The organism is Pantoea sp. B566 (assembly GCF_024793925.1).
Lineage (GTDB): Bacteria > Pseudomonadota > Gammaproteobacteria > Enterobacterales > Enterobacteriaceae > Pantoea > Pantoea ananatis.
In genome coordinates, this window is record NZ_JANUQL010000003.1 from 2,071,472 (window position 1) to 2,129,142 (window position 57,671).

Here is a 57,671-nt window from a genome sequence, read left to right on the forward strand (position 1 = left end):
TGCCGCGCAGCGAGCCTGTTTATCTGATCCGACCTTAAAAAAGCCGAAAACGTGGGTACAGCCCATTTTTTGCAAACCTTTTCATGGCACTATCGGGAAATAACAAAAATGCCCTTGCAGACCAGCAGGGACACGATTCAGCACCTTATGAAAATTTTTTCATTTGCAGATTTGAGGGCGATCACAGAATGAAGCAAAGCTTAAAAGTGAGCGAAATTGCTGCCCTGAGCGGCGTGTCGATCAGCACGGTTTCGCGCGTCCTTGCCGGGAAAGCCAATATTCGCGCCGCCACGCGCGACAAAGTGTTACGCATCGCCCAACAGCAAGGCGTACTGGATAATCTTCAGCATGGTCGGCTGTTGCTTAATGACCTGATGGTATTTGCGCCACCGCGGGCATTCGATATCCGCACGGATATCTTTTATTACAAGGTGATCCAGGGGATCAGCGAAGCCGTTAAACCGCACGATGTGCGGTTGCGCTACTGCCCGCTGGAAGAAGTGGAAAGTGATGCCGCGCTGTTTATCGACAAGATGCAGCAGACGGAAGCCGCGCTGTTGATCGGTATCGACGATGAACACATTCATCAGTTGGCGGCCGAAATGAACAAACCCTGCGTGCTGATCAACGCCCGCGACCGCCGAATGCGCCTGCCCTCGGTGTCGCCGGATCATCAGCTTATTGGCGAGTTTTCCGCGCGCTATCTGTTTGAACAGGGCCATCGGCAAATTCTGTCGCTGCACTGCCTTCGGCGTTACACCATGGAGCAGCGGCTTCAGGGTGTACGCGATGCCTGGCATGCCATGAATCTGCGCTTCGACAGCCGCCAGCACCTGATTACGCTCAACAGTTTTAGCAGCAGCGAAGCCAGCGCCTGTCTGGGCGACTATTTGCGTCGCTGCCCGCAGGCGCAGCGCCCTACGGCGATTCTGGCGAGTGGCGATTATATTGCCGCCGGAACGGTGCAGGCGTTACAGCAAGCGGGCCTGCGGGTGCCGGAAGATGTGTCCGTGATGAGCATGGATGGTTTCAACTTGGCCACCGTGCAGGAGATCCCGTTAACCTCGGTTCAGGTTCCGCGAGACGAGCTGGGCGAGGCCGCCGTCAAAATGCTTCAGGCGCTGCGTTTAGATCCAAACCTGCCGCCCGGTAATCTGCTGCTGAACGGCAAGCTGGTGGTACGCGACTCGGTACGCCGCATCCGGGATAATCCGGGTCATGCGCCGGTGCAGCAGCACGGGCTTTACAGCTAATGCGATCAGGCAAAGCTTTCCCAGCGGGATGACAGCGTAAAGTGACGCTGCCAGCTGAGCGTGGCAGACGCTCGGGCGATTAACTGCTGGCACAATGCCGGCTCGACAAAAGCGGGAATGACCTGTTCCGCTCCGCTGTGTTTGATCAACGCCAGTTGATCGTCCAGCGGGGGATGGACATTCCAGGGCAACCACTGCGCTTAGCCGTTTTGTAGCATCGCGAAGGCCCGCGTGCCGCGAGCGACATGACTGCTAAAAATCAGGTTGAACTCGGGTCGCTGGCTCAGCAAGGCGGCCAGGCCGCTGTCCGCCACCGCATCGGCCGCGACGATAACGCTGTCAGGTCGCCATTGCGCAGGCGTCGGCTCACGCAGCAACGGCAGCAACGCCAGCGCCGTGGCGGCCGGCAGCGCATTTTGCGCCAGCAGCTGTGACACGTCTTCCCGCACCTGCGGGCACAGCACCACCGGTAATCCTTTTGCTCGTAGCCGCAGTGCCATCTCCGGGCCTCTGCCGTGCAACGGCGCCGTGACCACCGCCCCGTGGCGGGCAGCCTGTACCAGCGCGTCAACCTGCTGATTAAGTCGCTGATGACGGTCGCCGTAAGAGGCATCGGTAATCAACCAGCGCGCCCGTGGTGGTCGGTCAAAAGGCAGCAGCAGTGATTCGCGACTCCAGTCGCCCATATAGGTGATGCCGCCCGCGACCGGCAGGTGAAACCAGACGGATCCCGGTGAGTGGCCGCTCCGGCCGGTAAACAGATTAAGCGGGCCAACCGCGCACTGCCCGCGTAAGGGCAATGCGTGCCGCGATCGCGCAGGTACTGGGCACTCTCCCAACTGCTGCCAGGTCAGTTCCGTGGCGTAAACCGGCGGCGATCCCAACGCCTGCCAGCTGTCGAGTGCACCTGTATGGTCGCCATGAGAATGGGTCAGACAGATGGCATCGACGTGCCCCGTGACCGTCAAATCCGGCCTTACGCCGGGCTCCGGCCCCGCGCCCAGATCCCACAACAGGCGGTATCCCTGAATCTCAAGCAGGAAAGCGGCGGGCAACTTTCCCCCCACGCCGCTCACCACGGTCAGGCTTGCCATGGCAATACTCCCTGCGGCAGCGCGCGCGTCAGGCGCGTCGCCAGCAACATCAAGGTCAGAACAACCAGAATCATCAGGCATCCTACGGCGGCAGCCAGCGGTGCAGAGCCGCCCTCATCAAGAAAGATAATGGTTGGCCCAAGGGTTTGCTTATCGGAGGTCACCAGCAGCACCGAGACCTGAATTTCGTTCAGCGCGGTCAGAAAGACCAACAGGCTTCCCGCCAGCGCAGACGGCGCCGCCAGCGGCAGTAAAATATCGCCCATGCGGCGCAGAAACCCCGCTCCACACAGACGCGCGGCCTCATCCAGCGAGGGGTCAATTTGTGCGAAGCCCGCCAGCGTGGGGCGCAAGACTAAGGCCAGGAAGTTGGACAGATAGGCGGCGAGAATGATCCAGACCGTGCCGTAAATCGAGACCGCCAGCAGAGGAAGCGGCGGCAGAAAAAACAGGATTGCCGCCACACCTGTCACGATACCGGGCAGCGCATAAGTCAGCTCGCTGGCAAACCACAGGCCGCGCACCAGTCGCGTGCGTCGCCAGCTCAGGAAGAAAGCCAGAAACAGCGCCATGACCGTGAGCATCAGCGTCGCCAGCGAGGTGAGCCACAGGCTGGTCGCGAAAGCATGGCGTATTGCGGGATAGCCCCACAGCGCCTGGTAAAAGTTTTCCAGCGTCAGGGTCTGCCACGTCAAGGCCTGACCAAAGCCGCGCGTCAGCGCACTGGTCAGCAGCGCGCTGACCGGCATGATGAGCGTAGCCGCCATCCACAGCCAGGCCATCACCTCCGTGGGCAGCCGCGCGCCGTTAAGCGGTTGCTGAAACGGGCGCGGCGAGCCACTCACGCGAACATCACGCCGTCCGCCCAGCCAGCCGCTCAGCATCATGCCGGTTAAGGTGATCAGCGCAATCAGCAAGGAATAGACGGCCGTATCCGGCAGCGCACCGGGGCCAATGGCGTTAAGTTGCTGATAGACCAGCGTAATTAAGGTCGGCAGACGTGCCGGAATGCCCAGCATCGCCTGAATACCAAAATTCCCGACCGCCGCCACAAAAGCCAGCGCCGCGCCCGCGAAGATGGCGGGACGCGCCAGCGGTAAAATAATGGTGCGCAGGATTTGCCCGTGCGAAGCCCCGCTAATCTGCGCGGCTTCCACCAGTTCTGCCGGCAAACGGCGAAGCCCGGCACGCACCGTCAGGAACACCAGTGGCGCATTGTGCAGGCCCAGCAGCAGCACGATGCCGCCCCATGAATAGAGCGGTTGTTCACCCGGCGCGAACCAGGGTAAACCCAGCAGCTGAAACAGCGATGCCAGCAGGCTGCCTGGCGCCAGCGCCTGCAGCCAGGCAAGTGCCGTCACCTGTGGCGGAATCATCAGGGGTAAGATAAAGGCGAAGACCCAGGCTGCTTTAGCGCGCATATCGCTCAGCGCCACCAGCCAGGCGGCGAGCGTGCCAAGCAACAGCGACAACAGGGTGGCGCTCAGCCCGATGCTTAAGGTCGTTAACGTGGCGCTGAGTACCCGGCGGCTGATCAACAGCTGCGTCAGCCGTGTCAAATCCGGTACGCCCTGCGGGGCTATCGCTGTCCAGATCAGCCGGGTAAAAGGCGCCACGGACAGCAGCCCGATCGTCAGCACCAGCAGCCCTAGCACCCAGGGTTCAGCGCGAAAACGCCAGCGCGTGCGATGCACCCGGCGAGGCTGACAGTCGTTACTCAGCACGCTCATTCTCAGCCACCGAATAGCGCGGTAAACTGTTCCCGCACCTGCGCATCATCGGCCACCGCCTTCTCCAAGTCCGGGGTCAGCAGTTTGATCTGGTCTACCGGAACAAAGCCTTCAGGCGCGGCAATGCGGTCATCGACCGGCCGGTTACCCTGCTGAACCACCAGTTTCTGTCCCGGCTCTGACAGCAGAAAATCCACAAAGGCTTTCGCGGCAGGCAGGTTATGCACCGATTTCATAATGGCGACGGGTTCCGTGACGTAAGACACGCCCTCTTCGGGATAGACCAGGTCGATGGGCGATCCCTGCTTTTTGGCCCGGATAATGTCGGCATCGGTAATCACACCATATTTATCCAGTCCACTCGCTACGGCTTTTAACGCAGGTCCGTTACCGCCCTGCGGCGCGATGCCCAGCGCCGCCAGCTGTTTATAGAAGTTCCAGCCGATGTCAGGCGTCGTGATATCCGTGTGCAGCTTATACAAGGCAGCCCCGGAGTAAAGCGGACTGGGCATGGCAATTTGCCCTTTGTTGTCCGCGTTTAGCAGGGCTTTCCAGCTGTTAACGGGTTTAGCGCGCTGCGTGTTGTAGGCAATCACGGTGGCGATAATTTTGGTGCCAAAAAAGGTTTTATCCCGGTCATAAAAGGCGGGTTTCAGGTGATCGACGGGCGCATCCTGATACGCATAGAGCTGCTTCTCTTTCTTCAGTGCGCCAAGGTTGATGGCGTCGGCAACCAACAGCACGTCGGGCTTCACCTTGCCGCTCATCATTTCCGTGTGCAGCACGTTCATTAACTGCGTAGTGCCGTTGCGCGTCCATTCCACCTGAATACCGGGATAGGCCGCTTTGAACGCGTCCATGGTTTGCTGCGCAATTTCCGGTGCCTGCGAGGTGTAGACCACCAGCTTGCCGGCAGGCTTGTCTGCCGCCAGCGCCAGCGTGGGGCCTGCCAGCGCAGCCGTGAAGAGCAGAGATGTAACCGAGGTAAGCATGAGTTTTTTCATACTGTCTGAAGTCCTTTATGCGGGAAGAATCCAGCCGTCAGTCACGGCAATATTTACGGTGTCGTTAACCCTGAGAGCAGAGACATCGTCAAGGGCCAGCGTGATGGAAACCTCAGGCTCTGCCTGTGGAGACAGATGGATGTCGTAATGGCCGCCGCGGTAAATCAGGCGTTCAACCCTGGCGGTGAAATGGCCGGTTTCGTCAGCCGCCAGGCGGAAACTGGCCCGATGAAAGCTGGCTTTACCCTGCGGCAAGGCTGTCTGATGCGCGGCACAGCGCAACCGCATCCGTGTACCAAACAGCATCACCGATGCCTGCCCCTGGCCTGTCGGTTCAATCTCTTTTACCGCCAGCACGCGCCCCTCATCAATAAAGGTGGCGACCATCTCATTAGCGGGCTCACGCCACAGGGTTTGTGGTGAAGCAAACTGCATGACCTGCCCCGCATTCAGCACCACAACGCGATCGGCGAGCGCCATCGCTTCGCGCTGATCGTGGGTGATATAAATTAAGGTGGCCCCGCTGTGACGGTGAAAACGGCGAAACTCCTCTTCCATGGCGGCACGCAAATGCACGTCAAGGTTAGCCAGAGGTTCGTCAAGCAGGACCAGCCGGGGCTTTGCCACCAGGCAGCGGGCCAGGGCTACGCGTTGACGCTGACCGCCGGACAGATCGGCCGGGCGGCGATCGGCAAAGGCCAGCAGGTCGACCAGCGCCAGGGCCTGCCGGATACGTTCTTCCCGATCGGCACGGTTTACGCCGCTGACTTTCAGGCTATAGCCTACGTTTTCAGCCACCGTCATATGCGGCCACAGCGCGTAGTTTTGAAACACCACGCCAAGATCGCGGTTTTCGGGAGGCAGATGAAAATCCGGGGAGGCAAACAACGTGTCGTCCACCCAGATCTCGCCGCGATCCAGCGTTTCAAATCCGGCGATTAACCTGAGTAAGGTCGTTTTGCCGCAGCCGGAGGGGCCCAGCACGGCGATAAACTCACCCTGCTGGATCTCCAGCGATACCGCCTCAAGGACCGGCTGCGCCGCGAAGGCTTTATTCAGCCCGGAGAGTGAAATTGCGGCCATGTTGATGTCGCCTTTGCCGTGTACGTTTTGTGCAAGACGTTACGACAGTTTGATGACAGGACCGTGACACCGGGCTACTTCGGCAGATGGACCGCCACGTAGCGCTCGTAGCGCGATGGCTTGATTTTGGTTAAATCTGCCAATACCAGCCCATCAATACAGTTGTTAAAGTCCGGGTCGCTGCCGAAATCAATAAACTGCACCCCGCCTGGCTCATAGACTTCGCAATACTGTTTGTAGAGCGTGGGGATGGCGACGCCGAGGTTACTGAGCAGCTGCTTCAGCCGCTGAAGATCCTCTTTGTAATCATTGCCGCTAAACTGGGCCAGTACGGCAGGCAGAGAGGCCGGATAAGGACAGCGCGAGGTCGCCAGCGGAAAGTCCGTTGGGAAATAGATCCGATAGAACGCGACCAGCAAATCGCGCGCCGCCAGCGGCATAGTGCCAGAGATGGAAACCGGTCCGAACAGATAGCGCACCTCGGGATATCTGGCCACGTAAGCCCCGATGCCAAGCCAGAGATAGTCCAGCCCGCGTTTACCCCAGTAGGCGGGCTGAATAAAGCTGCGGCCCAGTTCAATGCCCTGACGAAGAATAGGGATCATGCGTTCGTCGTAATGGAACAGGCTGTGACTGTAGAGGCCTTCCATGCCGCGTCGTTCCAGCTGTTCGCCACCGGGGATAAACCGGTAAGCCCCGACGATTTCCAGCTCTGCGTCGTCCCACAGAATCAGGTGATAGTAGTCATCATCGTAGCTGTCGAGATCCCGTCGGCGACCGCTGCCCTCACCGACGGCACGAAAGGCAATCTCACGCAGCCGTCCCAGTTCACGCAGTATCGGCACCCAGGTCGCCCCGTTACGCCGCCACAGATAGATCTTCTTGCCGTCAGGCGTATTGCCCAGCAACTCGCTTTGCAGCAGAGCCTTTTTCAGTTCGGCACGATCTTCCGCCAGCGCGATGGCGGATTCTGTCTGGAAGAGCCCTTTTTTGCCCTGCCCCAGGCGGTAAACATGTTTTCGCACGCGCTTTGCCAGCTCTTTGCCGGGCGTATGGCCATCGTGCCAGTGCGCGAAGGGGATCTGCGCGCCGATACGCAGTTTGATGCGCATCCCGCGTTGTTTAAACATTTCACGCACCAGCATCAGCATCGCCACGGACGGTGCGACTTTCGCGGTGGCATAGAACAGTGAGCTGTTTCGACCTTCGACATGCACCGGTACCAGCGGCGCGCGCGCTTTCGCGGCCAGGCGCAGAAAGCTGTGATGCCATTCGCGATCGCGCACGCCGGCGCTGGTCAGGCGGGACACTTCGCCCGCCGGGAAGATAATCAGGACGCCCTGATTGCTCAGGTGCTGTTGCATGTGCTGCAGCTGCTGGCGGTTGGTGCGGTTACCGATATTGTCGACGGGTAACATCAGGCTGTTGAGCGGTTCCAGCAGCATAATTAGCCGGTTCGCCACGATTTTCACGTCGCGGCGAACCTGAGATATCGCATGCAGTAACGCCATGCCGTCGATGGTACCCAGTGGATGGTTCGCCACGATCACCACCGGTCCGTGCGATGGGATCTGCTCCAGATCGCGCTCGCTAAGTTCGCAACGGACGTCAAGATGTTCCAGTACCTGCTCGACCATATCCAGCCCTTTCAGGTGGGGATAGCGCGCGGCAAAGCGCTGGAATTCATCTTCACGTAGAATCCACTTCAGTATCCGTTTCTGCCAGTTGGCAGGACGCTGGTTCGGCCAGAAACGTTCAATGACCTGATCGACTGAAAACATAGTTAACCTTTCGTGCCTGTCCCGGAGATACAGCGAAAGTAAGTCGCATTGTTTGCACTTTTATGAATTACGGCAGGTCGGCAGGCAAATTTGTTGGCGCGGTCAGCGGCACATGAGCGCCTAAACAGGTTTTCATCAGGAAAAACAGCAGGATAAGACAGGATATTTCGCCGGCTCGGCGCGGCGCCGGGATATGAAAAATCTTAATACTGGTTGCTATAAAGGCGCTAACGTCTCCTGGCCGCCTCTCAGCAGGAGGCAGCGGGGCCGGTTGCCGCTGCCAAACCTCTGCAGCCACGTCTTCATCCCTTTTGGGCAGCCGGTCCCTGTGCGCGCTACGGGTTGTGCATCATGGCGGCAACCGGGGTCCAGATCTCGGTCATCGCGCCCGCTTTACCCGTAAAGGGATCCCGTTTTGGCAACGGGACTTTTTTCACTTTTTCCTGGGACAGTTTGAGCTGGCCGATTTCATCGCGCAGAATTTCAGGCTTCAGCCCTTCAGGATAGGCACCTACCGCCAGGAAATCTTCGCTGGCGGAAACCTGTCGATGCCCGACACCCGCAGGGATCAGCACGGCATCCCCTGCCCGCAGGGTAATCATGCGGCCACTGTCGCCCCCAAACAGCACTTCCGCCCAGCCTTCAGCGACGCCAAGAAGCTCATGCGTATTAGGATGGTAGTGCATATAGGGAAACAACTGATCGCGCCAGTCAGGCGGCCAGCCATTTTTTTCAAAGGTTTCCTCGAACCAGGTGGCGATATTCTCTTCGTCCTCCGGCACCACGCGTGGCCAGATAATCAGCGGCAGCGGATTGTTTGGTACGCCGGCAGACGGGCTGGCGAACATCAAATGTTGTGGGTTATTTGATGCCCCAGCTGAAAATGTGCCTGCTGCGAAAGACATCAGCAACATCAGACTGGAAGTTTGGGCAGTCATACAATGTCTCCTTTTTTTCTTTAGTGTGACAAAGGTCGCAGGGTTGGAATGTGCGCTATACATCACAATTTACATAATCACTCTAACTCGCTAACCAAAGCCAAATTAGTTGTTAACAATATCTCCTTAACCCGCTAAGTCTTTTTTATCTGGTAGGATTAATCTGTAAACGGTGCGGCGGCCATCGTTGCCCGCTGAACCGCCCGCTTTTTTGCCGCCGTCAGCGCGAAGATGAAGACCAATACCGCCAGAAAATGACGGGCCGATGACACCGCCCCGATCTGCTGCGCGGGCTGTTGCAAGGAAATAAAAAAACCCGCCAGAGCTGACGGGTCGGTGCACGTTCATGGGCCTTAACGGAAGCGCCTGGCTGGCTCGTTTTACTCAGTAAATAATCCCGGGTGGATTAACCATCGAATGGGTAATCGCCTCATCCTGCTCGCCCCAGCGTTGTAACACCTGGCGATACTGCCCGCCGGCAATAGTGCCATCCAGCGCGGTTTGCAGCGCCGCGGCCAGGCCATTGCCTTTTTTCGTGGTCACCGCTACCCAGGCGCGGTAGGGCCCCTCGCCGACTAATTTCGTCTGGCCGCGTGACGCCACCTTCCAGGCCGCCACGGCGTGCGGACCAAACATCGCATCTGCCCGCCCTGAAAGCAGATACAGCGTGGCCGAGGCATCGTCGGTCAGGTAAATCGGCGTGACCGGTGGCAATCCTTTCGCCCGGTTCTGTGCGTCCCAACTGAGTAAAATACGTTCCTGATTGGTGCCGGAGGCCACGATGATGCGTTTGCCCGCCACGTCTGGCGGAGAAGTTATCGCGCTGATCGGACTGTCCGCCTTGACGGCAAAGGCGTGGTTATCGGCCCGATAGGTCGCAAAATCAAACTTCTTTTTCCGCTCTTCGGTCACCGCGATATTAAACATGGCCACGTCATAGCGCCCGGCACTGATCCCCAGCGGCCAGTCCTCCCAGGAAGCCGGTACCAGTTTAAGTTTCAGCCCGAGGCTGTCCGCCAGCAGGCGGGCAATATCCGGATCGCTGCCAATGCGGGTCACGTTATCCGCCGCCAGCAGCGCCAGCGGCGGTGAGTGAGTGGCTGAAGTCGCTACCGTTAACGTGCCGGGCTCAACAAAATGAAAATCCGCCGGAATTTTTTTAACCGCCTCAGGGTTCACCGGCGCGTGAATCGGCTGTTCATTTCGGGCGACATCCGGTTTTTCCTCGGCAAAAACCGCGCCGCTCACCAGCAGCGCGCACAGCGTCACACAGGCATATCTCATTCTGGCCCCTTAGAGTACGCGCGCCAGAAAGCGGCGCGTTCTCTCATGTCGTGGGTGGTTTAACACCTGGCTACTGCTGCCCTGCTCGACAATTTTTCCGTCCACCATAAACACCACGTTGTCAGCTACCTCGCGGGCAAATCCCACTTCGTGTGTCACGATGACCAGCGTGGTGCCCGATCGGGCCAGCTTTTTAATCACGTCCAGCACTTCGCCGACCAGTTCCGGATCCAGCGCCGAGGTTGGCTCATCAAACAGCATCACCCGGGGTTGCAGCATCAAAGCCCGGGCAATGGCAATGCGCTGCTGCTGCCCGCCAGAGAGATGCCGGGGCCACGCATCGGCCTTATGACGCAGGCCGACGATATCCAGTAGCTCACCGGCACGGATTATCGCTTCACGCTTCGAGAGCTGACGGTGCGCGATGGGCGCTTCGATTAAATTTTGCAGTACCGTAAGATGGGGAAACAGATTGAAGTTCTGAAAGACATAGCCCACGTTAATGCGCTGACGCAGAATCGCCCGCTCCTTCAGCTCATATAGCCTGTCACCCCGACGCTGATAACCAATGTAATCGCCGTCAATCTGGATAAACCCTTCATCCACGCGTTCCAGGTGGTTAATGGTGCGCAGCAGCGTCGATTTTCCCGATCCTGATGGCCCCAGAATCACCGTAACGGAACCGGGTGCCAGATCCAGCGAGACGTTGTCCAGCGCCTTGAGCCTGCCGAAACGTTTGCTGACGCCGGTAATGCTGATGGCTCCGGTGGTAGGGGATAAGCGGTAATCAATGGCTTCGGACATGGCCGATCTCCTCAACAGGATTAAGCGGTGCGACGCGAGTGCGCCATTGTCGCCAGCGCGACGGTTTGGGTTCACGGCTGACGCTGCGAGCCAGCCAGCGCTCAACGCTGTGCTGAATCACTGACAGGACGGTGGTGATAATCAGATACCAGGCCGCGCCGACCATCAGTAACGGGATCACTTCCTGGTTGCGGTTGTAGATCATCTGGATGGTGTAAAACAGTTCCGGCATCGCCAGCACATAGACCATCGCCGTGCCCTTCGCGAGGCTGATAATCTCGTTAAATGCAGTCGGAATAATGGCGCGTAACGCCTGAGGCAGAATGATGCGAAAGGTGCGACGCGACGCGGACAGCCCGAGGGCGGAAGCCGCTTCCACCTGACCATGATCGACACCCAGAAAGCCGCCGCGAATGATCTCTGCACTGTAGGCTGCCTGTACCAGCGTCAGACCAATCAACGCCGCGGGAAACTGGCCCAGCACGTTGATGGTCTGAAAATGGCCCCATGACAGCGAGGTAAAAGGCACGCCAAGAGAGAGCGTGTCATAGAGATAGGAGAAGTTGTAGAGAATGATCAGCACCACGATCAGCGGCAGCGATCGAAACAGCCAGATGTATCCCCATGCCAGGCTGCTTAACAGCCAGGACGACGAGAGCCGCGCCAGCGCCAGTACGCCACCGAACAGCAGGCTGAACACCGTGCCCAGCAGGGTCAACAGCAGCGTTTGCCCCAGGCCATGTAAAATTACCGGATCAAAGAACCAGCGGGCAAACACGCCCCATTCCCAGCGTGGATTAAACGCTACCGACTGCACCACGCCCGCCAGGATAAACAGCGCTACCACAGCGCCCAGGGTGCGGGCGGGATAGCGGGCAGGCACCACATGAAGTTGTTGTTGATGACGCATGCTCGCTCCTTAACTTGCCTGCGCAACGCTGGGCACGTCGATGACTTTGATGAAGCGCAAGCGTCCATCGTGCGGTGGCTGTCCGAAACGCTCCAGATCGCCACTCAGATCGAACTGCGGCTCATAGCCGTGGCCGGTATATAAGCGCACCGCCTCGGGCTGGCGGAAACCGGTGGTCAGAAACAGGCGCTGATAACCGGCGCGCAGCGCCCGTCGCTCCAGCTCTTTTAGCACCACCAGCGCCAGCCCCTGACGACGCAGGTCGCCACGCGTCCAGATGCGCTTCAGCTCTGCCGTGTGCGCGTCGTAAGGTTTGTACGCGCCCATGGCGATAATCTCGCCGTCGCGCTCCAGCACAATAAATAAGCCGTGCGGCGGCAGATACCATTCGGCCTGCTCCTGTTCCTGATGGCGGCTGAAATAATCGCCATAGCGGGCCGCATATTCACCGAATAAACCGGTCAGGATGGGCACCAGCTCGGGCGCATCCGGTGACAGCTCGCGGAATTGCAGTTCACTCATCATGCGCTCCTTAGTCACCCAGACCCGGTGGATTAATCTCGGAATGGTCGATGCGTTCAACGCCCTCGCCCCAGCGATCCAGCACCTTCTGATAGTCACCATTTTGAATGACGCCGTTCAGGGCGGTGCTGATCGGTTCAGCTAACCCACTGCCTTTTTTTACCGTGACGGCAATGTGCGCGGCTTTCGGCCAGCCCCCATCAACGCTGCCGACCAGGCGGGTTTTGCCGTTGAGCGCGGCTTTCCAGGCACCGATCACGTTAGGGCCAAAGTACGCATCCGCTCGTCCGGCCTGCAGCGCCAGCGTCTGGGCGGCGTCATCTTTGGTGTAAATCGGCGTGAAAGGCTTAAGGCCCCTGGCCTGATTTTCTTTATCCCAGGCGAGTAAAATCGCCTCCTGATTGGTTCCAGAACCCACAATGATGCGCAGTCCGGCAATATCCTCGGCTTTAGTCAGCGACTGGATTGGGCTGCTGGTTTTGACGTAAAACCCCAGCGAGTCTTTACGGTAGGTCGCAAAATCAAACTTCTCTTTGCGCGCCTTCGTCACGGTGATGTTGGTAATGGCGGCATCATATTTTCCCGAGGCCACGCCGAGCGGCCAGTCTTCCCAGGAGGCCGGCACCACGTTGAGCCTCAGCCCCAGGCTGTCGGCCACCAGCCTGGCGATATCGACTTCGCTACCCAGCAGCGTTTTATTGTCATCCGAAAAAACAGTGAGCGGCGGGGAATTCAACGCCGCTACCGCCACGGTCAACGCGCCCGGTACGGCAAAATGATAGTTGGCGGGCAGCTGCGCCACCGCGCTGGCATTTTTCGGCGTGTGGATCGGGGCTTTGTTGGCCTCAAGACTGACGCGCTGGCCATTTACGGCGACACTGGTGCTTTCCGCCAGGCTGCCACCGCTGACGCTAAGCATCAGCAAGGCGATAAAACTCGTTTTATGCATAGCAAAGGCTCTTATTGTGAGGTGAATTGATTAACCGGCTGTGGCAAGGCAAAGCTGTCACGCAGCGTTCGGCCCGGGTAGTCACGTCGCGCTAACCCGCGCGCCTGCAAGACGGGCACCACCTGGTCAACAAAACGCTCAAAGGTATCAGGCGTACCGCCGTTGATGATGAAACCGTCTGCCGCCTGGCTTTCAAACCACAGTTGCAGGCCGTCGGCGACCAGCTCCGGTGTGCCATGAAACAGCGGACGTGGCGTGGCCGCTTCCAGCGCCGCCTGACGCAGCGTGTGCCCCTGCTCGCGGGCTTTGCGTTTAATCTCGTCGGTGGTACTGCGGAAACTGTTCTGGCCAATATCACCGAGATCGGGAAAAGGCGCATCGAGTGGATACTGTGAAAAATCGTGATGGTCGAAGAAGCGACCGAGATAGTTGAGCGCATCCTGGATGGAAACCAGCGCGGCGGTGGTTTGATATTGCTGCTCCACCTCCTCTGCATCTCTGCCGACAATCACGCTTACGCCCTGAAAAATATGCAGATCCTGTGGCTGACGGCCGTTTTTCACCAATTGCGCTTTAACATCCCGGTAAAAAGCCTGGGCTTCTTCTCGCGTTGGCTGATGCGTAAAAATGGCATCGGCATGACGCGCCGCCAGCTTTTTGCCGTCCTCCGAGGCACCTGCCTGAAAAATGACCGGTCGGCCCTGCGGCGTGCGGGAAATATTGAGCGGTCCCTGCACCTGAAAGAAGTCGCCGTGATGGTTAAGCGTGTGCAGCTTCGCGGGATCGAAAAACTGACCACTCTCTTTATTGCGAACAAAGGCATCCTGTTCCCATGAATCCCACAGCCCTTTCACCACCTGCAGATATTCGTCGGCAATACGGTAACGCAAGGCATGTTCAGGGTGCTGCTGGCGAGAAAAGTTCTTCGCCGACCCTTCCAGCGGAGAAGTGACCACGTTCCAGCCCGCACGTCCGCCGCTCAGGTGATCCAGGCTGGCGAACTGGCGCGCCACGGTAAAGGGCTCGCTATATGAGGTGGAGACGGTGCCTACCAGCCCCAGATGTTCGGTGACGCCAGCCAGAGCCGACAGCAGCGTTAAGGGTTCGAACCGGTTCAGAAAGTGGGGAATCGATTTTTCGTTGATAAATAAGCCGTCGGCGACAAACAGAAAATCCAGTTTGCCCTGCTCCGCTTTACGCGCGATTTTTTTCGCGTAGTCAAGGTTAATGCTGGCATCTGCCTGGGCTGCCGGGTGGCGCCAGGCCGACATGTTTCCAGAGGCGCCATGCAGAATGGTGCCCAGTCGAAGCTGTCTTGTGGTCATGATGTGCTCTCTTTTGTGCATCAGGATGCCAGGCAGCTGTCCGGGACAGCCACACAGGCACTTCAGGCGGTTGAAATCAATTCAGGGCGGGTTCACGACATCGGTCGTGAAGATGGTGCAATGCCTGCCGGGCGAGTTGCGCAAAATAGTGGGCGGCAGGCGCTATCGAAGATTCGTCGGGGGTGAAACCGGCATGATGCAGGCCAAAGTCGCTGGCGCTGCCAATGCTGACAAACGCGCCCGGCACCTGCTGGAGGTAGAAGGCGAAATCTTCCCCACCCAGGTGTAGATCGGCAGTCTGAACCTGATAGCCTACCTGGCGAGCCACCTCACTGCTGAACTGCGCCCAGTTCGCGTCGTTAACCAGTACGGGCGGTCCGGCATGCCAGTGCAGACTGGCCTGAGCGCCATTCGCCAGGGCGATGTTCTCCACCAGCGTGCGAACACGTTTTTCCAGTTCCGCCCGTAGTTGCAGATCGTGGGTGCGGGCCGTACCGCCAAACTCCACCGTTTCCGGCAGCACGTTCCAGGTCTTGCCGCCGTCAACGCGGGTGATACTGAGTACCAGGCTATCGAGCGCATTAAAGCTGCGACTGGTCAGCGCCTGCAGTGCCTGAATGATCTGGCTGGCGACCACGATGGCATCAACGCCCTGCTCGGGATGCGCAGCGTGCGCGCCCTTACCTGTCACGTGGATAACAAACTTGTCGGCATTGGCATAAAACGCCCCGCCACGCGTGGCGAAGGTCCCGCTCGGCAAGCCTGGCTCGTTATGCATGCCAAAAATGGCCTGTACCTGATCCAGCACGCCAGCCTGAATAAACTGCCTGGCACCGCACGCAATCTCTTCGGCTGGCTGAAATAAAATACGCACCCGCCCACGAAGCTGATGTTGCTGAGCCTGCAGTTCGAGCGCCGCCCCAAGCATCACGGCACTGTGTAAATCGTGGCCGCAGGCGTGCATGACTCCCGGCTGGCGAGAGTGAAAACTGACGCCGCTGGCCTCGTGGATAGGCAGCGCATCAATATCGGCACGCAGTGCAATCAGGTTTTCACCGCTGCCGATTTCCGCGACCACGCCGGTTTCCAGTGGATAGTCCAGCAAGCGAATGCCGGCATTCTGAAGCCACTGGCGTAACCGCGCGGTCGTCGCAAACTCCTGGCCGGAGAGTTCGGGCCAGGTATGTAATTCACGTCGCCATTCAATTAACTGTGCTTCGTTCAGACTCATGGTTTACCTCGGCTAACACATCGTGCTCAGGCGGCGACCCACTGATGGGTGGCCAGTAGCTCCAGCGATCGGTAACGCGCGCGGGGATCGGCAATCGGCGTGTCGATAACAAACTCGTCAATGCTGAAGTTGCGCTGCAGGGCCTCCAGTTGGGCGTGGACCTGTGAAGCGGTGCCTTTCAACAGGGACGGCGTACGTGGCTCAATCAGGTAGTCCGTAAAACCGCCCTGACGGACATAACGCTCCGCCTGTTCCAGGCTGGCGACGTTCACGCCTGGCCCGTTTTTGACCTGCACGTGGAAATGCCTGAGATCGGCCACCAGCAGCTCGGCCTCGGCGGGCGAGTCAGCTACGACCACCTGCACCGCCACCAGCGCCCGTTTGCCCTGAGCCTGTTGTGAATAGGCCCGCAGAGATCGCGCCAGAAGCTGACGATCGCCGTTGATATGCGCGGCAAACACGAACTGCCAGCCCAGCCGGGCCGCCAGCCGTGCACTCTCTTCGCTCCCGCCTAACAGAAACCGCTGTGCCGGACGGGCCGGTAACGGCGTCGCGCGCACGGCTTCGTCCTCGTCCCGCGGTCCTGTCTCAGGCTTCAGCCAGCTGTCCAGTTGCGTAAGCTGTTCGTCAAAACTGCCCTTTTCGTCCTGATGGACCCCAAGCTGCAGTGCCCGAGTTGAAAGCGGCAGGCCGCCCGGTGCTTTACCGATGCCCAGATCGATCCTTCCCGGCGCCAGCGACGCCAGTAAATTAAAGTTTTCTGCCACTTTGTAGGGGCTGTAGTGCTGCAGCATCACCCCGCCAGAGCCGATACGAATATGTTGAGTTTGCGCCACCAGCCAGGCGATCAACACCTCAGGTGACGGGCTCGCCAGCTGCTCAATATTGTGGTGTTCAGCCAGCCAAAAGCGGTGATAGCCCCATTTTTCAGCCTGTTTCGCCAGCTGCAACGTGCGCTGGAGCGACGCCGCCGGTGTTTCACCTTCCGCTACGGGGGCTTTGTCTAACAGACTTAACTGATATGCCATTCACCTGTCCTCACTCATTTCCGTTATGGGCCAGTGTGGCGATGAGGATATATTTCGTAAAACAATAAATATGAGAATATGAAGTTAAAAAACGGCAATAGAATTTAAATAATAAAGTAATCAACCGAGGAGATTATTATTTCCGCGCGTAAAACATGATCGCGGAGAAGAGTAAAAAATCGCTCAATCACCATTTGCGTATTTTAACTAAGCTTTGATTAATTCCTTATTTTATCCGCGAAAGATCTCGCCTGATGATGATTCATCAAACTCACGATCTCAGGGCAAAAAAAGCATGGCAAAATTCAGCATGTTATTACACCGTCTCTTTTCAGGTAAACAGGGTTCAGACTGCCAGCACAGCGCAGTAAAAGCGCAGACGGCGCGGGCGGGCTCAGCCTCTGACAGCGCGTTATCCCCCCGCCATCATGTGTCGCGAGATAATAATCAACCTGCCGGTGTGCCGGTTTTATTTACCCATGAAAACGCCCCGACGTTATTACGCGATTACCCCTGGCAACCGAATCATCTTTAATCACCCGTCAGCAGCCTCAGATAAGACGTTGGCCTGTTTAAATAAGGAGACTCATGACGTCATTATTAACGGAACAGCTGGTGCAGTGGCGTCGGGAATTGCACCAGCATCCCGAACTCTCTCATCAGGAGTTTGCCACCACGGAACGTATTACACGCTGGTTAAAGCAGGGTGACATTCGTTTGCTGCCCCTGCCGTTGAAGACCGGCGTGGTGGCGGAAATCGGCCAGGGAGAACCGTTGATCGCCTTTCGCGCCGACATTGATGCCCTTCCCATCGATGAAGGGGTGAACGTACCCTGGCAATCCCAGCGGTCAGGCGTAATGCACGCCTGCGGGCACGATATTCATACCGCGGTGATGCTCGGCGTGGCACATCAGCTTAAGCAACGCGAAGCCACGCTGCCGGGCCGCGTGCGGCTTCTTTTTCAGCCCGCAGAAGAGACGTTTGAAGGGGCCAGCCAGCTGCTTGCCGCAGGCGCGCTGAACGGCGTAAAGGCCATCTTCGGCATGCATAACGCGCCCGATTTGCCGCTGGGCACGCTGCGAACCCGGCCAGGCGCGTTTTACGCCAACGTTGACCGCTTTACGATTCGGGTGCACGGCAAGGGCGCCCATGCCGCACGGCCTCAGGAGGGGATTGACGCTATCGTCATTGCAAGCCACATCGTCACCGCCCTACAGACGCTGCCTGCGCGGGTGTTTAGCGCTCTGGACACAGTCGTTTTGAGCGTCACGCGTTTTACGGCGGGGAACACCTGGAATGTCCTCCCGCAGCAGGTAGAGCTGGAAGGCACGGTCCGCACCCATAATGCAGCGCTACGTCAGCAGATACCTGAGCGTATGACCACGCTGATTCAGGGCCTCGCAGCAGGCTTCGGCGCGCGGGCAGAACTGGAGTGGATAGCAGGGCCGCCTGCCCTGATCAATACGCCAGAATGGGCAGAGGTTGCGCTGGACCAGGCCGCCCAAAGCGGCTATTGCGCGGAAGAGGCTGCAACGCCGCTGATGGGCGGGGAAGATTTTGCTTTTTATCTGCAGCAGGTACCGGGCGCCTTTGTGAATATCGGCAGTGCCAGCGCGTTTGGCCTGCATCATCCAGCTTTTAATCCCGATGAGGCACTGTTGCGGCCTGCTGTCGACTATTTCACCCAGTTGGCACCGCGCGCCCTGAACATCGTGGCGGCACAGTCCGTGCGTGAAAGCGAAACTGTTATATAAAAAATGGCGTCATCTGTGTCTGAACGGCTTGACTGTTATCTGTTCTAATTGCTATCAGTTGAAAGTGAGGGGAACGATGGACGCCATTAAACAGATCTTGATCGACGAAATTAATACGCTCAACCGTGAAGAACGCCGCGATAACCTGCCGCGTTTCAGCTTCTCTTTTTTGAAAAAGCATCCCGGGCTGTGGGCGGTGATGTACCTGTGCTACGGCCTGTGCGTGGCTCTGATTTTTTCCACTGAGATGCTGGGCTGGCCGGCGTTTTGGTTTGCCACCGCTTTTGTGCTGGTGATGAGCTTTCTGATGTTGCTGGACATCAATCCCAAATACCGCTTCGAAGATATCGATGCGCTGGACCTGCGGGTTTGCTACAACGGCGAATGGTATTACGTGCAGCCGGTGCCTGAACAGGCGGTCTCGCGCATTATGTCTTTACCAGATGCGCCAGAGCGCGTGAAAACAGGGATTGATCGTTTGCTGAAACAGAAAGGCGAAGTGGACTTTTACGACGTTTACTACCTGACATGGGGACATCGCCAGGCCGCGCAGGTTTAATCGCCGGCCATTTCCGCCATAATTTCACCCAGCGTAACGACTGCCGCCTCGGCCCGTGAATCCCAGGGCCAGGCGGTATTGAGCCGGAAACAGTGGCTGAACTGTTCACCTGCAGCAAACATCTGCCCCGGCGCAATACTGATGCCTTTCGCCAGCGCCCGCTGGTAAAGCTGCGTGGTGTTGATGCTGTCCGGCAGCGTGACCCATAAAAAATATCCCCCCGCCGCGTCACTTACCGTTGACTGCGCAGGCAGAACCTTTATCAGTGCCTGGCGGGCCAGCTGCTGGCGCTTGACCAGGCTTTGCCGCAGCCGTTTCAGATGATTATCGTAGCGGCGGGTTGCCAGAAAATCGGCCAGCGCCAGCTGCATCGGTGCGCTGGTAGAAAGCGTGCTCATCAGCTGCAGACGTTGAATGCGCTGTGCATGCTGACCTGCCGCCACCCAACCCACCCGAAATCCCGCCACCAGTGATTTTGAAAATGATCCACAGTGCAGCACGTTGCCCTCGCGGTCCCAGGCTTTGGCCGGCAGGGGCGGTGCGCGTTCGTCCCACAGCTCTGCGTACACATCGTCTTCAATAAGCGGCACCTGATGACGGGCCAGTAACGCCACCAGCTGCTGTTTACGCGCGGGCGTCAAGGTAACGCCTAACGGATTTTGCAGGGTCGTCATCAGCCAGCAGGCCTTCACCGGCCAGCGCTGAAGCGCATCCTCAAGCTGCTGTAAATCAATGCCGTTCTGGGCATCGCTCGGAATAGCCAGCGCCTTGAGCTTAAGCCGTTCAATCGCCTGGAGTGCGCCATAAAAGCTGGGCTGCTCAATCACGACATAGTCGCCGGGTTCGGTCAGGGACTGCAGACTGAGGTTCAGCGCCTCCAGCGCACCGCTGGTGATGACGATTTCATCGGGCGATAAGGTCATGCCCTGGCGGGCGTAGCGCTGGGCCAGCAGCTGGCGCAGCGTCGCATTGCCAGGCGGCAGGTTATGTAACGCATCGGTAGGCGTCAGCTGGTGGGAAACGTTCGCCAGCGAGCGCATAAGCTGGCGCTGGGGAAACAAAGCCGGATCGGGAAACGCTGAACCAAACGGCACGATGGCCGGATCGCGCGTGGCCTGCAGGATGTCGAAGACAAAGTCGTTGATATCTACCCGCTCGCTAATGGCCACGCTGAGCGGCGCGGCCGCCAGCGCCCGCGGCGCCACGTAATAGCCGGACTGCGGACGCGAGACGATCCATCCCTGACTTTCCAGCAATTCATAGGCATGCAGCACGGTCATCAGGCTCACCCCCTGCCGGGCGACCTGCTGGCGCAGCGAAGGCAGTCGGGTGCCTGGGGGCCAGATACCGGCTTCTATTTGCTGCTGAATGTCGTCCATTAATCGCTGATATTTCGCCACGGCATGTTGCTCCTGATGCTGAGGCGTCACTTTAGCATGTTGAACATCTGTAACAAAAAAAGCCGTGGCGCTAACACTCCAGTTCAGCGGGTTTGTCTGTTTCTGCGCGGGCAAACACGTCCATCTCTTCAATCCGCTCCGGTGGAAGGGGGCGACCGAGCAGATATCCCTGCAGAGTGTTGCAGCCAAGATCGGTAAGAAACGCCTGCTGTTCAGGCGTTTCGACGCCTTCGGCTACCACTTTTAAATGCAGTGACTGCGCCAGCGCAACGATCGCCGACACAATGGTGGCATCTTCTGACTGATGCTGAAGTTCGTTCACGAAGGCCCGATCGATTTTCAGCTCGCTGGCCGGCAGACGTTTGAGATACAGCAGGCTGGAATAGCCAGTACCAAAGTCATCGATCGACGCTTTGACGCCCAGTTCGGTGAGTTCGGTCAGAATGCGCACACTATCATCAGGATTGCGCATGGCCGTGGTTTCGGTCACCTCCAGCGTTAGCTGCGCGGCCGGAATATGGTGCAGCGCCAGCGCCTGCTTAACGGTATCGACCAGGTTACTCTGCTCAAACTGCATCGCCGACAGGTTTACCGCCACCGACCACTCAGGATGGCCCTGCAGGTGCCACTGGTGCAGTTGGCGGCAGGCCTCATTAATTACCCAGTTACCAATATTGACTATCATGCCGGTTTTTTCCGCCATCGGCAGAAAGCAGTCCGGCGACAGTAAGCCGTGCCTTGGATGCTGCCAGCGCAGCAGCGCCTCGAAGCCCAGAATCGGGCCATGCGGGGCACAGAATTTTGGCTGGTAATACAGGCGCAGCTCATCGTTATCCAGCGCATGCCACAGGTCGTTATTAAGCTGTAGCTGGCTCTGCGCCAGGATATTCATGGACGGCTGGAAGAAGGTGTAACCGTTTCGACCGTTGTTTTTAGTGTGATACATCGCAGCATCGGCATTAAACATTAGCTCGCGTTCATCCTCGCCATCGCCGGGATACACCACGATACCAATGCTTAACGACACCACCAGATCGTAACGGGAAATGGAGAACGGGCGATCGATGGCTTTCACCAGTTGATCGGCCACCGCTGCCGCATCGTTCGGTTCGGTAATTTCAATCAGCAGAACAAACTCATCGCCACCCAGCCGCGCCAGGGTGTAGTAGCCTTTCATCTGCTCACTCATCCTTTCCGTCACGCTGATCAGCAGACTGTCGCCAATATGGTGACCAAAAGCATCGTTTACCGCTTTAAACCCATCAAGATCCATGAACATCAGGGCAAACTGACTGCACTCCCGGTTGGCTTTGTTAATGGCCTGTTCAAGACGATCTTCCAACAGGATACGGTTGGGCAGTCGGGTCAGGTTATCGTGCAGCGCCAGCTGTGCCAGCTCACGATTGGCTTCCGCCAGCGAACTGGCCAGGATCGACGTTCGGGCCTGCATACGCGCATCCAGCATGGAAACCAGTAGTGTAATGCCGAGAATGGCAAGGGTCACCACGGTCACAACCATGGCTAACCAGTTGCTGTTAACGCCAGCGTCCATGCTATGGCTGCCCGCAGGGAATTCAGCCGCCATCATGCCGGTGTAGTGCATGCCGGCAATCGCGGCGCCCATCACCACCGAGGCGCACACTCGCAGAGTCGCGACGCGTCCCTCATGCCCTTCCCGTAGTTTAAATGCCAGCCACAGTGCGGCAACGGAGGCAGCCAGCGCAATGATCACCGATATCAGCACCCAGCCCCAGTTCCAGACGATCCCCTGCGACAGCATCAGCGCGGCCATGCCGGTATAGTGCATGGCTACAATGCCCGAGCCCAGCACGATGGCTCCGCCGGCTAAGCGCGGCAGGGGCAACTCCCCATGACAGACCAGCCACAGCGCGAATATTGAGGCGCACACCGCAATACCGGCAGACAGCGCCGTCAGCCGGGCGTCGTAACTCATCATCATGTCCAGATCCATAGACAGCATGCCGATGAAGTGCATTGCCCAAATGCCGATGCCCATGGCAAAGCCGCCGCCAAGCAGCCATACGAGCGCCACTTTACCGGTTGAGGTCGCCACGCGTTCCGCCATATCCAGCGCAGTAAATGAAGCCAGCATCGCCACCAATACCGAAATGACGACAATAAATGCGTTATAAGAGGCCACTAACATAGGGTTTTCCGAACAGCGCCGAATACGCAGCTGTAATAATGGAGTTGAAAAAGATCTTTTGCCTTGTTTACCGTTTATCGGCGCAGAAAAATACTAACTTAGGCTTTTTTAATAGAAGATATCGATGCTTCCGAGCGTCAGGATCAATCAATCCTCATTACAGGCAAAATACATGATAGTCATGCAGCGCGATTTTGCCCGGACGGCTGGGGTGCCGCTTTCCCTTCTCCGCTATCCGCCCATGCGTCTCAGTGACATAGAGCCACCTAAAAACGAGACTTTTTCAAGAACTTAACAGGCGAAAACACCCCAATACTTTCCTTGACGTTCGCCCGTAACCGAAGCGTTTCGGTGAGCGTTTCAGACCGGTGCGAAAACATATCATCGAAACCGAAAGTGGGATAGAGGGCCGGCAGTTTCGCCTTTTTTATTTTCATGCATTAACGGGCGAGGCAGATGAAGGGGGCTAATGTAACAAAATAATAAAAATTTTTACGCGGAGTTTCGCCACAGCGCATAAGCTGATGTATAGTAAAAAAAACTAATATAAAACGTTCAACCCGATGACGCGGTTATCGTCAAAAACGCTGGCAGGATGCTAATAACTTACAGCAAGATTCTAATTTTTCTGGTTTTTTTGTATTACGCCATCAGGTGAAAAAGCACTGATCCTCAATAATCGGTAAGGAATGGTTATGAAATTCAAGCTTTTTCTGTTCGTTGTCGGGTTGACTACGGCGCTGCCTTCCACGACGTTTGCTGCCACCACCACGGGTGCGATTAACGCGACGCTAACATTAACCACGGGTTGTCTGGTGAACGGGCAGTCCGCCACCACTGGCGTAAATTTCGGTTCGTTAAACTTTGGCAGCAGTGCCGCGACCTTCGATACCCTGAATGCCACCTTAGTGGGCGCGGCGGGTAACGGTATCTACGTGCGCTGCACAACCGGTCAAACCTTTAACGTCCAGGTGACCAGCAGCAATGCGGCACCGGGAACCGTCTACGGCACCGTGTCATCCGCTCCACGCTACCTGGTGCTGGGGGCGGATAATACCCAGGGCATCGCTTATACCCTCTATAGTGACGCCTCCTTTAGCACCGCCATCGCAAATAACACCAATATTGCGCCCAGCGGCACCACCGATCCGACGCTTGGTACCAATTACGCCATCTACGGGCGCGTCGTGGGCGGCGGCTTTAACCCTGTGATACCGGCCGGGACTTACACCGATACGATTAACGTCGCCGTGAACTATTGAGTGCTCGTGTTTGAGTAGCGACAGATGACGGCAAAGTGGTCACCTGTTTCAGTCACCGTTGGCGGGCTGCTGCTGTGGGTGAGTGGTAATGGGTGGGGCATCACGACCAGCTCCACCACATTCCAGGTGTCAGCGTCAATCGTTGCGGGTTGCGTGGTCTCAGGCACGAATACGGGGATCTTTGGCACGCTTAATTTTGGTACCCAGTCGGGGTTGGCCACGAACAGCGTTAGCGCCAGCTATGTACAAAGTTCCACGATTAACCTTGCCTGCACACCGGGCACCACGCTGAGCATGACCATCAATGGCGGCAGTAACTATACCTCGACCCGTAATCTGAAGCTGGCTAACAACACCAACACGGTTCCCTATTACCTCTACAGCAATGCTGCACGTACCACGCCGATTCCGGTGAACACGGCAGTGCCGTTGAGCTACAGCAATGCGAATAACATCACGTTACCAATATATGGCTCGCTGCAGTTACCCGGCCCGACGCGCGCCGGGGTTTATTCGGACACCCTCAGCGTCACGCTGACCTGGTGATAAAAGGACAAAGGAGCTTTACCATGCCATCCCTGCGCGCCCTGTTTTTTCTGTTCACATTTCTGCTGTTGCCTCAGGCTCAGGGCGCTAACTCCGTCATGATTTGGCCCATCGATCCGGCGATTAACCCGGAGGACAAAGCCAGCGAGCTGTGGCTGGAAAACCGTGGCAGCACCACCACCCTGATGCAGGTGCGCATCTTCGCCTGGCAGCAGACGCACAATCAGGAGCAGTATCAGACCCAGCAGCAGGTTGTCGCCAGCCCGCCGCTGATACGCATCGAACCCGGGCAAAAGCAGCTCGTTCGCCTGATTAAACAAGTCCCGCCCGTGGCAGGTAAAGAGATGGCCTACCGCGTCGTGCTGGATGAGATCCCCACCCCACGGTCGGTCGGCGATAATCAGGCCGGACTGAATTTTCAGATGCGCTATTCGGTTCCCCTGTTTGTCTACGGCAACGGACTGGTTCGCGATGACGCCAGGTCTGTACTGAGCTGGCGCCAGGTCAACACTGGCGGTCAGCGCTATCTGGAGCTGACTAATCGCGGTAACGGCCACGCACGTCTCAGTAATGTCACCGTGGGCGGTCAGCGACTCGGAAACGGACTTTACGGTTATGTGCTGGCTAACAGCACCCAGCGTTTTCCTCTGAGAGCCGCGGTCAGCGGTGAACTGCGCGCAGAAACCAATCACGGGCAGTGGCGCAGCGCTGCGGCTCAGTAAAGTGTAATGATGCCGTTTTCGCCGCATCCCGTTGCGCTGGCCATCGCGGGGCTGTGCTGCCTGATACCCGGTTCTGTCTGGGCTGAAACCTTTACGTCGCTCCCGCCGCCGCCCGCAGTGGACAACAGCGCCGCCGGTCAGCGCTACATGTTAGAGCTGGTGGTGAATCAGCAGGCACGGGGCGATATCGTGCCGGTAGAGCAACAAAACGGCCACTTTCTGGTGCGGGCAGGCGATCTGCAGCGTGCGGGGATCCCGCCGGAAAAGTATCAGGGACAACAACAGGTTGATGTTAATCAGCTCGCAGAGGTGAAAGTGGACTATGACGATCGTCGCCAGCGCCTGCTGCTGACGGTACCGCCCGGCTGGCTGCCCGAACAGACGATTGGTGAGAGCAACACCGGACCGCGCTTTCCCGGACGCGTCAGCCCTGGGGCGCTGATAAATTACGATCTCTACGCCACGCGCACCGACGTTGCGGGTACACGTCTGGCGGCCTGGAACGAACTGCGCCTGTTTGGTGATGCCGGACACATCTCCAGCAACGGCGTCTGGCAACAGCAGCTGGAAGGACAAAATCGCTACCAGGATGATGGCTATATCCGCTACGACACCTGGTGGAGCAATGAAAACGAAAACGCCATCCTGAGCTGGCGGGTCGGCGACCTCACGACCGATGCGCTGGCATGGACCAGCAGCGTCCGGCTTGGCGGCATTCAGGTTGCGCGGGACTTCAGCGTACGTCCGGATCTGGTGACCTATCCCCTGCCCGCGTTTTCCGGTCAGGCGGCGGTGCCCTCAACGGTCGATCTGTTTGTTAACGGCTACCGCTCCACTCAGGCCAACGTTCAGCCCGGTCCCTGGTCGCTCACGAACGTGCCCTTTGTAAACGGCGCGGGCAACGCGGTGATTACCACCACGGATGCCGTCGGGCGTCAGGTGGTCACCACGCTGCCGTTTTATGTTTCCAGTAATCTGCTTAAGCCGGGCCTGTCCGATTACGCCTTTTCCGCCGGTGCGATGCGGCAAAACTACGGCATTAAAAACGCGGATTACGGTGCGGCGGCGATGAGCGGCTCATGGCGCTATGGCATGACAGACTGGCTCACCCTGGAAACCCATGGGGAGGGCAGTAACCACCTGGGCATGGGCGGAGCAGGCGCGCAGTTTAAAGTGGGCAGTTGGGGCGTGATCAATGGCGCAGCCGCGCAGAGTCAAATGGACGGGCAGTCTGGCGCGCAGTACAGCTGGGGCTATCAGTACAACAACAGTCGCTTTAGCCTGGGTACGCAGCACCAGGTGCGCAATGCCGGCTTTGGTAATCTGGCCCTGCTGAGCAACCAGCGCAACGGCGGTTCGGATTACCGTTACAGCCTGGCGCGGCGAACGGCGCAGTACAGCGCCAGCATATCGCTCAACCGTTATGGCAGCCTGGGTGCAGCCTATATTGATATTTCCGGCGGCGATAACCAGCGCACCAGCCTGTGGAACCTCTCCTGGAGTAAAAACCTGTGGGGCAATGCCAGCCTGTACGTTTCCGCCAGCCGTGACAGGCAACAGGGCGAATGGAGCGGCGCCGTCTCGCTGGTCATTCCGTTTGGTGAAAACAGCAATGCCTCACTGAGCGTTGAGCGCGATCAGCAAGGTCGACACAATCAACGGGCTTATCTGTCCCGCGCCATGCCCAGCGACGGCGGTTTTGCCTGGGACGCCTCCTGGGCCAACCAGGGCGGGAATAGCGGTGATTACCGGCAGGGCAGCCTGCGCTACCGTAACAATAAAATCGATACGTCTGGCGGATTCTACGGGGATGATGACAACACTACGCAGTGGGCAGATTTATCCGGCGCGCTGGTGTTAATGGATAACCAGGCCTTTGCCGCAAACACGATCAATGATGCCTTTGTGGTGGTGAAAACCAACTACCCGGACGTCAATGTCCGCTATGAAAACCAGTCGATGGGACGTACCGACAGCAAGGGCTATCTGCTGGTGCCCTCCATCAGCAGCTATTACGCGGCCAAATACGATATCGATACGCTCGACCTGCCCGCCGACATGACCACGCCCAAAGTCGAGCAGCGTTTTGCCGTGAAGCGCCAGAGTGGATTTTTGCTGAATTTTCCGGTTGAGCGTTTACGCGCCGCCAGCGTGATTCTGTATGACAGCCATAACCAGCCGTTGCCGGTATCCAGCCAGGTGATCCGTCCCGGCCAGGCAACGGGCTACGTTGGCTGGGACGGTATCGCCTGGCTGGACGATCTCAGCGAACACAACCCAATTAAGGTCATCGCTCCTGACGGCCGAACCTGTAAAACCGAACTGACCCTGGCGGGTGGCCAGCCGCAGGCATTGAAAACCTACGGTCCGCTGACCTGTCCCCTGCCGCCGCTGCCCGACGGCGCACCGGTACCCAACCCCGAAAACGCGACAGCCGGAATAACACCATGAAAAACCTGATGCTGCTTTGCCTGCTGCTGCTACCCTCGCTGGGCTATGCCGCCTGTACCCTTCCCGCGTCCAGCGCCAGCTTTGGCACACAAACCACGTTTGTTGCTAATAACAGCGTCAGCACGACCTCCACCAACGCTAACGTTAACTGCGGATCAGGCACGGCCCTGACTCTGCTGAGTAATAATCAGATTACGTTTCAGCTGACCAGCGCCAGCAACACCAACGGCACGCGCGGCACGCTCAAGCGAAGCGGCGATACCGGTAGCGACAATATTCCGGTGCGGCTGTGTACCGACAGCGCCTGCGCTAATGAGCTGACCATTGGCGGATCGGCTTTTGTGTATAACTCGGCCACATTGATCAACCTGGCGGGATTACTCGGCAGCCTGAACTTCGCGATTCCGGTGTATTTACGCACCGTCGCCGGGCAAACCGTGGCGGCGGGCAGCTATACGCTCACCCTGAACATGACCGTCACCTATAACATCTGCACCTCTGTTTCCGCCCTGGGCGCTTGTCTGACCCCGCAGACCGGCAGCGGCGTGATCCCCATTACCGTGACCGTCGTTCTGAGCAATGACTGTACAGCGATTACCGCCCCCAACATTAGCTTTGGCAGCGCGCCGCTGGTCGCCAGCTTTGGGGCAATTTCGCAAACCATCAGTGTGTTATGCAGTAAAGGCAGTACCTATACCGTGGGCTTAAGCAATGGCAACAACGCATCAGGCAGCGTGCGGAATATGGCGAGCGGAACCAACCGTTTGAGTTACGAAATCTACAAAGGAACCAGTAGCGATCGCTGGGGGCCGAGTGGCACAGAACGGGTAGGCAGTGCGGCGGCCAATACCGTCAGCACCGATGGACTGTCGCGCAGCTATAACTACACTGCGCGCGTCCTCACCACACAAAACACGCCGCCTGCGGGAAACTACAGCGACAGCGTGGTGGTGGATATTGCGTTTTAAAGGGATGTGCTGACCGGCGTGCTGCCGTGACGAGCGCGATACTGCTTAACCATGCGACCAATGAGCAGCGTACCAAACAGGCCACAGACGGCCGCAAAGGTCAGCCACACGCCCGGCATCGCCTTGTCACCTGTGGCGTGAATCAGATAGCTGGATACTGCTGGCGTAAAGCCGCCAAACAGCGCCGTTGCCAGGCTGTAGGCCATAGAGAAGCCCGCGGCGCGCACTTCCGCTGGCATAATTTCCGCCAGATAAACCACCATGGCGCCGTTATAGCTTGCGTAGAGAAAGGAGAGCCATAATTCCGCCTCGACCAGATGCGCGAAGCTGGGCGAGCCCACCATCCAGTGCAGCACCGGCCAGGCGGTGGCAATCATCAGCACGGTAAACGTCAGCAGCAGCGGGCGACGACCTATGCGATCGGAGAGCGCGCCCATCACCGGTAGCCAGAACAGGTTCGAAATCCCGACAAACAGCGTCACCATAAACGCCTGGGTGTCGCTCATCATCAACACCGTTTTGCCGAAGGTGGGCGTAAAGGCGGTAATCATATAGAACATCACGGTGGTAGTGACGACCATCAGCATACCTGCCAGCACCAGCGCCCAGTTGCTGGCCACCGAACGCATAATTTCGGTCATGGCCGGGTGGTGTTTACGCTGACTGAAGGCTTCGGTTTCTTCCAGCATACGGCGGATATAAAACAGGAAGGGCACGATCAGGCAGCCCACCACGAAGGGAATGCGCCAGCCCCACTCGGTGACGTCATCATGAGAAAGCAGATGGTTCAGGCCCAGTCCCAGCAGCGCAGCGAATATCACCGCAATCTGCTGACTTCCGGATTGCCAGCTGACAAAGAAGCCTTTGCGGCCTTTCGGTGCGACTTCGGCCAGATAGACCGACACGCCACCCAGTTCCACACCGGCTGAAAAGCCCTGCAGCAAACGCCCCAGCAGAATCAGAACCGGTGCCGCCGCGCCCAGCGTGGCATAACCCGGTACCAGTGCAATCGTGAGCGTGCCCAGCGCCATCAGGCCAAGCGTTAACAGTAGCCCTTTGCGACGACCATGGTGGTCGATGTAAGCCCCCAGAATAATGGCCCCCAGCGGACGCATCAGGAAGCCCGCACCGAAGGTCATCAACGTCAGCATCAGGGAAGAGAACGGATCGTCACCGGGAAAGAAGGTTTTGGCGATGGCCGTGGCGTAGTAGCCAAACACCATGAAATCGTACATCTCAAGGAAGTTACCACTGGTAACGTTGAAAATGGTTCTGGCCGCGCTGGCTGGCGGCTTTTGTAAAGTTTCACTCGGGTTCATCACGGCTTCCTTGGTTTTTTATCCGTTTTAGCCTGCGACAAGCCAGATTAATGTGACACCGATCACCATTGCAGTTTACAAGTCTATAAGTTTCCGTAACAAGAAATTAACAGGAGAGTTACAGCAGCATCTTTGCCTGTTATCAGGCGGAATGAGCAGAAGAAGATTCTGTGAAAACAGACATAAAAAAAGCGCGGCGGAATGCGCGCTTTTTAGCCGTGATAGCGTATTGACGAGGCGCGTTTACCACGCCTGAAGGCCCCGAATGTTGGCTGAATGCGTTGAGCGTTAAGCGGGAAAGCCCGACCGGCTCCAATCGCTATTTCTTGACCGTTTCCATTCCCATCAAGCCGATTTTTAAATACCCGGCCGTGCGCAGTTCGTCCATCACGCTCATCAGGGTTTCATAATCGACAGACTTGTCCGCCTGGAAGAAGATCGTGGTGTCCTTGTTGCCTTCCGTCTGCTGGGTCAGCACGTTGATCAACGACGCTTTATTCACCACCTCGTTACCCACGTACAACTGCTTGTCGGCTTTGATCGAAAGGTAAACCGGTTTTTCCGGACGCGGTTGGGGCGCACTGGTGGAAGCCGGAAGGTTAACACGGACATCAACGGTCGCCAGCGGCGCTGCAACCATAAAGATGATCAACAACACCAGCATCACGTCGATAAACGGCGTGACGTTGATTTCGTGCATTTCGCCATCTGTTTCGGCCTGGTCGTTTAATCGCATCGCCATAACGCTTACCCCAGACGCAGTTTTTGTGCGGCTGCCGGGCGGTTAACGTCAGGCTGGGCCAGGTTTCCCAGGTCGATATCGCGGCTTTGCAGCAGCATGATTTGCGCGGCCACATCGCCCAGCGAGGCTTTGTAGTTGGCGATCATGCGGGCAAACACGTTGTAGATCACCACGGCCGGAATGGCGGCGACCAGGCCAATAGCGGTAGCCAGCAAGGCTTCGGCAATGCCGGGGGCAACCACGGCAAGATTCGTGGTTTGCGTTTTGGCGATACCAATGAAGCTGTTCATGATGCCCCAGACGGTTCCGAACAGGCCGACAAACGGCGCGACCGAACCAATCGTGGCCAGGAAACCGTTACCGCGGCCTGCGTGACGGCAGAAGGCAGCCACCCGACGTTCAAGACGGAAAGCGGTACGCTCTTTGATCCCGGCGGTATCTTCAACGCCAGCAGAAAGTTCCAGCTCATTTTGCGCATCGTTAAGAAGTACCGCGCTGTGGCTGGCGGTTTTGAACTGCTGGGCAGCGCGCGCGGCATCATTCAGGTTGCGGGCTTCACCTAACGCCAGCTGCTCGCGCTTGAGGCGACGTTTGGCCGCGCTCAGCTCAGCATATTTACCGAAGAAAATTGCCCAGGTCACGACCGAGGCCAATAACAGACCAATCATGACCACCTTTACCACGATATCGGCATGCTGGTACATGCCCCATACGGAAAGGTCTGCTTGCATTAAGTCACTGGCTACCACGCTGCTTCTCCAACTTCATCTACTACATGGGTGCGGAATGAAGTGCCGATGATAGCAAAAAACAATCGAATTGATAGTGGTTCTCATTAGTATTTACAATCTTGCAGCCACTGATGACGGTGAGCCAGCACCTGAATACGCCGCGTCTGCCCTGCCGTTTCTTTAGTCCAATCCTGTCGGGATGCCTGGCGTTGATCGTTTCGCCCCTGTTGGCGGCATCCTGCCCCAAAACGGTTAATTAGCGATCGCTCTCATAAAATAACTTTTTCGTTTCGATGAATGTGAAAATTATGTTGCAGCTAAAAACCGCCTACAGCAGGATAAGTAGAACGTTCTACTAAAACGTTCTACTTACAATAAAAACGCCAATAGGGGCGCAACATCGGGAAAACTCGGTATGACACTGCTATCAGGGTTGGTTAAATCGTTATCGAAGTTATCAATGATTGGTCGGGCGCTCATGCTGCCTATTTCGTTGCTGCCTGCCGCTGGCTTACTCCTGGCATTTGGTAATAAGTTCGAGTTACCGCTGATGATGAACGCCGGAGGGGTGATTTTTGATAACCTGCCGATGCTGTTTGCGATTGGCTCGGCTGTGGGACTGGCCGCCGAATCCGGGATAGCCGCACTTTCCGCCGCGGTTTCCGTCTTTGTCACCAACATCACCATTGGCACCATGCTGCATATCACTCCGGAAATGGCGGCCCAGGGAGGAAAATATGCCATGGTCGTCGGCATTCCGACGCTACAGATGGGCGTATTCGGCGGCCTTATCTGCGGCATTCTCGCCGCCTGGTGCTACAACCGCTTCCATACCCTGCAGCTCCCTGAGTTCCTGGGTTTCTTCTCGGGTAAGCGTTTTGTTGCCATTGCGACGGCATTTTTATCCTTTCTGCTCGGCCTGCTGATGCCCTATGTCTGGCAACATATTCAGGCGGGCATCGATGCGCTTTCGGTGATCGTCAACGGCGATAATCAGGCGGCCTCCACCTTTATTTTTGGGCTGGTGGAGCGCGCCCTGATCCCGCTTGGCCTGCACCACATCTGGTATCCCTCGTTCTGGTACTCCTTCGGTGATTACGTCACCAAAACCGGCCAGGTGATTCATGGCGATCAAACCATCTGGTTCAAAATGCTGGAGGAAGGCGTGAAATCCTTTAGCAGCAACGGCTACCAAAATGCGGGCAAGTTTATGCAAGGTGAGTATCCGCTTATGCTTTTCGCCCTGCCTGCCGCCTGTCTGGCGATGTACCACGAAGCCCATACCAGGAATAAAAAGATCGCGTTCGGTATCCTGTTTTCAGCGGCGTTGACCTGCTTTTTGACCGGCATCACCGAGCCAGTGGAGTTTACCTTTATCTTTGTCGCGCCCCTGCTGTATGTCTTTAATGCCATCATGGCGGGCCTGGCCTATATGACCATGTATTTACTGCATGCCCATATCGCTAAATCTTTTTCCGCCGGATTGATTGACTACATTAGCTTTGGCATTGTGCCCTCGCTCAACGGTTACCAGACTCACTATCTCAGCGCGGTTATCGTGGGCGTACCGATGGCATTGATTTACTATTTCACCTTCCGCTTCGTTATTCGTCGGTTTAATGTAAAAACACCGGGACGAACGGACGTCACGGCGACGACCGATGACAAAACCGATGCAGAGCTGGCTAGCGAAATCATCGTCCTGCTGGGAGGTGAGAAAAACATCCGCTCGGTGGGCGCCTGTATCACGCGCTTACGGCTTGAAGTCGTCAACAGCCATGACGTTGACCGTGAAGGGCTGAATAATCTTGGCGCCCGCGGCGTGGTTTTTGTCGGCGATAACGGTATACAAATTATTTTTGGCGCCAGAGCGCAATTTATTGCCCAGACGCTGTCCGGGATGACAGGCTGATGCAGGCCTGGCTTTCTGACGATGGCGGGCAAGGCGATAACAGGCTGAGCAGGTGAATTTCAGGGAGCAGGTTTGAAGAGAGTCAGCATTACTGATGTGGCTAAACACGCCGGCGTGTCGGTTTCGACCGTCTCGTTGGTGCTGCGTCAAAAAGGAAAAATATCCGATGCCACCATCAGGAAAGTTCACGCCGCCATTGATGCGCTCGACTACGTTCAGAATGTGGCAGCCGCCAACCTGCGCGCCAGCACCTCTAACCTTATCGGTCTGATTCTGCGTGATTTCAGCGACAGTTTCTCCGTGAAGGTTATGGCAAGCCTTGTGCAGCAGCTGGAAAAGCAGGGCTATATGGTGTTTTTGGGGCAGCCCACTGACGACGGCGAATCGCTGACGCGCTGCCTGCTCTCCTTTAAACAGCAGGGCGTCGCTGGCGTTGTCTGTCTGGCGTCAGACAGGCGAAATGCCAGCCTGCCGTCGCAGCTTCTCCACTGCCCTTTACCCCTGGTGGTGGTGTCCCAGTCGCTGCTGGCGGAGAAGTGTAATCTGGTCATGCGTGACAACCACCAGGCCGCCCACCTGGCGACCCGCTATCTGATTGAACGCGGTCACCGCAATATTGCCTATATTGGGGGAATTGAAGGCGACCTGATCCGTCAGCAGCGCTTACTGGGGTTTCGCAGCGCCCTGACTCAACACGGGCTGGCCGTAAGGGAAGGATTTACGCCATCCTGCCGTGACGATACCCACTCAGCCGCCTTTGCCACGCGTCAGTTACTGGAGCAAAACAACACCATTACCGCGCTGCTCTGTCACTCTCCGGATGCGATAATCGGGGCGATGTCCGGTATTCATCACACCGGTCGCACCGTGGGTAAAGACGTGTTTCTGACCCAACAGGTCGCTCTGATGGGCTTTGAGGACATGCTGCACGTGAACCTCACCTCGCCCTCTTTTACCTATGTTTCCTCCGCCAGTGAAGAAACCGGCCGCCAGGCGGCTGAGCTTATCCTGCGCCAGCTACAAGACCCTGAGCGCCCAAGGCAGCGTATTTTATTATCGGGCCAATTAATTACACGAGAGTCAGCATAAATCGGCATTTTGATTGTCAGAGAAGCGAGTATGTGAAAAATCGCTTTCGGGCGCAGCGGTTAGCCTCTGCGAACGGTGGGTGCGCAAACATAACGATAAACAGCCTATGAGCAACACAATCATAACCAGCCTAACGTCACTTTTACGTCGGAAACGACAGCAGCGCTTATTACGGGATCGCCGTATAGGCTTTAACCGTGCACGCGCGCAAGATCACGCATCACGCGCTGCGCACGCTTCGATATTGCCTGGTCCTGACGGCCATCGCGCTGACGCCACAGGGCCGCTTACTGCGCCCGCCCGTTCTGCAGACGGCTCGTCACCGCTCCCCATCACGACGCCAGACCGGACGATGCTGCTGTGGCTATCCCGCTGCCTGTTATTTGTGTCGCTGCTGCTGCCGGGTTCAAACATGATCTCATCCTGCTCTGGTGCCTGTTATGCGGCGACCAACACGCTGATCACCCTGCACTTTTTCAGGCGCTGTTATGAGTCAGGTAAACCCTCATCCGGCATCGTGAAGTGTTTCAGTCGCCAGTTGCGCAGCGTGGCCCTGATTCGTTTTATCCACGCCTCACGCAATGCGGCGCCGCCGGGCAGACTAAAGCGTTTTCACTACGGTCATCAGTCGGATAAAACGCGAAGGCGCAACGTGCGCCCGCCGTTCCGTGCGGCTCCCGAATCAGACTCAGCCATCCATGTCAGCCCGGCAGAGCCCTCTCTGTTTTCACCGGATGCCTTGCTCAGGTCGCCGCAGGCGCAATCGTTACCGCCCTGTACCACTCCGCACTACAACGCCGCTCCTCCGTTGATCACGCCGCCGCAGAACCCGCTGGCGGCATCCCCGGGCTGTCAGCCCTGAGCAGGCGACACGTCCACAAAGCCTGGCCCGGTGGCGGGTGATTAGCGGATATCGCCAGGGCTTATCCCCCAGCGGGAAGGCGTGCTTCTTTCGCCCGCCTGGCGCTGCTGACTGCGCCCCTTGGCCGTTATCATCGCCACCGTTAACAGGGCCGGGATGGCCAGCACGGCGAAAATAGTGGCGAACCCCCAGCCCAGCGCCAGCATCTCTGCCCCCACCAGCGCGCTGAGAATGGCCCCGATGCGCCCTACGCCGTGCATCCAGCTGGAGCCCGTTGCACGCGCCTCGGTGGGATAAAAGCTGGCCGAAAGCGCATTCATTCCCGTGTTAGCGCCACCGATGCAGAAGCCGATCATCATGGCGCAACCGCCCAGCAGCACCGGGTGCGCCAGCGAAAATCCCATCCCCACCGTGAACAGCGCGCCCGCGCCGTAAATCATCGACAGCGCCCGGTGCGATTCAATCCTGTCCATCAGCCAGCCCGAAAACAGCGAACCGCAGGTTCCGCCCGCCTGGAACAGAGCCGTGATAATGGCGGCCTGCACCACGTCAAAACCGTTATCCTTGATCAGCATGGGGAGCCAACTGCCCAGGGTATAGAATAAAAACAGTGCGGTAAAATAGGCGCCCCACAGCATCAGGCTGCCAAACCGGTACTGGTCGTTAAGTACGACTTTTACCGGCTGCGCCCTGGCCTTGCTGACCGGCGGCAGTTCGACGCTGCACTGCTGCAGATCCAGATCTGGTGCCAGCTTAGCCAGAATACGGTGAATTTTTTTGCTGGCGGCACGCCTTACCACTAAAAAGCACACCGATTCCGGCAGCGCCCAGAGCAGTAACGGCACGAACAGCATTGGCAGGATCCCGCCCAGCATCAGGACAGAATGCCAGCCGAAGTGCGGCATCAGCCAGGAGGCGGCAAAGCCACCCAGCGCTGCGCCAAACGTGAAGCCACAAAACACCACGGTGATAAGGAATGCCCGTCGTCTGGCAGGAGCAAACTCGGCCACCAGCGTGCCCACGTTGGGCATCGCCGCGCCTAATCCCAGACCGGTCAGAAAACGGAACAGGATCATCTGTTCCATATTTTGCGAAAAGGCGGTTATCAGCGTCCAGGCGCCAAAAAAGAACACGCTGTTAATAATCACGACTTTGCGACCCAGCCTGTCTGACAGCGGGCCGGAGAGCATTGCGCCCAGCGCCAGCCCCACCAGGGCAGCGCTGATGATCAGCCCCAGTTCGCGATTGGTGATGCCCCAGTCCGCTTTCAGTTCAGGTGCAATGAACCCCATGATGGCAATATCAAACCCATCGAGGGCGATGATGCAGAAGCCAAACAGCACCACCATTTTTTGCCACATCCCCAGCGGGCGGCTGTCGATTAACGCCCGAACATCAATTGCTTTGCTTTCCGCCACGGTGACTCTCCGGTGAAATACGTAATGTGGGGTTACTATATGCAGGCGCTGTAATGCGTTAAACGGCGATAATCGAAATTTTGTGCGTTTATCGCACGATTATGCGCGAATTAAACACCAAATCTGCGTTAATAGATTGTTAAAAAAGACAATTTTTCTGGCAGCATGGGTTCCGTTATCGGCAAAGGATTGTGAGCGGGATCGGGCGGATTTGAGCGGGCGAGAACAGGCAGAGAAGCGGTCTGAGCAGGATAGCGGGCCAGCGAAACTGGCCCATCAGCGTCTTACCGCATGGCGGTCAGCCGCACGGGAGCATTGGCCGCGCCAAAGCCACGATAGCCGCCACGTCGTTCCAGCAGCTCAAAGAAGAAGCGGCCCTTTTCATAGGGAAGCGTATAGACGTGCAGCAGCTCCCCGCCCTGTTCGTCCCGATCGTACAGCACATCGTAACGCTGGAGCTGCGCCAGAAAATCGGCGTCAAGATCGAAACGCGCCATCAGGTCCTGATAATAGTTATCGGGAATGTGCAAGGTTTTCAGCCCACGTTCGCGCGCGGCCTTTACCGCACTGAACAGATCGTCACAGCCAAAGGCGACGTGCTGCAAACCTGCGCCCTGATAGGTCGTTAAAGCGCGGGCTATCTGGGTTTCCCGACTGACCGACATGTTTAGCGGCAGGCGAATCGCATCGTTGGGGCTTCGCAGCACGCGGCTACGCACCAGCCCCAGCGGATCGGGCAGTTCCCACTCGGTATCCTGCACAAAACCCGGCACGCTACGCAGGAACATAATCCAGTTATCGCGCGTATCATCCGGCAGGGCAATCGCCAGATGGTCGATGGTCTGCATCGCAGGCTGGGGCGCGGCGCGGTGCGTTAAGTGGAAGTCGCTGTGGTAGCCGTCCTGACCGGCAGGCTCATCTTCCACCAGATAAATCAGGCTGCCGTCAGGCGCACATAACGCCGGGATCTGGCGTTCGTTGGGGCCGGTTTCCCCCTGCCAGATGGCGTAACCGTAATCCTGCGCGCGCGTGATCAGCTTATCGACCCCGCGAACCCGCCAGGCCACCGCACACAGCGAAATACCGTGCTGATGATAATACCCGCTGGCCTGGCTCTCCGGCTGCGCATTCAGAATCACATGCACCTTGCCGTTACGATACAGCGACACCTGCTTGGAGCGATGATCGCCCGCATGAACCAGGCCAAGCTGCGTCAGCCACTGTCCGAGTGCAAAAGCATCATTGTGGCTGACGGCAAACTCAATGAACTCCAGCGACAACAGCGGCGGCTGGGGCGCAGAGTGGAACAGCCCTTCCCCGGCCAGGGAGGCCAGCGCGCTCGGCAGCAGCGGCTGTCCGACCAGCCAGTCACGGGTTTGCTCCTCCAGCCACAGCAGCGATCGGTAACCATCCTGCGCGGTAGGCACCACCGGCGAGGCGCGGAATCCATCGTTGAAAATTTCCAGCGACCAGGCATCCCGGTAGCCATGCGCCGACAGTTGCGTCATAAACTGAGTCAGATTGAATTCGCCCTGGCCGGGAAAACAGCGGAAGTGGCGACTCCACGACAGCACATCCATTTTTAGCAGCGGTGCATCCGCCAGCTGTACGAACACAATTTTCTCCGTCGGGACCGCTTCCAGCCCGTCCAGGCTGTCGCCGCGCGACAGAATATGAAAACTGTCGAGCACGATCCCCAGCGCGGGATGGTTGACGGCCTTGACGCGGGCCCAGGCGTCGCGCCACAGGCTGACGTGTCGTCCCCAGGCCAGCGCCTCATAACCGAGAGTAATACCGTGCTCAGCCGCCAGCTCTGCCAGAGCGGTGAGATCGCTGACCTGTGTGGCGAAGTCGTCACTGCAGTCGGGTGAGACATTGCTGCAGACCAGCATCCGCTGACAGCCCAGCTGCTGCATGACCTCAAACTTGCGCGCCGCGCGCGCCAGGTTTTGCGCCAGCCTGTCACGGGGGCCGCCTTCGAAGTCGCGAAAAGGTTGAAACAGCAAGATTTCCAGCCCGAGGGCTTCACACAGCTGGCGGATTTCCACGGGTGAGCCGGGATAATAGACCAGATCGTTATCGAAAATTTCAACGCCATCGAAGCCTGCGGCGGCAATTGCTCGCAGTTTTTCCGGCAGCGTGCCCGATACCGAGACCGTTGCGACAGAACGTTTCATTGTTGCCTCCTGATAAGCGGTCACGGGGTGACCTTAAAGCAGCCGGTCAGCAGCGAGGCATTCTGCTAACGGAGATTGGCAATTGTTATGAACCAGTTGGAACATTTCGTCAATGTGTAACAGGTCATGATTTTTGGTTATGACAAAGCCGACGATTTTTCACTTTTCTTTTACAAGTTGCGCTTCCTACACTTCCCGCTCTGTACCGAAAATAATAAGGATGCCTGGATGAAAAATGACTGGCCCGCCCGCGAACTGGTTCATCGTGACTATCGTGATCACCCACCGGCGCTTGCGCCTTTGTATAAAACAAGTCTGCTGCGCTCGCCACGCAACGCGCTGATTTCTTTGCAGAATTCGCTATCCGAAATCACGGCACCGGTGTTCACCCAGCAGGAGCTCGGACCACGAGACAGTGACCTTATCCTCAATTACGCCAAAGAGGGTTTACCCATCGGCGAACGGATTATTGTGCATGGCTACGTGCGGGATGCATTTGGTCAGCCGGTGCGCAACGCGCTGGTTGAGGTATGGCAGGCCAATGCCGGGGGGCGCTATCGTCACAAAAAAGATCAGTATCTTGCGCCCATCGATCCAAACTTTGGCGGGTGCGGTCGCATGCTGACCGACGATAACGGCTACTACTGCTTCCGCACCATTAAGCCCGGTCCTTACCCGTGGCGGAATCAGGTGAGTGACTGGCGTCCGGCGCATATTCATTTCTCACTCTCTGGCGAAGCCTTTGCCCAGCGCCTGATTACCCAGATGTATTTCGAGGGCGATCCGCTGATCGGCCGCTGTCCCATTGTTCAGTCAGTCGGCAGCGAAGCGGCCGTGCGCACGCTGATTGCCGAGCTGGATACCCACTCTGCCGTGCCACTGGACTGCCTGGCCTACCGCTTTGACCTGGTCCTGCGCGGGCACCGCGCAACCTGGTTCGAAAACCGCACTCAGGGGGCGGCATCATGAAACGCTATCTTGCCGAAACGGCGTCACAAACCGCCGGACCTTATGTGCACATTGGTCTGGCGCCCCATGCGGCGGGCTTCGACATTTTTGAAAACAACTTCAGTGAGGTGCTGACCCAGCCGGAAACGCGCGGCGAGCGCATTGTGGTAGAAGGCTGCGTTTACGACGGTTCCGGTACGCCGGTGCGCGACGTGCTGATTGAAGTGTGGCAGGCGAATGCCGAAGGGCGTTACAACCATCCCGCCGATCGGCAGCACGATAAGCCGCGGGACCCGGCGTTTCGTGGCTGGGGACGGACCTGCTCCGACTTCGACAGCGGGATCTGGCGTATCAAAACGATCAAACCCGGTAGCGTGACCGGGCGCGACGGTCGCCCCATGGCGCCGCATCTTAACCTGTGGATTGTGGCGCGCGGCATTAACATCGGACTGAACACCCGGCTCTACTTCGCCGATGAGCAGGCGGCAAATGACGCCGATCCTGTGCTAAATGTGATCGAATGGGAGAAGCGACGTCGCACCTTGCTGGCGCGGCGTGAACAGCGCGGCGACGAGACAGTCTACCGGTTCGATATCTGGCTGCAGGGTGAAAACGAAACCGTGTTCTTCGATGTCTGAACCTTAATATGCCCACGACAATGTCCTTGCCGCTTCGGCGGCAAATTCATAACATGAGTCATGGATAGGGTTTCCCGGTTTAGTCAGCGCGTGCGCGTGCGCCATCTTCACGCTTTTGTGGCCACTGCACAGCAGGGGACGCTGGGGCGCGCCGCGCTCCATCTGGGGATTACCCAGCCCGCCCTGTCCAAGACCCTCAACGAACTCGAATACCTTGCCGGTGAGCCGCTGTTGCTGCGCAGCCGCCAGGGGACGGAACTCACCGCCAGCGGCACGCGATTCCTGCACGATGCCATCCGTATTCTTGATGCGCTGAATATTGTGGACCAGGTGATGCGTCCCGGCAGTGCGCCGCAGCCCGGACCGATGCATATTGGCGCACTGCCTACCGCCATTGTCAGCGTGGTGGCGCCGGTATTAGCCGGCCTGCAGCAGCACTATCCGGGCTGGCGCATTCAGGTCAGCACGCTGGCGAATGATGCGTTGCTGATGGGGATAAAATCAGGGCAGATGGCGCTGGGGATTGGGCGCATGGCTGAACCCGTATTGATGGATGGCCTGAACTTCGAGCTGCTGTATCTGGAAACCCTGCGTCTGGTTGTGGCCCCACATCATCCTCTGCTGCATGCTGGCGTAACGCTGGCTGAAGCCCTGAGCTGGCCGCTGATCCTGTCTCCACGCGGCACGGTGCCGCGCCAGAATGCCGAATCGCTGATGACCAGCCATGGCCTGAGATTACCGGATGGCGCAGTGGAAACCCTGTCAACCACGCTGGCCCGCCGTCTGACGCTGAGCCACGGCTACGTCTGGCTGGTGCCCTACGGCGCGGTGCGCGACGACCTGACCAGCAACCAGCTACGCACGTTGCCGCTTCCCAGCCAGGGGATGGCTGAGGCGGTCGGCATCCTGACCCGCCAGCAGCACGCGCCACCACCCGAGCAGCTGCAGCTGGTGGCGGCCTTGCGGCAACGGGTGCTGGACGTGCCTGTCTGACAGCGCAGTTTACTGGGCGCTGTCCTGCTCATCGAAAACGCTCTGCGCCAGATGGAACGCGGCGTTGGATGCTGGCAGGCCGCAGTAGAGCGCAGCATGCATCAGCAACTCTTTGATTTCATCCCGGCTGACGCCGTTATTGAACGCGGCCCGCAGGTGCATTTTCAGCTCCGCTTCGCGGTTGAGCGCAATCAGCATGCCGATGGTGATCAGGCTGCGCGTGTGGCGAGTCAGGCCGGGCCGGGTCCAAATCTCGCCCCAGGCGTAGCGGCTGATAAAGTTCTGAAACTCATCATTCAGCGGCGACAGGTTTTCGAGCGTCCGCTCAACGTGGGCGTCGCCGAGCACCGCCCGGCGTACGGTCATGCCCTGCTGGTAGCGCTGCTGCTGGGTCAGCTGTGCGTCAATAAAAGGCTGCAGCGCGCGGTTAAACGCCAGCCAGACCTCGACGCTGGACAAGTGCGAGGCGGGCAGCACGACACGCTGCGCACCCGGGATCTGTTCAGCCATGCTGTCTGCATCGGCCAGGGTCGTAACCCTGTCGTCACGCCCGGCAATCACCAGCACGGGTAACGAAATCGCCGCCAGTTCGTGGCGCAAATCGGCTGTCGCCAGGGCTTCACAACAGTCAGCGTAGCTGTCGGCGTCAGAGGCGCTGAGCTGGGATACCAGATGGTTTACCGTCGCAGGCGCACGTTCACAGAAGGCCGGGGTAAACCAGCGTGCCGCCGCGCCCTCTGCAATGGCAGCCATGCCGTACTGACGAGCCTGCGCGGCCCGCTCTCGCCAGGCGGCCGACTCGCCGATCTTTGCCGCGCTGTTGGCGATCGTGAGCGTGATCAGGCGTTGCGGATGAAAACGCGCCAGCCAGAGTCCGGTCAGCCCGCCCATTGAAATGCCGCAGAAGTGCACCCTGTCGATGCCCAGTTGGTCCAGCAGCGACAGGACCGCTATCCCCAGCTGTTCCAGCGAGCGGGTTTGTCCGTTCGGTGCCGAAGCACCGTGGCCGGGAACGTCGTAACGCAAAAGGCGATACGTCCCTATCAGCGCATCACGCTGCGGCTGCCACATCTCGGACGTTGTGCCTAAGGAGTTACTGAATAAAATCACCGAGGCATCGTCTGGCCCCTCAAGTACGTAATGCAACATCATGTGGCCCTCGCAGCCGCTAAAACCTGGTGAATAAAGCGTGACGCGCTGCCCGTGGCGTTCGCCGGATCGAGCAGCCTCTCCAGTTCGGGCCGACTCAGGTGCGAGGCAACGGTTTCATCCGCGCACAGGACGGTCAGCAAACGCTGCTGCGTCGCCAGCGCCCGACGGCAGCACTGTTCAATATGATGATGGGCCTGCTGCCGTCCCAGCGCGTCTGCCAGCGCCAGCGTGACCGCTTCCGCCATGATGAGCCCCTGTGTCAGGCCGAGATTGCGTTGCATGGCTTCTTCATGGACTTCCAGTCCGTCGATCAGTTCTGTGCTGTGCACCAGCGCCGCGCCGCTGAGCATAATCAGCTGCGGCAGGCTCTGCCACTCGGCCTGCCAGCCGCCCAGCGCACGCTCGTGCTCCTGAACCTGACCGGCATACAGACCTGACATCAGGGCCGGCACCCGGTTGGCCGCGCTGAGAATCGCCGCGCAGAGCACCGGGTTCCGTTTGTGCGGCATGGTAGAAGATCCCCCGCGCCCCGGCGCCAGGGGTTCACTGACTTCGCCGACTTCGCTCTGCATCAGAAGCGACATGTCCCGGGCCAGCTTGCCCAGCGTACCGGTAAGACCGGCATACCAGCCCGCCAGTTCGGTGATTCTGTCGCGCTGCGCATGCCAGGGCGTAGCGCTTCGCGGCAGCGCCAGCACATCAGACAACGCCTGCTCGACGCGTTCGCCCTTTTCCCCCAGGGACGCCAGCGTGCCCGCCGCCCCGCCAAACTGCAGCACCAGCACCCGCGGCCGCATGGCCGTCAGTCGCGCACGAAAACGCACCAGCGCATCCAGCGTGCCCGCCAGCTTCAGGCCTAACGTCACCGGCAGCGCGTGCTGCAGCCAGGTCCGGCCGACCATCAGCGTCGTGCTGTGCCGCTCGCACTGAATCGTCAGGGCGGCAATCAGCCGATCCAGCAGCGAAGCCGTGTCGTTAAGCGCGGTGCGCAGTTGCAGCATCAGTCCGCTGTCGATGGCATCCTGACTGGTTGCGCCCCAGTGCACATAGCGCGCGGCCTCGGGCGACGCCGCCGCAACCACGGCAGTGAGCTGTTTAACCAGCGGAATCGCCAGGTTGCCCGCCAGGCCCGCCGCCTGCGTCAGCGCCGCCGTATCGATCGCCTGCGCCTGGCAACAGGCCTGAATACAGTGAGCGGCGGCGTGATCGATCACGCCTGCCGTGGCCAGCGCCTGTGCCAGCCCGGCTTCGAAATCCAGCATTCCCTGTAACAACGCCGTATCGCTAAAGCAGTCGTCAAGGGGAGAGGCCATAAACATGGCGCGGTAAAGAGACATTGGTTATACCCGTTCCAGAATGAGTGCGATGCCTTGCCCCACGCCCACGCACATGGTGCACAGCGCGTAACGGCCGCCCGTGCGCCGCAGCTGATACGCTGCGGTCATGGCCAGCCTGCCGCCTGACGCGCCCAGCGGATGTCCCAGCGCAATCGCGCCGCCGTTGGGATTCACATGGGCAGCATCATCGGCCAGTCCCAGTGCGCGCGTCACAGCCAGCGCCTGGGCAGCGAAAGCCTCATTTAATTCGATCACGTCCATTTGCGCCAGCGTCAGGCCACTCTGAGCCAGCACTTTACGCACGGCAGGCACCGGACCATAGCCCATAATGCGCGGCTCCACGCCACAGGCCGCCATCGCCACAATCCGCACCAGTGGCGTCAGTCCATGTTCTGCCGCCGCGTTCTCGCTCGCCAGCAGCAAGGCGCAGGCCCCATCGTTAATGCCCGATGCGTTACCCGCCGTCACGCTGCCGTCCGGGCTGACCACGCCTTTTAAGCCCGCCAGCGCCGCCAGCGAGGTGCTGCGCGGATGCTCGTCACAGGTGACGTTCAGGGCTTCGCCTTTGCGCTGCGGGATGCTCACCGCCATCAGTTCGTCACTAAACAGGCCCATTTCCTGCGCCCGGGCGGTACGCAACTGACTACGCAGGGCAAAAGCATCCTGATCGGCGCGGCTGATAGCGAAATCACGCGCTACGTTTTCTGCAGTTTCCGGCATGGTTTCGACACCAAAGCGAGCGCGCATCTGCGGGTTGATGAAGCGCCATCCCATCGTCGTGTCTTCCATTTTCAGGGAACGGCTAAACGCGCTGTCTGCTTTGCCGGTCACAAAGGGCGCGCGCGACATGCTCTCCACGCCGCCCGCTATCATTATTTCGGCCTCACCGCATTTGATCGCCCGGGCGGCCGTGCCGATGGCATCCAGCCCCGAGCCGCACAAACGGTTGAGCGTGGTGCCCGGCACGCTGGACGGCAGCCCGGCCAGTAACAGCGCCATGCGCGCCACGTTACGGTTGTCTTCTCCCGCCTGATTTGCGCAGCCGTAAATCACATCGTCAATAGCCTGCGCCACCGAAGCCGGCTGGCGGGCTAACAGCGCCGCTAAGGGTAAAGCAGCCAGATCGTCAGCACGCAGGCTGGCAAGCGCGCCCGCGTAACGGCCAAAGGGCGTACGGAGTGCATCGCAGATAAACGCCTGTTGCATCAGCTTCTCCTCAGGCGGTAGCCAGTTCAGGTTGCAATAAACGCACCGGCGTTAACGCCTGCAGCGCATCAAAACTCAGCCCGGGGCAGCACTCCACCACCAGCGGGCCCTGTGGGGTAATATCGATCACGGCCATATCGGTATAGAGACGACTGACGCAGCCCAGACCGGTAAGCGGATAGCTGCACTGTTTGACCAGCTTGCACTCCCCTTTTTTGGTCAGGTAATCCATCATCACATAGACTTTGCGCGCGCCGATGGCAAGATCCATCGCCCCGCCTACGGCAGGAATCGCGTCTTGCGCCCCAGTGCTCCAGTTAGCCAGATCGCCGCCGACAGACACCTGATAGGCCCCCATCACGCAGATATCCAGATGCCCGCCGCGCATCATGGCAAACGAGTCGCCGTGGTGGAAAAAACAGCCGCCAGGCAGCAGCGTTACCTGCTCTTTCCCGGCGTTGATCAGCTCTGGATCCTCCTCTCCGGCGACGGGAGCGGGCCCCATGCCGAGGAGCCCATTCTCGCTGTGCAGGAAGATCTCTTTATCTGCAGGCAGATAGTTGGCAATGCGGGTGGGCAGGCCGATGCCCAAATTGACGTAGGCGCCCTCAGGAATATCGCGCGCCACGCGCTGTGCCAGTTGGTCTCGGGTGAGTTTTTGCATAGCCTACTCCTCAGGCGGAAAGGGTCAGGGTCACGGGATTAGCCACGGCCACCAGCCGCTGCACAAAAATACCCGGCGTGACGACGTTTTCAGGATCGAGCTGGCCGAGCGGCACCAGTTCTGCCACCTGCGCAATCGTGGTCGTAGCGGCCATGGCCATCACCGGACCAAAATTTCGTGCCGCTTTGCGGTAAACAAGGTTGCCCCAGCGGTCGCCCTGATGCGCTTTGATCAGGGCAAAATCAGCCTTGAGCGGCTTTTCAAATACGTAATGACGACCGTCGATTTCACGGGTTTCTTTGCCCTCCGCCAGCGGTGTACCAAAGGCGGTTGGCGTGAAAATCCCCCCCAGCCCGCTCCCTGCCGCCTGCATTCTGGCGGCAAGGTTGCCCTGCGGCACCAGCTCCAGTGCAATTTCTCCCCGGCGATAGCGTTCGTCGAACACCCAGGAATCGACCTGGCGGGGAAAAGAGCAAATCATCTTCTCAACACAGCCGGCCTTCAGCAGCGCGGCCAGGCCACTTTCGCCGTTGCCCGCGTTGTTGCTGATCACCGTCAGCCCGCGCACGCCATGGTCAATCAGCGCATCAATCAGCTCCAGGGGCTGGCCTGCGGGTCCAAATCCGCCAATCATGATGCTGGCCCCGTCCGGTATCACCGCAACGGCCTCTGCCAGCGTTGCCACACTTTTATCGATCATCTGCTCTTCCTTTCGCCCGGCACAGGCCGGCTTGTCGTGAATAGCCAAAAAGTAGATCGCTCTGTGACAGCAAACAATACCGATAATCGAAATAGTGTGCGATTATCGGTCACTGACGGGATAAAACAGGACATTGTGATCGCGCACACAGGCGTGCGCGCATCAAGCCACTGACAGGAGAAAACCATGACGGATGAACAACAACGACTGCGCGGTAACAGCGATCCCTGGAAAGGCGATCCCAATTTTATGGCCTCCCTGGCGCGGGGACTGGAAGTGCTACAGGCGTTTACGCCACAGCGCCGCCTGATGTCCGTGTCGCAAATCAGTCAGCGTACGGGCATTCCCCGTGCGGCCGTGCGGCGCTGTCTGTATACGCTGAGCAAGCTGGGGTTTGTGTATGCGGAGGATGGCAAAAACTTTGAACTGCGTCCGCGCGTGCTCTCTCTCGGCCACAACTGGTTAGGCGCAACGCCGCTTGCCAGCGCCTCGCAGCCGGTTTTGCGTCAGCTCAGCCAGACGCTGAACGAGTCCTGTTCGATGGCGGTACTGGACGGGGACGACATTCTCTACATCGCCCGTGCGTCGGCATCGCGCATTATGACGATTGACCTGCACATCGGCAGCCGCCTGCCTGCCAGCACCACCTCCATGGGAAGAGTGCTGTTAAGCGGCCTGGCCAGTGAACCGCTTAACGATTACCTGGCGCGCTTGACCCAGCTGCGTTATACCAGTCATACGCTGGTAAGCAGCAGCGCGCTGCGTGAAGAACTGGCGCGCGTCAGGCAGCAGGGCTACGCCATTAACGATCAGGAACTGGAAATCGGGCTGCGATCTCTCGCCGTGCCGCTCAGCGCGCCGGGGGGCCGAATAGTGGCCGCGCTCAACGTGGGCGTGCATGCCGGGCAGGTTTCTGCCGATACGCTGCGCCAGCACCATTTGCCGCTGCTGCAGGAGGCGGCCCGGGAAATCTCCCTGCTGCTGCGTCAATAATCTGTTTTGCCCCTCAACGTCGCTGCAAAATTCGTGGTAACGTGAAGGCTGAGTTGCAAGCGGCAAAGTAGAGAGTTATGACCACGAAAAAAATTGATACCACCCTCGTCAGCGCTGGACGCAACAAGCGTTATACCCAAGGCTCGGTGAATGCGGTCATTCAGCGAGCCTCTTCACTGGTTTTCGATAGCGTTGCAGAGAAAAAACGGGCCACCGCAGGGCGCGCGAAAGGCGAACTGTTTTACGGCCGTCGCGGCACCCTGACGCATTTCGCCTTGCAGGATGCCATGACGGAGCTGGAGGGCGGCGCGGGCTGTGTTCTCTATCCTTGCGGCGCAGCAGCCGTCTCCAATGCCATCCTCGCGTTTGTCGAAGCGGGCGACCACATTTTAATGAGCGGCGCCGTTTACGAACCGACTCAGGACTTCTGCACAAAAATACTCAGCAAGCTCCAGGTCTCGACCACCTGGTTTGATCACTGTATTGGTCACGACATCGCCGCGCTGATTCAGCCCAATACCCGCGTGGTTTTCCTGGAATCTCCTGCCTCCATCACCATGGAAGTGCAGGACGTGCCGGCTATCGTTGCGGCGATACGCGCTAAAGCGCCAGACGCCATCATTATGATCGACAACACCTGGGCGGCAGGCGTGCTGTTCAGCCCGCTGGCCCTGGGCGTGGATATTTCTATTCAGGCTGGAACGAAATACCTGATCGGCCACAGTGACGCCATGATTGGCACCGCTGTCGCCAACGCCCGCTGCTGGGACCAACTGCGCGAAAACAGCTACCTGATGGGCCAGATGGTGGATGCCGATACGGCTTACATGGCAAGCCGTGGCTTACGTACGTTGGGCGTGCGCCTGCGCCAGCATGAAGAGAGTGCGCTGCAGGTCGCAGAGTGGCTTTCTGCGCGCCCTGAAGTGGCGCGTGTTAACCATCCGGCGCTGCCCTCGTGCCGCGGGCATGCATTCTGGCAGCGTGACTTCACCGGCAGCAGCGGTTTATTTTCATTCGTGCTGCGGCAAAAACTGAGCCGTGAACAGCTGGCGAATTATCTCGACCATTTTCATCACTTCAGCATGGCTTATTCCTGGGGTGGATATGAGTCACTGATTTTAGCCAACCAGCCCGAAGAGTTAGCGGCCATTCGCCCGGCCGGTGGCGTTGACTTTGAGGGGACGCTGATACGGCTCCACATTGGTCTTGAGCATGTCGATGACCTGCTGGTCGATCTTGAGGCAGGCTTTGATCGCCTGACGCGCTAAAATAGTAAACACGATATAAACCAGGCGCCGACCGTCGTGATATTACACCCGGTCATGGCTGGTTAGCTGTTAACATTCGATCTATAAAAAAGTGTTCAGTCAGCAGAAGAACCGCAACATTTTACCCCTTCACCGCGCAATGCTGTGGTGGGAAGTAAGAGGTCAGCCAGGTCTGAACAGAACAATTGAGTTTCATTTTGACGTAATGGGATAGCTAATGGGTGTTTTACACGAGATTGTGCACGCGCTTTGGCATCAGGACTTTGCCGCGCTGGCCAATCCAGAAGTGGTCTGGATCGTTTACAGCGTAATGTTTATGACGCTATTCCTGGAAAATGGTTTGTTACCTGCCTCTTTTTTGCCTGGCGACAGCCTCTTGCTACTGGCCGGTGCCATGGTGGCTAAAGGCGTGATGGACTTTTTCCCGACACTGGTGATACTTACGGTCGCCGCCAGTCTGGGCTGCTGGCTGAGTTATCTGCAGGGGCGCTGGCTGGGCAACACGAAGCTGGTGAAGAGCTGGCTGATGCAGTTGCCGGCGCAATATCATCAACGCGCCTGGAATATGTTCAACCGCCATGGTCTGATGGCGCTTCTGGTTGGCCGCTTCCTGGCGTTTATTCGTACCCTGTTGCCTACCATGGCGGGCATTTCCGGACTGTCTAATGCCCGTTTCCAGCTGTTTAACTGGCTCAGCGGCCTGCTCTGGGTCGGCATCGTGGTCACGCTGGGTTACGGTATCAGCCAGGTGCCCTTTATCAAACGTCATGAAGATCAGGTCATGGCGATCCTGATGATACTGCCGATGGTGTTACTGGTGGTCGGCCTGGTCGGCAGCGTCATCGTGATCTGGAAAAAACGTCGCCAGAAACACGCCTGACAGCGGGTTGCGTCAGGCGGGCGGTTCGGCCACCGTCTGGCGCACCCGATTCACTTCCTCTCCCGGCGTCACGCCAAAATAGCGTTTAAACTCACGCGAAAATTGCGACGGACTTTCATAGCCAACCCGCACGGCCGCCACGCTGGCTTTCAGGCCATCGTGCAACATCAGCAACCGCGCCTGATGCAGACGATAACGTTTAAGGTACTGTAACGGCGACGTCTGCGTGACGGCCTTAAAGTTATGGTGAAACGCCGACACGCTCATGTTCACTTCCGCCGCCAGCGCATCCACGCTGAGGTTATCGGCATAGTGATTCTCAATGCGGCGCAGCGCGCGAGCGATCTGGCTGAACTGCGTCTGCCGACTCACCAGCGAGAGCAGCGCGCCGCCTATCGGCCCGGTCAGCACGTAATAAATAATCTCCCGCACAATATGCGGCCCCAGCACGCGCGCATCGCGCGGCTGCGTCATCACATCCAGCAGGCGTTCTGCGGCACACAACATGGGCTCGGTTAACCAGCCGGAGTGAATACCGGAGGTGAGCGGCTGTGGCTGAAACCCTTCGTCGTCACCTATATCCATCAGCAGATCCTGCAGACTGGCCGTGTCCACGCGTAAACACATTCCGGCCAACGGCTGCTCCGGTGAGGCCCAGGTTTCGCATTCGACCGGCAAGGGCACGGTCAGCATTAAATATTTTGTGGCGTCGTACTGAAAAACAGTACTGCCGAGATAGCCGGTTTTACCGCCCTGAAACAGAATGACGATGCCCGGCTGATACATGATGGGCGTGCGCGGACGATACTGATCGGCGTAGATCAGAGAAACGTTTTCTACCGGACAGCGCTGGTGACGGCCATGTGTCATCAGCGTGACCACCTGCTGAGCCAGACGTTGGCACAATGCGTCGTGAGGCATAATCACTCCAGAAAATAAAACAGCAGTTTGCCGCGCGCCTGGTTAATTCGCCAGCAAAATGGAGAATCAGGCAAGAAGTTTACAGGATCAGGCAGGGTTATCCTGTGCGGTTCACAGGCAGCCTGAAAATTGTTAGCTAGACTTAAGCACAGCGAGGATTCACTGGTTTACTGCAAATGTAAGGAGCATGTTATGGCAGACCAACCCATTATCAAACTGCACGATGGTAACATGATGCCGCAACTGGGACTTGGCGTGTGGCAAGCCAGCGTCGAAGATGCCCGTCATGCCGTGCTGAAAGCGCTGGAGGTCGGCTATCGCTCAATTGATACCGCCGCCGCGTATAAAAATGAAGAAGCCATAGGTCAGGCGCTACAGGAAACGGAGGTCGCGCGTGACGATATCTTTGTCACGACCAAGCTGTGGAACAGCGACCAGCAAAACGTTCAGCAGGCGCTGGAAACCAGCCTGGAAAAACTCAAGCTGGATCAGGTTGACCTCTATCTGATGCACTGGCCGTGTCCTGAGAATGATCACTACGTTGAAGCCTGGAAACACATGATCGCACTGCAGCAGCAGGGCCTGGTGAAGAGCATCGGCGTGTGCAACTTTAATCAGCCGCACCTGAAGCGACTGCTGGAAGAGACGGGCGTGACTCCGGTCATCAACCAGATTGAGCTGCATCCCATGCTGCAACAGCGCACGCTCCATGCCTGGAACGCCATGCACCAGATTCAGACTGAATCCTGGAGTCCGCTGGCCCAGGGCGGTGAAGGCGTATTCGATCAGGACATCATCAAATCGCTGGCGAAAAAATACGGTAAAACCCCGGCGCAAATCGTCATCCGCTGGCACCTGGACAGCGGCCTGGTGGTGATCCCTAAATCCGTCACGCCTGCGCGCATTGAAGAAAATTTCAAGGTGTTTGATTTCCGTCTGGATAAGACAGAAATGAGCGAGATTGCGAAGCTGGACAGCGGTAATCGCCTGGGGCCTGACCCGGATACGTTCAACGGCTGACCATCGCCTGCCTCGACTTAACAAGAGAGTGGGTACGCATCGCCTCTCCCGGCTGGGGGAGGCTTTTTTTATGGCTGCGCGGGAGCGGGGAGTTTTAAGATTTTTTAAAATCTGTGTCAAAGGACATCATTGATGATCAGCCTGCGTCAGGCGCATTCGTCTTCTCCGGCACAAGATGAGCGGCTCGCCAGCACATCGCCACATCCTGCGCCTCGTTAAGTCAAATCCCCCCTCTAAAACCTTGCCTTATCCGCCAGCAATACGGTTATCTGTGCCGTTTAAAAACGGGCTCAGCCTGCTGGTGGCCCCGTTCCCTGTTAGCGCGACACGCTTTGCAACACACCGCCGGGCTGACTGACTGTGCCGGTCTGATAACCGGGGTGATAATGATTAACGTTATGATCTTTTAGCCTGGCTCTGCTGCCTGCCCGCCCCCGTTCAAGGGATCGCGGCATTAAGGCGCAGTGAAGTAAAGCGTAACGTTATCAACCCAGGAGCCTGTCATGTCGGTTATCAATACCAATATCCTGTCATTGATCGTTCAGAATGACCTTTTCCTTTCGCAAAACGCGATGTCGACGGCCATTGAACGCCTCTCTTCCGGACTCCGCATTAACAGCGCTAAAGATGATGCTGCCGGGATGGCGATAGCTAACCGTCTGACCTCAAGGATCAACGGAATGACGGTTGCCACCCGAAACGCCGGTGAGGGTATTTCGCTGTCACAAACCGCTGAGGGCGCGCTCGATGAAATAAATAACAACCTGCAACGTATACGCGACCTGACGGTACAGGCACAAAATGGAAGCAACTCCGCTGCGGATATCGACTCGATTCAGACCGAAGTGAACCAGCGAATGGAGGAAATTAACCGCATTACGGCGCAAACGGATTTCAATGGCATTAAGGTGCTGAATACCGGATCGGGTGCGTCCGAGTATCGCTTTCAGGTCGGTGCGGAAGACGGTGAAACCATCAGCATCGATATTGACTCGAGTGACCGGTACAACCTGCTAAAAGCGGGAACAACCGGCACCACGCTCAACGTCCGGCAGATGACATCAGGTGACACCGTTAACGGGGCCGCACGTACGGTTGCCGCAGAGGGTTTTGACGTTCTGAAAGGCGCAGTGACTGGCGGAGCGAACGGGACAGCGACGGGGAACTCGCCTCTGACTGATATTGACCGGGCGATTCAGTTCGTTGACACGCAACGCAGCATGATGGGGGCAGACCAGAACCGCTTTCAGTCCGCTATCGCCAACCTGGGGAGCATGGTAACCAATCTCACTGCCGCACGGAGCCGGATAGAGGATGTTGATTACGCGACAGAAGTATCGGCGCTGTCACAGGCGCAGATTTTACAGCAGGCCGGCGTAGCGATGCTGGCTCAGGCCAACCAGATGCCCCAGTTGATGCTGCAGCTTCTTCGGTTTTAATCTCCGAAGGGCACGGGCAGGAGAGGCTCTCCTGCCCTGTTGAAGCACGCGTGCCGCTAAGACAGCGTGGGTTGCGTCAGCAGCTGACCTGCCGTGCCGCGATCCGCCAGTTCCAGCGTCTGGCTGTGATAGACAAACGGAAAATGCTCAGAAGAACTTTGCGTAAAGCTCACCAGCAGCTCTACATCCCCGTCCACCCAGACCGTGTCCTTCCAGCCGCGATCTTCGCCCATCGGCTGAGCGCCGTTTACGCTCTTAATCAGGAACATGACGCCCTGGATGTGGAAAGATTGCGGACGATCGGCGCGAATAATCCAGCGTTCGAACGTGCCCTGCTGTGCGGTAGAATCAATGCGGTTCATATCCCAGACGGCACCATTGATGCCCGGCAGGCTGTCGCCAATGCGGAACTCACGCGTGCGTACCGAGGCGCCATCCAGAATCTGATCGGCCAGCAAACGCATCGGCAGGTTATCCGTCACCAGCGGCAGCAGGCCGGTAGGCCGCAGCGTAAGCACCAGCGTTGAGGTCAGGATCGTAGAGGGCTCAAAGAAACCGCGCAAACGATCCATAATGCCCGCCGCCGTGCCTGCCGTGATGGAGACTTCATCCCCTTGCGACATATCCACTAAGACTTCACGCCGTTCGCCCGGCGCCAGAGTTAAGCGCTGTACGGCGACGGGTGACGGCAGAAAGCCCTGATCGCTGGCAATCACCGTGAAGGGCCGGTTGTCACTGAGGCTCAGTTCATAACGCCGCGCATTGGAGGCGTTAAGCAACCGCAGACGGACCCAGCCACGTGATACCTCGACAAAAGGGTTACGCACACCGTTAACCAGCAGCGTATCGCCGAGAAAACCGCCGTCGCCCGGTGGGTCATAAACCGGCGTGGCAAAGTTATCCAGCCGTTTATCCTGAATAATCAGGGGGAAATCATCCACGCCATAGTGTTTCGGCAAAGGTAGCTGCTTGCTGATGTCATCCTCAATCAGCCACATGCCCGCCAGGCCGTTGTAGACGTGCGGGGCCATGCGATTTGGCGTGTTGGCGTGATACCAGCAGGTCGCGGCACTCTGGCGAATGGGTAAAACCGGTGCCCAGTCGACCCCGGCTGACATCATGCGCGGCGCGCCGCCCATCAGTGCGCCCGGCACCTGCAGGCCACTGACCGTCATTGAAACGGGTTCATTGAGGCGGTTGCTGTAAATCAGTTTGACATCATCACCGCTGTACACGCGCACCGTGGGGCCGAGGTACATGCCGTTGATGCCCCAGACCGGGACTTTATTGTTATCGCCGTTAAACGACCAGTGGCTGCGCTGCAGGGTCAGAAACAGCGGCTGACCGCGGCGAGATTCCAGTAGCGGCGGGACAGGCAGGGGCGTATCACCGCCCGCAGAAGCGGCACGCGCCGCATGAGGTACAAGCGCGGCACTGAGCGCCGCACCGGCAGAAAGCTGGATAAACTGACGTCTGCTGAAAGACATTGAATTTCAGACCTTTTACGCGTGGCGCTGAACCGCCAACTCTGTTTTTATTGCTGTCATTGCTGTGCTGCGTGCACGGCGAGCAACGTCATGCTGACTCACCGTGGGGCATCCATGCAGAATAGTCCGATAAAGGGCTTATCGGTTAGATTTTACCGTTTTTTTCGCGTTCTTCGACTTCGGCGTTCAGCTCTTCCAGCTTGGCCGCCATCAATTCCCGGCAGTGAGTCGCCAGCTTGCGCACCGAAGAGGATTCGAATTGTTTCACGTCTACCGGCGGCAGCATTTCCACAATCACCAGTCCGTTTTTCAGGCGGTTGAGGTTAATCTTGCCGTGAGTATTCGATACCACAATCGGAATGATCGGCACGCCTGCGGCAACGGCGGCATGAAATGCCCCGGTTTTAAAGGGTAACAACCCACGACCACGGCTGCGCGTGCCCTCCGGGAACATCCAGAAGGAGATGCGTTTTTTATTAAACTGATCCACCAGCTCACCGATCGTCCCGTGTGCTTTGGCGCGGTTGTCACGATCGATCAGCAGGTTGCCGGTCAGCCAGTAAAGCTGACCAAAAAAAGGTATCCACAACAGGCTTTTTTTACCGACGGTGACCGTTGTTGGCTGCACAATCTTGGCTGCAGTGACCATATCGTAGTTGTTCTGGTGGTTAGCGATGTAAATCGCGTTGCCGTAGTTATCCGCGCCTTCGGGCCGACGAAGCTCAACTTTAAGCCCAAACAGCGTCGATAATTTGCCAAACAGGTGACCAAAGGTCGCAACGTGGCGCGGATTACGTGGCGAGAACAGGCACCAGATACAGCCAAAAAAACTCAGCAATATTGAATAAATCACTACGATAATAGTGCGTAATATCAGTAACATATTTTCCTCAATGTGACACGGCTGGCCGGGGCCAGCCGGGTGAATTACGCGTCGCTGTCCGCGCTGCCGGGACGTGCCGGCGCATCCAGTTCGACCCGATCAATTTTTTGCAGGCCGCGCGGCAGCAGTGTGCCACGACGGCCGCGATCGGCACGGAACTTCTGCAACTCTTCACTGCGTAACAGCAGCTTGCGTTTGCCAACGTGTAGCGTAATCGCACTGCCCGGTGGCAGGATCATCAGCCAGGCCAGTTTATCCGCTCCCGACGCGGCATCCGCAGACGGAATCGAGATAATCTTGTTGCCCTTGCCCTTTGACATCTGCGGCAGCTCGCCGACCGGGAACATCAACATCCTGCCCGCCTGCGTAATGGCCAGCAGCATGTCATCTTCGTGATGTACAGCCATGGGCGTCATCACGCGGGCATTTTCAGGCAGCGTCAGCAGCGCTTTACCCGCACGGTTGCGCGAAATCAGATCGTTGAAGGTACAGATGAAACCGTATCCGGCATCAGACGCCATCAGCAAACGCTGCTCTTCCGGCTCCATCAGCACCTGCTCCATAACTGCACCCGGCGGTGGCGTCAGCTTACCGGTCAGCGGCTCGCCCTGCCCGCGTGCCGACGGCAGCGAGGTGGGATCCAGCGTATAGCTGCGTCCGGTGGAATCGATAAAGGCCACAGGTTGGTTACTCTTGCCGCGCGCCGCCGCCAGATAGCTGTCGCCCGCTTTGTAGCTCAGCCCTGCCGGGTCGATGTCATGTCCTTTAGCGCTGCGCACCCAGCCCATCTGCGACAGCACAATGGTGACAGGCTCGGACGGCACCAGCTCGGTTTCACTCAGCGCTTTCGCTTCTTCACGCTCACGCAGCGGTGAACGGCGGTCGTCGCCAAAATTGTTGCTGTCTGCCTGCAGCTCTTTTTTCAGCAGCGTATTCATTTTGCGTTCGGACGCCAGAATCGCCTGCAGCTGATCGCGCTCTTTTTCCAGCTCGCTCTGCTCGCCGCGAATCTTCATCTCTTCCAGCTTGGCCAAATGACGCAGCTTGAGTTCAAGGATCGCTTCAGCCTGGGTTTCGCTAATGTCAAAGCGCGACATCAGTACCGGTTTCGGCTCGTCCTCGGTACGGATGATATGAATCACTTCATCAATATTGAGGAACGCCACCAGCAAACCGTCAAGGATATGCAAACGGCGCAGCACGCGATCTAAACGGTAGTTCAGACGGCGGCGCACGGTGTCACGACGGAACACTAACCATTCAGACAGGATCTCCAGCAGGTTTTTTACCGCCGGACGGTTATCCAGGCCGATCATATTGAGGTTGATGCGGTAGCTTTTTTCCAGATCGGTGGTGGCGAACAGGTGGTTCATGACCTGCTCAAGATCGACGCGATTGGATCGCGGCACGATCACCAGCCGGGTGGGGTTTTCGTGATCGGATTCGTCACGAAGATCCTCTACCATCGGCAGCTTTTTGTTGCGCATCTGGTTGGCGATCTGCTCCAGCACGCGCGCGCCGGATACCTGATGCGGCAGCGCGGTGATCACCACTTCGCCGTCTTCTTTTTTCCACACCGCGCGCTGACGCACCGAACCGCGTCCGTTCTGATAGATTTTGCGAATCTCGTCACGAGGCGTGATGATCTCGGCTTCAGTCGGGAAATCCGGGCCCTGCACGATTTCCAGCAGCGCATCCAGGCTGGTTTTCGGATCGTCAATCAGGGCGATAGCGGCCTGCGCCACTTCACGCAGGTTGTGCGGCGGAATATCCGTTGCCATGCCCACCGCAATGCCGGTGGTGCCGTTCAGCAGGATGTTCGGCAGCCGCGCCGGCAGCATCTTGGGCTCCTGCATCGTGCCGTCAAAGTTCGGCACCCAGTCAGCCGTGCCCTGCCCCAGCTCGCCCAGCAGCACTTCGGCATACTTCGACAGGCGCGACTCGGTATAACGCATGGCGGCGAAAGATTTAGGATCGTCCGGCGCGCCCCAGTTTCCCTGGCCATCGACCAGCGGATAGCGGTAGGAGAACGGCTGTGCCATCAGTACCATGGCTTCATAGCAGGCACTGTCGCCATGAGGATGGTATTTACCCAGCACGTCACCGACGGTACGGGCGGATTTTTT

General features: G+C 58.0%; 51 protein-coding genes and 1 pseudogene (1 of these 52 cut by a window edge). 20 read left to right on the plus strand and 32 right to left on the minus strand.

The window, feature by feature from the left end; translation table 11 throughout:
• Window positions 1-188 precede the first annotated feature (188 nt).
• Window positions 189-1,253: a LacI family DNA-binding transcriptional regulator gene (locus NYE92_RS11305; RefSeq protein WP_015699526.1), complete on the plus strand. Its 1,065-nt coding sequence runs from the start codon at window positions 189-191 to the stop codon at window positions 1,251-1,253.
• A gap of 5 nt (window positions 1,254-1,258) precedes the next feature.
• Here NYE92_RS11305 and NYE92_RS11310 read toward each other — a convergent pair whose 3' ends face one another.
• From NYE92_RS11310 to NYE92_RS11380, 15 genes are all read right to left on the minus strand, one after another.
• Window positions 1,259-1,444 carry a hypothetical protein gene (locus tag NYE92_RS11310; RefSeq protein ID WP_259019004.1) on the minus strand — a complete coding sequence of 62 codons (186 nt, stop codon included), beginning with the start codon at window positions 1,442-1,444 and terminating at the stop codon, window positions 1,259-1,261.
• A gap of 9 nt (window positions 1,445-1,453) precedes the next feature.
• A complete protein-coding gene (locus NYE92_RS11315) occupies window positions 1,454-2,347 on the minus strand; it encodes an MBL fold metallo-hydrolase (RefSeq protein WP_259019005.1) in 894 nt (297 codons plus the stop codon).
• Window positions 2,335-4,077: an iron ABC transporter permease gene (locus NYE92_RS11320; protein ID WP_259019006.1), complete on the minus strand. Its 1,743-nt coding sequence runs from the start codon at window positions 4,075-4,077 to the stop codon at window positions 2,335-2,337. Before NYE92_RS11320 ends, NYE92_RS11315 begins: the two co-directional genes overlap by 13 nt.
• Before the next feature lie 2 nt (window positions 4,078-4,079).
• On the minus strand, window positions 4,080-5,081 hold the full coding sequence (locus NYE92_RS11325; protein WP_259019007.1) for an ABC transporter substrate-binding protein: 1,002 nt from the start codon (window positions 5,079-5,081) through the stop codon (window positions 4,080-4,082).
• A 15-nt stretch (window positions 5,082-5,096) separates the two neighbouring features.
• Window positions 5,097-6,164, minus strand: a complete 1,068-nt coding sequence (locus tag NYE92_RS11330; protein WP_259019008.1) for an ABC transporter ATP-binding protein — start codon at window positions 6,162-6,164, stop codon at window positions 5,097-5,099.
• Window positions 6,165-6,238: 74 nt separating this feature from the next.
• Window positions 6,239-7,945 carry a lysophospholipid acyltransferase family protein gene (locus tag NYE92_RS11335; RefSeq protein WP_013027186.1) on the minus strand — a complete coding sequence of 569 codons (1,707 nt, stop codon included), beginning with the start codon at window positions 7,943-7,945 and terminating at the stop codon, window positions 6,239-6,241.
• Window positions 7,946-8,280: 335 nt separating this feature from the next.
• Window positions 8,281-8,883 (minus strand): cupin domain-containing protein, encoded by a 603-nt coding sequence (locus NYE92_RS11340; protein ID WP_013027187.1) that lies wholly within the window; start codon window positions 8,881-8,883, stop codon window positions 8,281-8,283.
• Window positions 8,884-9,267: 384 nt separating this feature from the next.
• Window positions 9,268-10,167, minus strand: coding sequence for an ABC transporter substrate-binding protein (locus NYE92_RS11345; RefSeq protein WP_014594600.1), 900 nt, complete (start codon window positions 10,165-10,167; stop codon window positions 9,268-9,270).
• A gap of 9 nt (window positions 10,168-10,176) precedes the next feature.
• On the minus strand, window positions 10,177-10,971 hold the full coding sequence (locus NYE92_RS11350; RefSeq protein ID WP_015699521.1) for an amino acid ABC transporter ATP-binding protein: 795 nt from the start codon (window positions 10,969-10,971) through the stop codon (window positions 10,177-10,179).
• Window positions 10,955-11,881: an amino acid ABC transporter permease gene (locus tag NYE92_RS11355; RefSeq protein ID WP_259019009.1), complete on the minus strand. Its 927-nt coding sequence runs from the start codon at window positions 11,879-11,881 to the stop codon at window positions 10,955-10,957. Before NYE92_RS11355 ends, NYE92_RS11350 begins: the two co-directional genes overlap by 17 nt.
• Before the next feature lie 9 nt (window positions 11,882-11,890).
• Complete coding sequence (locus tag NYE92_RS11360; RefSeq protein ID WP_019104821.1) at window positions 11,891-12,403, minus strand: GNAT family N-acetyltransferase; 513 nt, start codon at window positions 12,401-12,403, stop codon at window positions 11,891-11,893.
• A gap of 10 nt (window positions 12,404-12,413) precedes the next feature.
• Window positions 12,414-13,352, minus strand: a complete 939-nt coding sequence (locus NYE92_RS11365) for an ABC transporter substrate-binding protein (protein WP_014594604.1) — start codon at window positions 13,350-13,352, stop codon at window positions 12,414-12,416.
• Between the two features lie 11 nt (window positions 13,353-13,363).
• Complete coding sequence (locus tag NYE92_RS11370; protein WP_033766210.1) at window positions 13,364-14,677, minus strand: LLM class flavin-dependent oxidoreductase; 1,314 nt, start codon at window positions 14,675-14,677, stop codon at window positions 13,364-13,366.
• 76 nt (window positions 14,678-14,753) lie between these two features.
• Window positions 14,754-15,908 carry an amidohydrolase gene (locus NYE92_RS11375; protein ID WP_014605053.1) on the minus strand — a complete coding sequence of 385 codons (1,155 nt, stop codon included), beginning with the start codon at window positions 15,906-15,908 and terminating at the stop codon, window positions 14,754-14,756.
• Window positions 15,909-15,934: 26 nt separating this feature from the next.
• On the minus strand, window positions 15,935-16,936 hold the full coding sequence (locus NYE92_RS11380; protein WP_013027195.1) for an LLM class flavin-dependent oxidoreductase: 1,002 nt from the start codon (window positions 16,934-16,936) through the stop codon (window positions 15,935-15,937).
• 295 nt (window positions 16,937-17,231) lie between these two features.
• Here NYE92_RS11380 and NYE92_RS11385 point away from each other — a divergent pair, with 295 nt between their 5' ends.
• The 3 genes from NYE92_RS11385 (at window position 17,232) to NYE92_RS11395 (ending at window position 19,250) form a co-directional block, all read left to right on the plus strand.
• A complete protein-coding gene (locus NYE92_RS11385; protein WP_022623165.1) occupies window positions 17,232-17,471 on the plus strand; it encodes a hypothetical protein in 240 nt (79 codons plus the stop codon).
• Window positions 17,472-17,524: 53 nt separating this feature from the next.
• Window positions 17,525-18,691: an amidohydrolase gene (locus NYE92_RS11390; RefSeq protein WP_013027197.1), complete on the plus strand. Its 1,167-nt coding sequence runs from the start codon at window positions 17,525-17,527 to the stop codon at window positions 18,689-18,691.
• Window positions 18,692-18,767: 76 nt separating this feature from the next.
• The gene (locus NYE92_RS11395; protein WP_014594608.1) at window positions 18,768-19,250 is read left to right on the plus strand and encodes a YlaC family protein; all 483 of its coding nucleotides are present in this window, start codon (window positions 18,768-18,770) and stop codon (window positions 19,248-19,250) included.
• Here the strand turns inward: NYE92_RS11395 and NYE92_RS11400 are convergent.
• Window positions 19,247-20,650, minus strand: coding sequence for a PLP-dependent aminotransferase family protein (locus NYE92_RS11400; protein ID WP_024471042.1), 1,404 nt, complete (start codon window positions 20,648-20,650; stop codon window positions 19,247-19,249). The two genes, NYE92_RS11395 and NYE92_RS11400, sit on opposite strands and share 4 nt — an antisense overlap.
• 70 nt (window positions 20,651-20,720) lie before the next feature.
• Window positions 20,721-22,817: a bifunctional diguanylate cyclase/phosphodiesterase gene (locus tag NYE92_RS11405; RefSeq protein ID WP_259019011.1), complete on the minus strand. Its 2,097-nt coding sequence runs from the start codon at window positions 22,815-22,817 to the stop codon at window positions 20,721-20,723.
• Window positions 22,818-23,512: 695 nt separating this feature from the next.
• Between NYE92_RS11405 and NYE92_RS11410 the strand changes: the two genes are divergently transcribed.
• The 5 genes from NYE92_RS11410 to NYE92_RS11430 are packed head-to-tail and all read left to right on the plus strand — an operon-like array spanning window position 23,513 to window position 28,766.
• Window positions 23,513-24,079: a spore coat U domain-containing protein gene (locus NYE92_RS11410; protein WP_259019012.1), complete on the plus strand. Its 567-nt coding sequence runs from the start codon at window positions 23,513-23,515 to the stop codon at window positions 24,077-24,079.
• A gap of 24 nt (window positions 24,080-24,103) precedes the next feature.
• Window positions 24,104-24,625, plus strand: a complete 522-nt coding sequence (locus NYE92_RS11415) for a spore coat U domain-containing protein (protein WP_013027201.1) — start codon at window positions 24,104-24,106, stop codon at window positions 24,623-24,625.
• 23 nt (window positions 24,626-24,648) lie between these two features.
• Window positions 24,649-25,347 carry a molecular chaperone gene (locus tag NYE92_RS11420; protein WP_072139050.1) on the plus strand — a complete coding sequence of 233 codons (699 nt, stop codon included), beginning with the start codon at window positions 24,649-24,651 and terminating at the stop codon, window positions 25,345-25,347.
• 6 nt (window positions 25,348-25,353) lie between these two features.
• Entirely contained in the window at window positions 25,354-27,798 is a 2,445-nt protein-coding gene (locus NYE92_RS11425) for a fimbria/pilus outer membrane usher protein (RefSeq protein ID WP_081015287.1), read from the plus strand.
• A complete protein-coding gene (locus NYE92_RS11430) occupies window positions 27,795-28,766 on the plus strand; it encodes a spore coat U domain-containing protein (protein ID WP_022623171.1) in 972 nt (323 codons plus the stop codon). Before NYE92_RS11425 ends, NYE92_RS11430 begins: the two co-directional genes overlap by 4 nt.
• On the opposite strand, the gene NYE92_RS11435 is transcribed toward NYE92_RS11430, so the two are convergent.
• The 3 genes from NYE92_RS11435 to exbB all read right to left on the minus strand — a co-directional run bounded on the left by NYE92_RS11435 (window position 28,763) and on the right by exbB (window position 31,558).
• Entirely contained in the window at window positions 28,763-30,085 is a 1,323-nt protein-coding gene (locus NYE92_RS11435; RefSeq protein ID WP_014594614.1) for an MFS transporter, read from the minus strand. The genes NYE92_RS11430 and NYE92_RS11435 overlap by 4 nt on opposite strands.
• A 319-nt stretch (window positions 30,086-30,404) precedes the next feature.
• On the minus strand, window positions 30,405-30,827 hold the full coding sequence (gene exbD / locus NYE92_RS11440) for a TonB system transport protein ExbD (protein ID WP_013027206.1): 423 nt from the start codon (window positions 30,825-30,827) through the stop codon (window positions 30,405-30,407).
• Between the two features lie 5 nt (window positions 30,828-30,832).
• Window positions 30,833-31,558: a tol-pal system-associated acyl-CoA thioesterase gene (exbB, locus tag NYE92_RS11445; protein WP_014594615.1), complete on the minus strand. Its 726-nt coding sequence runs from the start codon at window positions 31,556-31,558 to the stop codon at window positions 30,833-30,835.
• 415 nt (window positions 31,559-31,973) lie between these two features.
• Between exbB and NYE92_RS11450 the strand changes: the two genes are divergently transcribed.
• The 3 genes from NYE92_RS11450 (at window position 31,974) to NYE92_RS11460 (ending at window position 35,421) form a co-directional block, all read left to right on the plus strand.
• Entirely contained in the window at window positions 31,974-33,470 is a 1,497-nt protein-coding gene (locus tag NYE92_RS11450; RefSeq protein ID WP_013027208.1) for a PTS transporter subunit EIIC, read from the plus strand.
• A 72-nt stretch (window positions 33,471-33,542) separates the two neighbouring features.
• Window positions 33,543-34,559 (plus strand): Mal regulon transcriptional regulator MalI, encoded by a 1,017-nt coding sequence (gene malI / locus NYE92_RS11455; RefSeq protein WP_013027209.1) that lies wholly within the window; start codon window positions 33,543-33,545, stop codon window positions 34,557-34,559.
• 244 nt (window positions 34,560-34,803) lie between these two features.
• Window positions 34,804-35,421 carry a hypothetical protein gene (locus NYE92_RS11460; protein ID WP_231858597.1) on the plus strand — a complete coding sequence of 206 codons (618 nt, stop codon included), beginning with the start codon at window positions 34,804-34,806 and terminating at the stop codon, window positions 35,419-35,421.
• Window positions 35,422-35,462: 41 nt separating this feature from the next.
• On the opposite strand, the gene NYE92_RS11465 is transcribed toward NYE92_RS11460, so the two are convergent.
• Both NYE92_RS11465 and NYE92_RS11470 read right to left on the minus strand, forming a co-directional pair.
• Window positions 35,463-36,839 carry an aromatic acid/H+ symport family MFS transporter gene (locus tag NYE92_RS11465; RefSeq protein ID WP_019104836.1) on the minus strand — a complete coding sequence of 459 codons (1,377 nt, stop codon included), beginning with the start codon at window positions 36,837-36,839 and terminating at the stop codon, window positions 35,463-35,465.
• Window positions 36,840-37,123: 284 nt separating this feature from the next.
• Window positions 37,124-39,016, minus strand: coding sequence for a bifunctional sugar phosphate isomerase/epimerase/4-hydroxyphenylpyruvate dioxygenase family protein (locus tag NYE92_RS11470; protein ID WP_019104837.1), 1,893 nt, complete (start codon window positions 39,014-39,016; stop codon window positions 37,124-37,126).
• Between the two features lie 228 nt (window positions 39,017-39,244).
• Here NYE92_RS11470 and pcaH point away from each other — a divergent pair, with 228 nt between their 5' ends.
• From pcaH to NYE92_RS11485, 3 genes are read left to right on the plus strand one after another with little or no spacing between them, the layout of a single operon-like run.
• Window positions 39,245-39,985 (plus strand): protocatechuate 3,4-dioxygenase subunit beta, encoded by a 741-nt coding sequence (gene pcaH / locus NYE92_RS11475; RefSeq protein WP_024471045.1) that lies wholly within the window; start codon window positions 39,245-39,247, stop codon window positions 39,983-39,985.
• Window positions 39,982-40,602, plus strand: coding sequence for a protocatechuate 3,4-dioxygenase subunit alpha (pcaG, locus tag NYE92_RS11480; RefSeq protein WP_110286711.1), 621 nt, complete (start codon window positions 39,982-39,984; stop codon window positions 40,600-40,602). The genes pcaH and pcaG overlap by 4 nt, the downstream gene beginning before the upstream one ends.
• Before the next feature lie 60 nt (window positions 40,603-40,662).
• Entirely contained in the window at window positions 40,663-41,595 is a 933-nt protein-coding gene (locus tag NYE92_RS11485) for a LysR substrate-binding domain-containing protein (protein ID WP_013027215.1), read from the plus strand.
• Between the two features lie 9 nt (window positions 41,596-41,604).
• Here NYE92_RS11485 and pcaC read toward each other — a convergent pair whose 3' ends face one another.
• The 6 genes and pseudogenes from pcaC to NYE92_RS11515 all read right to left on the minus strand — a co-directional run bounded on the left by pcaC (window position 41,605) and on the right by NYE92_RS11515 (window position 46,654).
• Window positions 41,605-41,991 (minus strand): 4-carboxymuconolactone decarboxylase, encoded by a 387-nt coding sequence (pcaC, locus tag NYE92_RS11490; RefSeq protein WP_210497953.1) that lies wholly within the window; start codon window positions 41,989-41,991, stop codon window positions 41,605-41,607.
• Window positions 41,992-42,747, minus strand: a pseudogene (gene pcaD, locus NYE92_RS11495) (3-oxoadipate enol-lactonase); the annotation flags it as partial.
• Window positions 42,744-44,084: a 3-carboxy-cis,cis-muconate cycloisomerase gene (locus tag NYE92_RS11500; RefSeq protein WP_194761807.1), complete on the minus strand. Its 1,341-nt coding sequence runs from the start codon at window positions 44,082-44,084 to the stop codon at window positions 42,744-42,746. The gene NYE92_RS11500 and the pseudogene pcaD, both read right to left, overlap by 4 nt.
• A gap of 3 nt (window positions 44,085-44,087) precedes the next feature.
• Entirely contained in the window at window positions 44,088-45,290 is a 1,203-nt protein-coding gene (gene pcaF, locus NYE92_RS11505; protein ID WP_014605039.1) for a 3-oxoadipyl-CoA thiolase, read from the minus strand.
• Between the two features lie 10 nt (window positions 45,291-45,300).
• Entirely contained in the window at window positions 45,301-45,954 is a 654-nt protein-coding gene (locus NYE92_RS11510) for a 3-oxoacid CoA-transferase subunit B (RefSeq protein ID WP_013027219.1), read from the minus strand.
• Window positions 45,955-45,964: 10 nt separating this feature from the next.
• The gene (locus NYE92_RS11515; protein WP_014594624.1) at window positions 45,965-46,654 is read right to left on the minus strand and encodes a 3-oxoacid CoA-transferase subunit A; all 690 of its coding nucleotides are present in this window, start codon (window positions 46,652-46,654) and stop codon (window positions 45,965-45,967) included.
• Between the two features lie 186 nt (window positions 46,655-46,840).
• Here NYE92_RS11515 and NYE92_RS11520 point away from each other — a divergent pair, with 186 nt between their 5' ends.
• The 3 genes from NYE92_RS11520 (at window position 46,841) to NYE92_RS11530 (ending at window position 49,795) form a co-directional block, all read left to right on the plus strand.
• Window positions 46,841-47,647, plus strand: a complete 807-nt coding sequence (locus tag NYE92_RS11520) for an IclR family transcriptional regulator C-terminal domain-containing protein (protein ID WP_013027221.1) — start codon at window positions 46,841-46,843, stop codon at window positions 47,645-47,647.
• A gap of 77 nt (window positions 47,648-47,724) precedes the next feature.
• Window positions 47,725-48,915 (plus strand): cystathionine beta-lyase, encoded by a 1,191-nt coding sequence (metC, locus tag NYE92_RS11525; RefSeq protein WP_042676737.1) that lies wholly within the window; start codon window positions 47,725-47,727, stop codon window positions 48,913-48,915.
• A 217-nt stretch (window positions 48,916-49,132) separates the two neighbouring features.
• Window positions 49,133-49,795, plus strand: a complete 663-nt coding sequence (locus tag NYE92_RS11530; RefSeq protein WP_013027223.1) for a DedA family protein — start codon at window positions 49,133-49,135, stop codon at window positions 49,793-49,795.
• Between the two features lie 12 nt (window positions 49,796-49,807).
• Here the strand turns inward: NYE92_RS11530 and NYE92_RS11535 are convergent, their stop codons facing one another.
• Complete coding sequence (locus NYE92_RS11535) at window positions 49,808-50,716, minus strand: AraC family transcriptional regulator (protein ID WP_014605038.1); 909 nt, start codon at window positions 50,714-50,716, stop codon at window positions 49,808-49,810.
• 192 nt (window positions 50,717-50,908) lie between these two features.
• Between NYE92_RS11535 and dkgA the strand changes: the two genes are divergently transcribed.
• Window positions 50,909-51,736, plus strand: a complete 828-nt coding sequence (gene dkgA, locus NYE92_RS11540) for a 2,5-didehydrogluconate reductase DkgA (protein WP_014594626.1) — start codon at window positions 50,909-50,911, stop codon at window positions 51,734-51,736.
• Between the two features lie 503 nt (window positions 51,737-52,239).
• Window positions 52,240-53,175: a flagellin gene (locus NYE92_RS11545; protein ID WP_014594627.1), complete on the plus strand. Its 936-nt coding sequence runs from the start codon at window positions 52,240-52,242 to the stop codon at window positions 53,173-53,175.
• Between the two features lie 56 nt (window positions 53,176-53,231).
• Here the strand turns inward: NYE92_RS11545 and ftsP are convergent, their stop codons facing one another.
• The 3 genes from ftsP to parC form a co-directional block, all read right to left on the minus strand.
• Window positions 53,232-54,662: a cell division protein FtsP gene (gene ftsP / locus NYE92_RS11550; RefSeq protein ID WP_013027227.1), complete on the minus strand. Its 1,431-nt coding sequence runs from the start codon at window positions 54,660-54,662 to the stop codon at window positions 53,232-53,234.
• 145 nt (window positions 54,663-54,807) lie between these two features.
• The gene (locus NYE92_RS11555; protein WP_014594628.1) at window positions 54,808-55,545 is read right to left on the minus strand and encodes a 1-acylglycerol-3-phosphate O-acyltransferase; all 738 of its coding nucleotides are present in this window, start codon (window positions 55,543-55,545) and stop codon (window positions 54,808-54,810) included.
• 44 nt (window positions 55,546-55,589) lie between these two features.
• Window positions 55,590-57,671 carry the 3' portion of a DNA topoisomerase IV subunit A gene (gene parC, locus NYE92_RS11560; protein ID WP_014605037.1) on the minus strand. Its footprint extends 192 nt past the window's final position, so only the last 2,082 of its 2,274 coding nucleotides appear in the window; its start codon lies off the right edge, out of view — the gene reads right to left on this strand; the stop codon is at window positions 55,590-55,592.

Bases quoted from the DNA above. Each gene is read 5' to 3' on its own strand.
- NYE92_RS11305 (WP_015699526.1), top strand. From the start codon at position 189: ATGAAGCAAAGCTTAAAAGTGAGCGAAATTGCTGCCCTGAGCGGCGTG.
- NYE92_RS11315 (WP_259019005.1), bottom strand. From the start codon at position 2,347: ATGGCAAGCCTGACCGTGGTGAGCGGCGTGGGGGGAAAGTTGCCCGCC.
- NYE92_RS11320 (WP_259019006.1), bottom strand. From the start codon at position 4,077: ATGAGCGTGCTGAGTAACGACTGTCAGCCTCGCCGGGTGCATCGCACG.
- NYE92_RS11325 (WP_259019007.1), bottom strand. From the start codon at position 5,081: ATGAAAAAACTCATGCTTACCTCGGTTACATCTCTGCTCTTCACGGCT.
- NYE92_RS11330 (WP_259019008.1), bottom strand. From the start codon at position 6,164: ATGGCCGCAATTTCACTCTCCGGGCTGAATAAAGCCTTCGCGGCGCAG.
- NYE92_RS11335 (WP_013027186.1), bottom strand. From the start codon at position 7,945: ATGTTTTCAGTCGATCAGGTCATTGAACGTTTCTGGCCGAACCAGCGT.
- NYE92_RS11340 (WP_013027187.1), bottom strand. From the start codon at position 8,883: ATGACTGCCCAAACTTCCAGTCTGATGTTGCTGATGTCTTTCGCAGCA.
- NYE92_RS11345 (WP_014594600.1), bottom strand. From the start codon at position 10,167: ATGAGATATGCCTGTGTGACGCTGTGCGCGCTGCTGGTGAGCGGCGCG.
- NYE92_RS11350 (WP_015699521.1), bottom strand. From the start codon at position 10,971: ATGTCCGAAGCCATTGATTACCGCTTATCCCCTACCACCGGAGCCATC.
- NYE92_RS11355 (WP_259019009.1), bottom strand. From the start codon at position 11,881: ATGCGTCATCAACAACAACTTCATGTGGTGCCTGCCCGCTATCCCGCC.
- NYE92_RS11360 (WP_019104821.1), bottom strand. From the start codon at position 12,403: ATGAGTGAACTGCAATTCCGCGAGCTGTCACCGGATGCGCCCGAGCTG.
- NYE92_RS11365 (WP_014594604.1), bottom strand. From the start codon at position 13,352: ATGCATAAAACGAGTTTTATCGCCTTGCTGATGCTTAGCGTCAGCGGT.
- NYE92_RS11370 (WP_033766210.1), bottom strand. From the start codon at position 14,677: ATGACCACAAGACAGCTTCGACTGGGCACCATTCTGCATGGCGCCTCT.
- NYE92_RS11375 (WP_014605053.1), bottom strand. From the start codon at position 15,908: ATGAGTCTGAACGAAGCACAGTTAATTGAATGGCGACGTGAATTACAT.
- NYE92_RS11380 (WP_013027195.1), bottom strand. From the start codon at position 16,936: ATGGCATATCAGTTAAGTCTGTTAGACAAAGCCCCCGTAGCGGAAGGT.
- NYE92_RS11385 (WP_022623165.1), top strand. From the start codon at position 17,232: ATGGCAAAATTCAGCATGTTATTACACCGTCTCTTTTCAGGTAAACAG.
- NYE92_RS11390 (WP_013027197.1), top strand. From the start codon at position 17,525: ATGACGTCATTATTAACGGAACAGCTGGTGCAGTGGCGTCGGGAATTG.
- NYE92_RS11395 (WP_014594608.1), top strand. From the start codon at position 18,768: ATGGACGCCATTAAACAGATCTTGATCGACGAAATTAATACGCTCAAC.
- NYE92_RS11405 (WP_259019011.1), bottom strand. From the start codon at position 22,817: ATGTTAGTGGCCTCTTATAACGCATTTATTGTCGTCATTTCGGTATTG.
- NYE92_RS11410 (WP_259019012.1), top strand. From the start codon at position 23,513: ATGAAATTCAAGCTTTTTCTGTTCGTTGTCGGGTTGACTACGGCGCTG.
- NYE92_RS11415 (WP_013027201.1), top strand. From the start codon at position 24,104: ATGACGGCAAAGTGGTCACCTGTTTCAGTCACCGTTGGCGGGCTGCTG.
- NYE92_RS11420 (WP_072139050.1), top strand. From the start codon at position 24,649: ATGCCATCCCTGCGCGCCCTGTTTTTTCTGTTCACATTTCTGCTGTTG.
- NYE92_RS11425 (WP_081015287.1), top strand. From the start codon at position 25,354: ATGATGCCGTTTTCGCCGCATCCCGTTGCGCTGGCCATCGCGGGGCTG.
- NYE92_RS11430 (WP_022623171.1), top strand. From the start codon at position 27,795: ATGAAAAACCTGATGCTGCTTTGCCTGCTGCTGCTACCCTCGCTGGGC.
- NYE92_RS11435 (WP_014594614.1), bottom strand. From the start codon at position 30,085: ATGAACCCGAGTGAAACTTTACAAAAGCCGCCAGCCAGCGCGGCCAGA.
- exbD (WP_013027206.1), bottom strand. From the start codon at position 30,827: ATGGCGATGCGATTAAACGACCAGGCCGAAACAGATGGCGAAATGCAC.
- exbB (WP_014594615.1), bottom strand. From the start codon at position 31,558: ATGCAAGCAGACCTTTCCGTATGGGGCATGTACCAGCATGCCGATATC.
- NYE92_RS11450 (WP_013027208.1), top strand. From the start codon at position 31,974: ATGACACTGCTATCAGGGTTGGTTAAATCGTTATCGAAGTTATCAATG.
- NYE92_RS11470 (WP_019104837.1), bottom strand. From the start codon at position 39,016: ATGAAACGTTCTGTCGCAACGGTCTCGGTATCGGGCACGCTGCCGGAA.
- pcaH (WP_024471045.1), top strand. From the start codon at position 39,245: ATGAAAAATGACTGGCCCGCCCGCGAACTGGTTCATCGTGACTATCGT.
- pcaG (WP_110286711.1), top strand. From the start codon at position 39,982: ATGAAACGCTATCTTGCCGAAACGGCGTCACAAACCGCCGGACCTTAT.
- NYE92_RS11485 (WP_013027215.1), top strand. From the start codon at position 40,663: ATGGATAGGGTTTCCCGGTTTAGTCAGCGCGTGCGCGTGCGCCATCTT.
- NYE92_RS11500 (WP_194761807.1), bottom strand. From the start codon at position 44,084: ATGTCTCTTTACCGCGCCATGTTTATGGCCTCTCCCCTTGACGACTGC.
- pcaF (WP_014605039.1), bottom strand. From the start codon at position 45,290: ATGCAACAGGCGTTTATCTGCGATGCACTCCGTACGCCCTTTGGCCGT.
- NYE92_RS11510 (WP_013027219.1), bottom strand. From the start codon at position 45,954: ATGCAAAAACTCACCCGAGACCAACTGGCACAGCGCGTGGCGCGCGAT.
- NYE92_RS11515 (WP_014594624.1), bottom strand. From the start codon at position 46,654: ATGATCGATAAAAGTGTGGCAACGCTGGCAGAGGCCGTTGCGGTGATA.
- NYE92_RS11520 (WP_013027221.1), top strand. From the start codon at position 46,841: ATGACGGATGAACAACAACGACTGCGCGGTAACAGCGATCCCTGGAAA.
- metC (WP_042676737.1), top strand. From the start codon at position 47,725: ATGACCACGAAAAAAATTGATACCACCCTCGTCAGCGCTGGACGCAAC.
- NYE92_RS11530 (WP_013027223.1), top strand. From the start codon at position 49,133: ATGGGTGTTTTACACGAGATTGTGCACGCGCTTTGGCATCAGGACTTT.
- NYE92_RS11535 (WP_014605038.1), bottom strand. From the start codon at position 50,716: ATGCCTCACGACGCATTGTGCCAACGTCTGGCTCAGCAGGTGGTCACG.
- dkgA (WP_014594626.1), top strand. From the start codon at position 50,909: ATGGCAGACCAACCCATTATCAAACTGCACGATGGTAACATGATGCCG.
- NYE92_RS11545 (WP_014594627.1), top strand. From the start codon at position 52,240: ATGTCGGTTATCAATACCAATATCCTGTCATTGATCGTTCAGAATGAC.
- ftsP (WP_013027227.1), bottom strand. From the start codon at position 54,662: ATGTCTTTCAGCAGACGTCAGTTTATCCAGCTTTCTGCCGGTGCGGCG.
- NYE92_RS11555 (WP_014594628.1), bottom strand. From the start codon at position 55,545: ATGTTACTGATATTACGCACTATTATCGTAGTGATTTATTCAATATTG.